This window comes from Streptomyces sp. TP-A0356, assembly GCF_001417775.1.
Taxonomy (GTDB): Bacteria; Actinomycetota; Actinomycetes; order Streptomycetales; family Streptomycetaceae; genus Streptomyces.
The window spans coordinates 1-56,750 of the sequence record NZ_BBZJ01000015.1 but is presented as its reverse complement, the minus strand read 5'-3'; the positions used below and the strand labels follow the sequence as shown (position 1 = coordinate 56,750).

Annotated in this window: 49 protein-coding genes and 7 pseudogenes; 28 read left to right on the top strand and 28 right to left on the bottom strand. The window is 71.3% G+C overall.

Annotation, left to right across the window (positions count from 1 at the left end; translation table 11 throughout):
- Positions 1 to 135: 135 nt before the first annotated feature.
- Entirely contained in the window at positions 136 to 771 is a 636-nt protein-coding gene (locus tag ASC56_RS08805) for a TetR/AcrR family transcriptional regulator (protein WP_055490706.1), read from the bottom strand.
- 137 nt (positions 772 to 908) lie between these two features.
- Between ASC56_RS08805 and ASC56_RS08800 the strand changes: the two genes are divergently transcribed.
- Genes ASC56_RS08800 through ASC56_RS41120 form a run of 5 tightly spaced genes read left to right on the top strand, consistent with a single transcriptional unit; the run spans position 909 to position 5,063 of the window.
- A complete protein-coding gene (locus ASC56_RS08800) occupies positions 909 to 2,054 on the top strand; it encodes a VOC family protein (protein WP_055490705.1) in 1,146 nt (381 codons plus the stop codon).
- Positions 2,051 to 2,989, top strand: coding sequence for a fumarylacetoacetate hydrolase family protein (locus tag ASC56_RS08795; RefSeq protein ID WP_055490704.1), 939 nt, complete (start codon positions 2,051 to 2,053; stop codon positions 2,987 to 2,989). Before ASC56_RS08800 ends, ASC56_RS08795 begins: the two co-directional genes overlap by 4 nt.
- Positions 2,986 to 4,608 carry a bifunctional 3-(3-hydroxy-phenyl)propionate/3-hydroxycinnamic acid hydroxylase gene (locus ASC56_RS08790; RefSeq protein ID WP_055490703.1) on the top strand — a complete coding sequence of 541 codons (1,623 nt, stop codon included), beginning with the start codon at positions 2,986 to 2,988 and terminating at the stop codon, positions 4,606 to 4,608. The genes ASC56_RS08795 and ASC56_RS08790 overlap by 4 nt, the downstream gene beginning before the upstream one ends.
- Positions 4,605 to 4,748, top strand: coding sequence for a hypothetical protein (locus ASC56_RS40530; RefSeq protein WP_159039616.1), 144 nt, complete (start codon positions 4,605 to 4,607; stop codon positions 4,746 to 4,748). Before ASC56_RS08790 ends, ASC56_RS40530 begins: the two co-directional genes overlap by 4 nt.
- A 27-nt stretch (positions 4,749 to 4,775) precedes the next feature.
- Entirely contained in the window at positions 4,776 to 5,063 is a 288-nt protein-coding gene (locus ASC56_RS41120; protein WP_055490702.1) for a hypothetical protein, read from the top strand.
- Between the two features lie 180 nt (positions 5,064 to 5,243).
- Here ASC56_RS41120 and ASC56_RS43070 read toward each other — a convergent pair.
- Positions 5,244 to 5,564: pseudogene (locus ASC56_RS43070) on the bottom strand (hypothetical protein); the annotation flags it as partial.
- A gap of 1 nt (position 5,565) precedes the next feature.
- On the opposite strand from ASC56_RS43070, the gene ASC56_RS08780 reads away from it, so the two are divergent.
- Positions 5,566 to 5,973, top strand: a complete 408-nt coding sequence (locus ASC56_RS08780) for a YciI family protein (protein WP_055490701.1) — start codon at positions 5,566 to 5,568, stop codon at positions 5,971 to 5,973.
- 8 nt (positions 5,974 to 5,981) lie between these two features.
- Positions 5,982 to 7,127, top strand: coding sequence for an RNA polymerase sigma factor (locus ASC56_RS08775; RefSeq protein ID WP_055490700.1), 1,146 nt, complete (start codon positions 5,982 to 5,984; stop codon positions 7,125 to 7,127).
- Positions 7,128 to 7,514: 387 nt separating this feature from the next.
- Here ASC56_RS08775 and ASC56_RS08770 read toward each other — a convergent pair whose 3' ends face one another.
- The gene (locus tag ASC56_RS08770) at positions 7,515 to 7,859 is read right to left on the bottom strand and encodes a MerR family transcriptional regulator (RefSeq protein WP_055490699.1); all 345 of its coding nucleotides are present in this window, start codon (positions 7,857 to 7,859) and stop codon (positions 7,515 to 7,517) included.
- A 569-nt stretch (positions 7,860 to 8,428) separates the two neighbouring features.
- Between ASC56_RS08770 and ASC56_RS40525 the strand changes: the two genes are divergently transcribed.
- Positions 8,429 to 8,602 (top strand): hypothetical protein, encoded by a 174-nt coding sequence (locus tag ASC56_RS40525; RefSeq protein WP_159039615.1) that lies wholly within the window; start codon positions 8,429 to 8,431, stop codon positions 8,600 to 8,602.
- Positions 8,603 to 8,653: 51 nt separating this feature from the next.
- On the opposite strand, the gene ASC56_RS08765 is transcribed toward ASC56_RS40525, so the two are convergent.
- A complete protein-coding gene (locus ASC56_RS08765; protein ID WP_055490698.1) occupies positions 8,654 to 9,028 on the bottom strand; it encodes a MerR family transcriptional regulator in 375 nt (124 codons plus the stop codon).
- Between the two features lie 59 nt (positions 9,029 to 9,087).
- On the opposite strand from ASC56_RS08765, the gene ASC56_RS08760 reads away from it, so the two are divergent.
- Together ASC56_RS08760 and ASC56_RS08750 are read left to right on the top strand one after the other, a co-directional pair.
- Entirely contained in the window at positions 9,088 to 9,990 is a 903-nt protein-coding gene (locus ASC56_RS08760; RefSeq protein WP_063784943.1) for an NAD(P)-dependent oxidoreductase, read from the top strand.
- Positions 9,991 to 10,672: 682 nt separating this feature from the next.
- On the top strand, positions 10,673 to 11,260 hold the full coding sequence (locus ASC56_RS08750) for an N-acetyltransferase (protein ID WP_055490696.1): 588 nt from the start codon (positions 10,673 to 10,675) through the stop codon (positions 11,258 to 11,260).
- Here ASC56_RS08750 and ASC56_RS08745 read toward each other — a convergent pair.
- From ASC56_RS08745 to ASC56_RS08730, 4 genes are read right to left on the bottom strand one after another with little or no spacing between them, the layout of a single operon-like run.
- Positions 11,236 to 11,991, bottom strand: a complete 756-nt coding sequence (locus tag ASC56_RS08745) for a nucleoside 2-deoxyribosyltransferase domain-containing protein (RefSeq protein WP_079102380.1) — start codon at positions 11,989 to 11,991, stop codon at positions 11,236 to 11,238. The genes ASC56_RS08750 and ASC56_RS08745 overlap by 25 nt on opposite strands.
- The gene (locus ASC56_RS08740; RefSeq protein WP_055490695.1) at positions 11,981 to 12,772 is read right to left on the bottom strand and encodes an alpha/beta fold hydrolase; all 792 of its coding nucleotides are present in this window, start codon (positions 12,770 to 12,772) and stop codon (positions 11,981 to 11,983) included. The genes ASC56_RS08745 and ASC56_RS08740 overlap by 11 nt, the downstream gene beginning before the upstream one ends.
- Entirely contained in the window at positions 12,769 to 13,704 is a 936-nt protein-coding gene (locus ASC56_RS08735; RefSeq protein ID WP_079102379.1) for a macrolide 2'-phosphotransferase, read from the bottom strand. Before ASC56_RS08735 ends, ASC56_RS08740 begins: the two co-directional genes overlap by 4 nt.
- On the bottom strand, positions 13,701 to 15,218 hold the full coding sequence (locus ASC56_RS08730; RefSeq protein ID WP_055490694.1) for an amino acid adenylation domain-containing protein: 1,518 nt from the start codon (positions 15,216 to 15,218) through the stop codon (positions 13,701 to 13,703). Before ASC56_RS08730 ends, ASC56_RS08735 begins: the two co-directional genes overlap by 4 nt.
- Before the next feature lie 34 nt (positions 15,219 to 15,252).
- Here ASC56_RS08730 and ASC56_RS08725 point away from each other — a divergent pair, with 34 nt between their 5' ends.
- Entirely contained in the window at positions 15,253 to 16,926 is a 1,674-nt protein-coding gene (locus tag ASC56_RS08725) for a CocE/NonD family hydrolase (RefSeq protein ID WP_063784942.1), read from the top strand.
- Here ASC56_RS08725 and ASC56_RS08720 read toward each other — a convergent pair.
- From ASC56_RS08720 to ASC56_RS08680, 9 genes are all read right to left on the bottom strand, one after another.
- Positions 16,891 to 18,054: a glycosyltransferase family 2 protein gene (locus ASC56_RS08720; RefSeq protein ID WP_234376889.1), complete on the bottom strand. Its 1,164-nt coding sequence runs from the start codon at positions 18,052 to 18,054 to the stop codon at positions 16,891 to 16,893. The two genes, ASC56_RS08725 and ASC56_RS08720, sit on opposite strands and share 36 nt — an antisense overlap.
- The gene (locus ASC56_RS08715) at positions 18,051 to 19,283 is read right to left on the bottom strand and encodes an acetyl-CoA carboxylase biotin carboxylase subunit family protein (protein ID WP_055490691.1); all 1,233 of its coding nucleotides are present in this window, start codon (positions 19,281 to 19,283) and stop codon (positions 18,051 to 18,053) included. The genes ASC56_RS08720 and ASC56_RS08715 overlap by 4 nt, the downstream gene beginning before the upstream one ends.
- Positions 19,276 to 20,010: a PIG-L deacetylase family protein gene (locus ASC56_RS08710; protein ID WP_234376888.1), complete on the bottom strand. Its 735-nt coding sequence runs from the start codon at positions 20,008 to 20,010 to the stop codon at positions 19,276 to 19,278. Before ASC56_RS08710 ends, ASC56_RS08715 begins: the two co-directional genes overlap by 8 nt.
- Positions 20,007 to 22,031: an NAD-dependent epimerase/dehydratase family protein gene (locus ASC56_RS08705; protein ID WP_055490689.1), complete on the bottom strand. Its 2,025-nt coding sequence runs from the start codon at positions 22,029 to 22,031 to the stop codon at positions 20,007 to 20,009. The genes ASC56_RS08710 and ASC56_RS08705 overlap by 4 nt, the downstream gene beginning before the upstream one ends.
- Positions 22,032 to 22,107: 76 nt before the next feature.
- Complete coding sequence (locus ASC56_RS08700) at positions 22,108 to 22,851, bottom strand: GNAT family N-acetyltransferase (protein WP_055490688.1); 744 nt, start codon at positions 22,849 to 22,851, stop codon at positions 22,108 to 22,110.
- Positions 22,852 to 22,859: 8 nt separating this feature from the next.
- Positions 22,860 to 23,894: an arginine beta-hydroxylase, Fe(II)/alpha-ketoglutarate-dependent gene (gene vioC / locus ASC56_RS08695; RefSeq protein WP_055490687.1), complete on the bottom strand. Its 1,035-nt coding sequence runs from the start codon at positions 23,892 to 23,894 to the stop codon at positions 22,860 to 22,862.
- A gap of 134 nt (positions 23,895 to 24,028) precedes the next feature.
- A complete protein-coding gene (locus ASC56_RS08690) occupies positions 24,029 to 25,918 on the bottom strand; it encodes an amino acid adenylation domain-containing protein (RefSeq protein ID WP_234376887.1) in 1,890 nt (629 codons plus the stop codon).
- A gap of 5 nt (positions 25,919 to 25,923) precedes the next feature.
- A complete protein-coding gene (gene vioD / locus ASC56_RS08685) occupies positions 25,924 to 27,084 on the bottom strand; it encodes a capreomycidine synthase (protein WP_234376886.1) in 1,161 nt (386 codons plus the stop codon).
- Positions 27,085 to 27,103: 19 nt separating this feature from the next.
- On the bottom strand, positions 27,104 to 28,507 hold the full coding sequence (locus tag ASC56_RS08680) for a KamA family radical SAM protein (protein ID WP_079102418.1): 1,404 nt from the start codon (positions 28,505 to 28,507) through the stop codon (positions 27,104 to 27,106).
- A gap of 921 nt (positions 28,508 to 29,428) precedes the next feature.
- On the opposite strand from ASC56_RS08680, the pseudogene ASC56_RS41705 reads away from it, so the two are divergent.
- From ASC56_RS41705 to ASC56_RS08650, 6 genes and pseudogenes are all read left to right on the top strand, one after another.
- Positions 29,429 to 29,527, top strand: a pseudogene (locus ASC56_RS41705) (XRE family transcriptional regulator); the annotation flags it as partial.
- A 137-nt stretch (positions 29,528 to 29,664) separates the two neighbouring features.
- The gene (locus tag ASC56_RS08670; RefSeq protein ID WP_055491041.1) at positions 29,665 to 31,398 is read left to right on the top strand and encodes a carbamoyltransferase C-terminal domain-containing protein; all 1,734 of its coding nucleotides are present in this window, start codon (positions 29,665 to 29,667) and stop codon (positions 31,396 to 31,398) included.
- Positions 31,395 to 33,137, top strand: coding sequence for a condensation domain-containing protein (locus ASC56_RS08665; RefSeq protein WP_055490683.1), 1,743 nt, complete (start codon positions 31,395 to 31,397; stop codon positions 33,135 to 33,137). The genes ASC56_RS08670 and ASC56_RS08665 overlap by 4 nt, the downstream gene beginning before the upstream one ends.
- Positions 33,138 to 33,173: 36 nt before the next feature.
- Positions 33,174 to 34,706 (top strand): AMP-binding protein, encoded by a 1,533-nt coding sequence (locus ASC56_RS08660; RefSeq protein ID WP_055490682.1) that lies wholly within the window; start codon positions 33,174 to 33,176, stop codon positions 34,704 to 34,706.
- A complete protein-coding gene (locus ASC56_RS08655; protein ID WP_063784940.1) occupies positions 34,703 to 36,397 on the top strand; it encodes an ABC transporter ATP-binding protein in 1,695 nt (564 codons plus the stop codon). The genes ASC56_RS08660 and ASC56_RS08655 overlap by 4 nt, the downstream gene beginning before the upstream one ends.
- The gene (locus ASC56_RS08650) at positions 36,394 to 38,277 is read left to right on the top strand and encodes an ABC transporter ATP-binding protein (RefSeq protein WP_063784939.1); all 1,884 of its coding nucleotides are present in this window, start codon (positions 36,394 to 36,396) and stop codon (positions 38,275 to 38,277) included. Before ASC56_RS08655 ends, ASC56_RS08650 begins: the two co-directional genes overlap by 4 nt.
- Before the next feature lie 231 nt (positions 38,278 to 38,508).
- Here ASC56_RS08650 and ASC56_RS08645 read toward each other — a convergent pair whose 3' ends face one another.
- The 3 genes from ASC56_RS08645 to ASC56_RS08630 all read right to left on the bottom strand — a co-directional run bounded on the left by ASC56_RS08645 (position 38,509) and on the right by ASC56_RS08630 (position 40,918).
- The gene (locus ASC56_RS08645) at positions 38,509 to 38,874 is read right to left on the bottom strand and encodes a cold shock domain-containing protein (RefSeq protein WP_159039613.1); all 366 of its coding nucleotides are present in this window, start codon (positions 38,872 to 38,874) and stop codon (positions 38,509 to 38,511) included.
- Positions 38,875 to 38,942: 68 nt separating this feature from the next.
- Complete coding sequence (locus ASC56_RS08640; RefSeq protein WP_055490680.1) at positions 38,943 to 39,494, bottom strand: RNA polymerase sigma factor; 552 nt, start codon at positions 39,492 to 39,494, stop codon at positions 38,943 to 38,945.
- Between the two features lie 674 nt (positions 39,495 to 40,168).
- Complete coding sequence (locus tag ASC56_RS08630; RefSeq protein WP_055490678.1) at positions 40,169 to 40,918, bottom strand: TioE family transcriptional regulator; 750 nt, start codon at positions 40,916 to 40,918, stop codon at positions 40,169 to 40,171.
- 57 nt (positions 40,919 to 40,975) lie between these two features.
- Between ASC56_RS08630 and ASC56_RS08625 the strand changes: the two genes are divergently transcribed.
- Positions 40,976 to 42,187: an erythromycin esterase family protein gene (locus ASC56_RS08625; RefSeq protein WP_055490677.1), complete on the top strand. Its 1,212-nt coding sequence runs from the start codon at positions 40,976 to 40,978 to the stop codon at positions 42,185 to 42,187.
- Positions 42,188 to 43,075: 888 nt separating this feature from the next.
- Here the strand turns inward: ASC56_RS08625 and ASC56_RS08620 are convergent.
- The gene (locus tag ASC56_RS08620; RefSeq protein ID WP_055490676.1) at positions 43,076 to 43,831 is read right to left on the bottom strand and encodes a helix-turn-helix domain-containing protein; all 756 of its coding nucleotides are present in this window, start codon (positions 43,829 to 43,831) and stop codon (positions 43,076 to 43,078) included.
- A 224-nt stretch (positions 43,832 to 44,055) separates the two neighbouring features.
- Between ASC56_RS08620 and ASC56_RS08615 the strand changes: the two genes are divergently transcribed.
- The 3 genes from ASC56_RS08615 to ASC56_RS08605 all read left to right on the top strand — a co-directional run bounded on the left by ASC56_RS08615 (position 44,056) and on the right by ASC56_RS08605 (position 46,578).
- Entirely contained in the window at positions 44,056 to 44,733 is a 678-nt protein-coding gene (locus tag ASC56_RS08615) for a DUF4097 family beta strand repeat-containing protein (RefSeq protein WP_055490675.1), read from the top strand.
- A 27-nt stretch (positions 44,734 to 44,760) separates the two neighbouring features.
- Positions 44,761 to 45,579, top strand: coding sequence for an alpha/beta fold hydrolase (locus tag ASC56_RS08610; protein WP_055490674.1), 819 nt, complete (start codon positions 44,761 to 44,763; stop codon positions 45,577 to 45,579).
- Between the two features lie 363 nt (positions 45,580 to 45,942).
- Positions 45,943 to 46,578: a ParA family protein gene (locus ASC56_RS08605; RefSeq protein WP_063784938.1), complete on the top strand. Its 636-nt coding sequence runs from the start codon at positions 45,943 to 45,945 to the stop codon at positions 46,576 to 46,578.
- Positions 46,579 to 47,260: 682 nt separating this feature from the next.
- Here ASC56_RS08605 and ASC56_RS08600 read toward each other — a convergent pair.
- Entirely contained in the window at positions 47,261 to 47,977 is a 717-nt protein-coding gene (locus ASC56_RS08600; RefSeq protein WP_234376885.1) for a LysR family transcriptional regulator, read from the bottom strand.
- A 112-nt stretch (positions 47,978 to 48,089) separates the two neighbouring features.
- Between ASC56_RS08600 and ASC56_RS08595 the strand changes: the two genes are divergently transcribed.
- Both ASC56_RS08595 and ASC56_RS08590 read left to right on the top strand, forming a co-directional pair.
- Positions 48,090 to 48,614, top strand: coding sequence for a cupin domain-containing protein (locus ASC56_RS08595; protein WP_107309213.1), 525 nt, complete (start codon positions 48,090 to 48,092; stop codon positions 48,612 to 48,614).
- Between the two features lie 115 nt (positions 48,615 to 48,729).
- Positions 48,730 to 49,092: a DoxX family protein gene (locus ASC56_RS08590; protein ID WP_055491036.1), complete on the top strand. Its 363-nt coding sequence runs from the start codon at positions 48,730 to 48,732 to the stop codon at positions 49,090 to 49,092.
- A 130-nt stretch (positions 49,093 to 49,222) separates the two neighbouring features.
- Here ASC56_RS08590 and ASC56_RS08585 read toward each other — a convergent pair whose 3' ends face one another.
- Entirely contained in the window at positions 49,223 to 50,227 is a 1,005-nt protein-coding gene (locus tag ASC56_RS08585; RefSeq protein WP_234376884.1) for a 4,5-dihydroxyphthalate decarboxylase, read from the bottom strand.
- Between the two features lie 137 nt (positions 50,228 to 50,364).
- On the opposite strand from ASC56_RS08585, the gene ASC56_RS08580 reads away from it, so the two are divergent.
- Positions 50,365 to 51,054, top strand: coding sequence for a TetR/AcrR family transcriptional regulator (locus ASC56_RS08580; protein WP_055491034.1), 690 nt, complete (start codon positions 50,365 to 50,367; stop codon positions 51,052 to 51,054).
- Between the two features lie 327 nt (positions 51,055 to 51,381).
- Here the strand turns inward: ASC56_RS08580 and ASC56_RS08575 are convergent.
- Positions 51,382 to 51,567: pseudogene (locus tag ASC56_RS08575) on the bottom strand (LLM class flavin-dependent oxidoreductase); the annotation flags it as partial.
- Positions 51,568 to 51,866: 299 nt separating this feature from the next.
- Here ASC56_RS08575 and ASC56_RS08570 point away from each other — a divergent pair.
- Positions 51,867 to 52,241, top strand: a complete 375-nt coding sequence (locus ASC56_RS08570) for a VOC family protein (RefSeq protein ID WP_055490672.1) — start codon at positions 51,867 to 51,869, stop codon at positions 52,239 to 52,241.
- A 79-nt stretch (positions 52,242 to 52,320) separates the two neighbouring features.
- Here ASC56_RS08570 and ASC56_RS08565 read toward each other — a convergent pair whose 3' ends face one another.
- Positions 52,321 to 52,587: a transposase gene (locus tag ASC56_RS08565; protein WP_234376883.1), complete on the bottom strand. Its 267-nt coding sequence runs from the start codon at positions 52,585 to 52,587 to the stop codon at positions 52,321 to 52,323.
- A 65-nt stretch (positions 52,588 to 52,652) separates the two neighbouring features.
- On the opposite strand from ASC56_RS08565, the gene ASC56_RS08560 reads away from it, so the two are divergent.
- The 3 genes and pseudogenes from ASC56_RS08560 to ASC56_RS43065 all read left to right on the top strand — a co-directional run.
- Positions 52,653 to 53,018, top strand: coding sequence for a hypothetical protein (locus ASC56_RS08560; protein WP_055490670.1), 366 nt, complete (start codon positions 52,653 to 52,655; stop codon positions 53,016 to 53,018).
- An 846-nt stretch (positions 53,019 to 53,864) separates the two neighbouring features.
- The gene (locus tag ASC56_RS37720) at positions 53,865 to 54,062 is read left to right on the top strand and encodes a hypothetical protein (RefSeq protein WP_055490669.1); all 198 of its coding nucleotides are present in this window, start codon (positions 53,865 to 53,867) and stop codon (positions 54,060 to 54,062) included.
- An 874-nt stretch (positions 54,063 to 54,936) separates the two neighbouring features.
- Positions 54,937 to 55,311, top strand: a pseudogene (locus tag ASC56_RS43065) (hypothetical protein); the annotation flags it as partial.
- Between the two features lie 242 nt (positions 55,312 to 55,553).
- Here ASC56_RS43065 and ASC56_RS37710 read toward each other — a convergent pair.
- The 3 pseudogenes from ASC56_RS37710 to ASC56_RS08540 all read right to left on the bottom strand — a co-directional run.
- Positions 55,554 to 55,943 (bottom strand): annotated as a pseudogene (locus ASC56_RS37710) (GNAT family N-acetyltransferase); the annotation flags it as partial.
- A gap of 168 nt (positions 55,944 to 56,111) precedes the next feature.
- Positions 56,112 to 56,318, bottom strand: a pseudogene (locus ASC56_RS41700) (SUMF1/EgtB/PvdO family nonheme iron enzyme); the annotation flags it as partial.
- A 6-nt stretch (positions 56,319 to 56,324) separates the two neighbouring features.
- Positions 56,325 to 56,697: pseudogene (locus ASC56_RS08540) on the bottom strand (transposase); the annotation flags it as partial.
- Positions 56,698 to 56,750: the final 53 nt, after the last annotated feature.

Here is a 56,750-nt window from a genome sequence, read left to right as displayed (position 1 = left end):
AGTGCCCTCGACATTTCCATACGCCGCGTCCGTCGCGGGCGTCGACGCGGCCCTGGCGGACATGAGGTGACCCTCCAGTGCGAGCACGCAGAGGCCCGGGTCCGTCCGGCCGTCTGGACGCCGGGCCCTCGGTGGTCAGTCGAGGTCGGGCAGGGGGCGCCGGGTGACCTCATGGGCGTCGTCCGGGGGGACGCCGAGCATGCGCAGGACCATTTCGGCGAGGTCCGAGGCGGCCTCGTCGCCGTCGAGGTCGGGGCGGGCCAGCCGCAATGCCACGAGGGAGATCAGGGTCCCGCCCACGGCGGACAGGGCGGTGGTCGCGTTGGGGCAGCTGAAGCGGCCCGAGGCGATGCCGATCTCCAGGTCGCGCAGGGCGCGCGGGGACAGGCCGCGGTCGGAGTGAATGTGGGCCAGACCACGGTCGCGCAGGATCCGCAGGAGTTCGGGGTGGGAGTCGGCCATGCGAGCGGTGAGCCGGAAGCCCGCCGCGACGAGCTCGGCGGGGTCCTCGATCCCTTGCACGCGCTCGTCGATGACCTGGCCGAACTCCTCCAGCGCGTCCGTCACCGCGGCGTCGAACAGCTCCGTCTTCGACGCGAAGTGGTTGTAGAAGGAGCCGAAGCCCACGTCCGCGCGCTCGGCGATCGCCTGGATGCTGGCGCTGGTGTCCCCGGTCTCCGCGAGGATCTGCCGGGCCGCGCGGACGAGCGCCTGACGGGTTTCGGCGCGGCGTCGCTCGAAACGGTTCTTGGGCGGGGCTGACGTCGGCATACGCCGAGTGTAACAACCGAAGCGATGATCCCTGCATGACTGATGATTCCATCAATTCGAGGCGCTACTTCTATTGACGATGAGCAACGGCAAAGTTGATGATTTCCTCATTACGGCAGTGTTGCTTGGAGGACACCATGTCCCACACCCCCGTTGACAGAGCCGATCCCCAGACGCCCCACCAAGACCTCCACAGCGAGCTGGGCGCCCTGCGAGGCGAGCACCCCGGACGCGCGCGCAACCCCGTCATCAAGGTGGCGGACCTGGCATGGCTGGAGTTCGAGAAGCCGGACCTGCACAGGGCCGAGATGTTCGCACGTGACTTCGGATTCGCGATCGCCGCCCGCACCACGCGGGAACTGTGGCTGCGCGGCACGTTCGCGGGCTCACCCTGCATGGTCATCCGAAGGGGGCAGGCGTCCCGCTTCATCGGGCCGGCGTTCCGCGCGGCCGAACGGGCCGATCTCGATCGGCTCGCCCGCGCCACCGGCAGTACCGTCCGCGACATCGGCGTACCCGGCGGCGGACAGTCGGTCGCCCTGCTCGATCCCTCCGGCTTCCCCGTCCAGGTGGTGCACTGCGCGGAACAGCTGCCCGCGCTGCCGGAGCAGCAGCCGCTCATCCTCAACACCGGCGCCGTGGCCCGGCGTACGAACGCCACCCAGCGACCGCCCCGCGAGCCGTCGCGTGTCCAGCGGCTCGGGCACGTGGTGCTGGAGACCCGCGTGTTCCTGCGGGCCCTGGACTGGTACCTGGACACGCTCGGGATGATCGTGTCCGACTTCCTGTTCCTGGACGGGCAGCGCGGTCGCGGGCCGACCATGGCGTTCATCCGCTGCGACCAGGGCAGCCTGGCCGTCGACCACCACACCCTCGCCCTGCACCTGGGGCCAGGAACCGGTTACGTCCACTCCGCGTACCAGGTCACCGACCTCGACGCGATCGCCGCCGGCGGGGAGTACCTGGCCGAGCGCGGCTACCGGCGCAGCTGGGGAATCGGCCGGCACATCCAGGGCAGCCAGCTCTTCGACTACTGGCGCGACCCCGACCGCTTCATGCTGGAGCACTTCGCCGACGGCGACCTGTTCTCCTGCGACGCCGAGCCCGGGTGGGCGCCGATGTCGGCGAGCGGCCTGGCCCAGTGGGGCCCGCCGGTCACCCGCGACTTCCTGGGCGCCAACCCGTCCCCCGCCAAGCTCCGCGAGGTCATGACGGCCCTGCGCGGCGACAACGAACTCGACCCCGCACGCCTGTTGGGCCTGATGAAAGCGATGAGCTCATGAGCACCAATGTTCTGCGCACTACGGACGGCTGGTGGGCCGTAAGTGGCGAGCGCGCCGTCCGTATCGGCACCAAGGCGGTCACCACCGCCGAGCTGCTCGCCGACCGGGACGCGGTCCGCGAGGCCGCCGCCTCCGCCGACAGCGGCACGCCCGTCGCCGGCCTGGTGGCCCTGCCTCCGGTCACCACCCCCTGCCGGGTGGTCGCCCAGATGGTCAACTACCGCAGCCACGCCCGCGATTCGGGCTTCCGCGGCGAGATCCCGCCCACCTTCTTCCGCAAGGCGTCCGGCTCGGTCAGCGGCCCGCACGACACGATCGTCCGCCCCGCGCATGTGAAGTTCCTCGACTACGAGGTGGAACTCGGCCTCGTCATGGGCGCCCCCGTGCCGGTGGGCACCGTCGTGGAGGAGCGGGACCTGCCGCGTCACGTGGCCGGGCTGGTCCTCACCAACGACGTCAGCGCCCGCGACGTGCAGCTGACCAAGACCCAGTTCTACGAGAGCAAGTCCTACCCGACCTTCACTCCCACGGGGCCGTACCTGGCCCTGCTGGACCCCGAGGACTTCGACCGTCTGATCGACCTGCGGCTGCGGCTGTCGGTCAACGGTGTACCGCGCCAGGACCGCACGCTCGCCGACATGATCGTAGGACCCGCGCAGGCGCTCACCCTGCTCGCGCGCTTTCAGACCCTCGACCCCGGCGACCTGCTGTTGACCGGCACGCCCGGCGGCACGGCTCTCAAGGCCCCGCCCAAGCCGGTCGAGAAGATCAGCGCACTGCTGCCGCCCGCAGTGAAGTGGAAGGCGTTCTTCAAGGGCCAGGCCAAGAACCCCCGTTACCTGCGCAACGGTGACCTCATCACCGCCACGATCGCCACCCCGGACGGGCGAATCGACCTCGGCGAGCAGCGGACGCTTGTCACGGACGCGATGTGAGCGCCGCATCCCGGAGACCGGTGGTGATCATCGGCGCGGGGCCCGTGGGAGTCACGGCCGCCCTTCTGCTCGCCCGGCGCGGCGTGCGCAGCCTCCTCCTGGAACGCCACCGGGACGTCTACCCCCTACCGCGCGCCGTCGTCGTGGACGACGAGGTCCGCCGGATCCTGCAGCGCGCCGGCATCCACGAGGAGTTCGCCGCCATCGCCCGCCCAGCACGCGGGCTGCGGCTGCTGGACGCCCGGCACCGCGTGATCGCCGAATTCCCGCGAACCCGGCACGGACACCACGGCTTCCCGCAGACCAGCATGTTCGACCAGCCCGAGCTGGAACGCCTGCTGCGCGACGCCCTGGCGCGCCGCCCGGAGTGCGAGCTGCGGGGCGGGGTGGAGGTCGTGTGCGTCCCTCAGGGCACCGGCGGATCACGCGGCCCGACGGGACCCGTCCGGGTCACCTTCCGCCGCGACGGCAGCGACGAGGACGAACACGTGTGGGCCGATGCCGTCCTCGGCTGCGACGGCGCGGGCAGTGTCACTCGAGACGCCATCGGCGCTGCTTGGGAGGACCTGCACTTCGAGGAGAGCTGGCGGGTCATCGACGTGCGCACCGACCGCCGAGTGCGCACCTGGGAGGGCGCCGAGCAGATCTGCTGCCCCACCCGGCCGGCCACCTTCATGCGGGTCGGCGAGGACCGCTACCGCTGGGAGTTCCGGCTGCCCGAGGACGAGCACCTGGACGGCCCGGACGGGCGGGAGCGCCTGCGGGAGCTCGTCGCCCCCTGGGTGGACCTGCCGCCGTACGAGTCCTCGGGCGACGACTTCGAGGTGATCCGCCAGGCGCAGTACACCTTCCGCGCCCGCCTCGCCGACCGGTGGCGCAGGGGACACGTCTTCCTGCTGGGCGACGCCGCCCACCTCACCCCGCCCTTCATTGGGCAGGGGCTGTGCGCGGGCCTGCGCGACGCCCACAACCTCACCTGGAAACTCGCCCGCGTCCTCCAACAGGGCGCGGACGAGCGGCTGCTGGACACCTACGAGCACGAGCGCAAGCCGCACGCACGCCACATGATCCGCGTCGCGGTCGCCGTCGGCTGGGCGATGACCGGCGGACAGGACCGCGCCGCGGCACTCCGCCGCGCCGTCGTGGGCGCGGCCTGCCGCATCCCCGGCGTGACCGCGGCGGTGAGCCGCGACCTCAGCCCCGTACTGGCCGCCGGTCCCCTGGTACGGCGCCGTCCCCGGCTGACCGGCCGGGTGCTGGCCGGCACCTTCTGTCCGCAGCCCTGGGTGATCGTCGACGGCAGGCGAGCGCGCCTGGACGACGTCCTCGGGGACGGCTTCGCCGTGCTGACCGCTGTGCCGCCCACCGCGCGGATGACGGCCGTGGCCGATGCCCTGGGCGCGTCCACGGTCCACATCGACGCCCTGGGCGACGACGGCACCCTCGCCGCCTGGCTGGCAAGCGGCAGGGCCCACGCCATCCTGCTGCGCCCAGACCGCGTCGTACTGGACACCGTCCCCGCCGGCGCCGGCTACTTCACCGACACCGCCGCCTGGGCACCACTGCTGCACACGGCCCGCCGCCCCGCCGGTTCGCTGACGAGGAGCACCACACCATGACCATCCCGCACCCCACGCCGTATCCGGAACCGTTCCTACCGCCTGCCCCTCGGACCGCCGCGGCCAGCCGCATCGCGGACTTCGCCCGCTGGGCCGCCCGGCACCGGGGCGCCGAAGGCGTCCAGGACCCCACCGACTAGGGATGGCGCCCGCTTCTGACGTTCACCTTGAGAGCCGCCGACATCATCGACCCCGACCGGTACACCGTCTACAGCAACGCACCTCTCGAACTGCCCAAGGAGGACCGGCAGAAGGCCGAAGCCGCGCTCCTGGAACTGCTGGACGAGCAGGAGACGGACGCTTCTGCCCGGGGCGAGACCGACCAGCGAGACCCTTCGGATGACGAGGGCAACGCCGGTAGGGATCTGTGGACGGGAACATGGTCCCGAGCGCGGCCCCTGCAACGTTCCAGGTGGGCTCAGAGGTTCTGGCAGAGGCGTTGGCCGTGGCGGTAGGTGATCAGGCAGGTGGCGAGGCCGAGCTACTTCTTGGTCGACCGCGCGTTCGTTCACCTCGCGCCTGGCTCCGCCGGGCTGGTGTTGTCGATGCTCTTCTCGACCCAGGTGCGCAGGAGGTTGAGGGGGGACGGCCGGGTAGACGGTGTGGTCGAGGAGGCCGAAGTCTTCGAGGCGGCGCGGGGTCTGGGTCAGGACTTTGGGGCTGACGCCCTGGAGCCGCCGTTGGAGCGCTCCGAAGTGGTGATAGACCTGCCAGGTGACCTCGACCTCGCTGTCCGGGTCGCCGAGCGGGAGCCACTGGTCCAGGCGTGCGCGTTGCCGGTCGGTGAGAGGCTGGACACGGGTGAGCAGGGTGCGGCGGATCCGGTAGGCGGGTGGTCCTTGTGCCCACGACGAGAGCCAAAGAATTTCGGACGGCGATGTCGAGAATCCGTGACTGGCTCCGTCCCCGCACTGAACGCGACCAAAATGGGTCGCATCAGCACCGAGGAGAAACACGATGGCCAAGTACTTGCTGCTCAAGCACTACCGCGGCGCTCCGGCGGCGGTCAACGACGTGCCGATGGACCAGTGGACGCCGGAGGAGATCTCGGCGCATGTGCAGTACATGAACGACTTCGCGGCCCGGCTGGAGAAGACCGGCGAGTACGTCGACGGCCAGGCGCTCGCCCCCGAGGGGACGTGGGTCCGCTACGACGGTGAGGGGCGGCCGCCGGTCACCGACGGTCCGTTCGCCGAGACGAAGGACCTCATCGCCGGCTGGATGGTGATCGACGTCGACAGCTACGAGCGTGCCGTCGAGCTGGCCGGGGAGCTGTCGGCCGCCCCCGGGGCGGGCGGCAAGCCGATCCACGAGTGGCTCGAGCTGCGCCCGTTCCTGGGCTCGCACTGCACCATCACGGAGTGACCTCATCGATGAACGAGGCCCTGATCCGGAGCCTCACGCCGAGCGTGCTCACCGTCCTCGTCCGCCGCGGAGCCGACTTCGCGGCGGCCGAGGACGCCGTACAGGACGCACTGGTCGAGGCGGTCCGGGTCTGGCCGGCCGACCCGCCGCGGGATGCGAAGGGCTGGCTGGTCACCGTGGCCTGGCGCAAGTTCCTCGACGCGACCCGGGCGGACACCGCCCGCCGCCGGCGTGAGGACCTCGTCGGCGAGGAGCCGACGCCAGGGCCCGCGCCCGCGGTGGACGACACGCTCCAGCTCTACTTCCTGTGCGCCCACCCCTCGCTGACGCCGTCCTCCGCGGTTGCCCTCACGCTGCGCGCCGTGGGCGGGCTGACCACCCGCCAGATCGCCCAGGCCTACCTGGTGCCCGAGGCGACCATGGCGCAGCGCATCAGCCGGGCCAAACGCACCGTCTCCGGCGTGCGGTTCGACCAGCCCGGCGATGTCGCCACCGTGCTGCGCGTCCTCTACCTGGTCTTCAACGAGGGCTACTCCGGCGACGTCGACCTCGCCGCCGAGGCCATCCGGCTCACCCGGCAGCTTGCCGCCGCCATCGACCACCCCGAGGCGGCGGGGCTGCTCGCCCTCATGCTGCTCCACCACGCCCGGCGCGCCGCCCGCACCGCGCCCGACGGCAGTCTGGTGCCGCTCGCCGAGCAGGACCGCCGCCGGTGGGACACCGGGTTGATCGCCGAGGGGGTCGAGATCCTGCAGGCGGCCCTCGCCCGCGACCGGCTGGGCGAGTTCCAGGCCCAGGCCGCCATCGCGGCACTCCACGCCGACGCACCCACCGCCGAGGAGACCGACTGGGTGCAGATCGTCGAGTGGTACGACGAGCTCACGCGCCTGACCGACAGCCCGGTCGTCCGGCTCAACCGCGCGGTCGCCGTCGGGGAGGCCGACGGACCGCGCGCCGGCCTGGCGGCGCTCGCTGAACTGGACGTCTCACTGCCCCGCCACGCCGCGGTGGCGGCGTACCTCCACGAGTGCGACGGCGACCTGGCGACGGCGGCACGGCTGTACGCCGAGGCGGCCCACAAGGCCCCCAACCTCGCCGAACGCGACCACCTGACGCGCCAGGCCGCCCGGCTCAACGCCCGCCGATGCCGGTGACGGTCCGCGCTCCAATTTCCCGCAGCACTCGGCGCGGCACTGTGGCCAGGGCGGTCGCCCCACAGCGAGCAGGCGGGTCGAGACCAGCTGCACGACGTGACTGTCTACGCGACCTTGGTGGCTTCGAAACGCCGCCGCAGGTCCTGCGCGACCACGTCGAGGCCTCCACGGCGCCGCCCTCTCCGCCGCCGTCAGCAGTCGGGGACATTCACCTTGTCCGTCACCCACGGCCGCGGTCCTTTTCACCCAGCCCCTCATCAGCGTGGGAGCCGCCACAGTGAGCGTCAACCGCGGCCCATCACGGTGAGTGTTCCGGCTGCGCCGCCGCGATCAGGCGGCGGCCTCGTCCGCTGACGGTCAGGGTTCAGGTGGCGCCCGGCATCTTGATCAGGCTGGGGTCCTTGGCTGATGCTCGTTGCCTTGTGTGCGCAGTTGCTCGTTGATGCGCTGGGCTTCTTCGAGCTGGTCTTCGAGGATGATGATCCGGCAGGCGGCTTCGATCGGGGTGCCCTCGTCGACGAGTTCGCGGGCGCGGGCCGCGATGCGCAGCTGGTAGCGGGAGTAGCGGCGGTGGCCGCCTTGCGAGCGCAAGGGTGTTATCAGGCGGTGTTCGCCGAGGGCGCGGAGGAAGGCGGGGGTGGTGCCGAGCATCTCGGCGGCCCGGCCCATGGTGTAGGCGGGGTAGTCGTCGTCGTCGAGATTGTCGACGGGACGGGAGCCGGCAGGGGGCATAGACCTCTTCTTTCGGGGACGCGTCGGGGGGCCCGGATGCCGTACTGGCACCCGGGCCCCGAGCTTTCAACACCATCTACCGGCACACTGTGCCGGCCTTCTTCGTCCGCAGGTGCCGCCCGGGAGGGCGGGGCTGCGGGGATCGCGGATGCGTGACCGGGGACCACCTTCCAATCCGGGGCCTGCGGTACCCGGGCGGACTGCTTCCTCGCCCGGGCGATCCTGATGGCGTTCGGCTCCTTACCTTCGGTTACTCGGTTGTACTGCTGGATACCGCGGGTACTGCTCACGGCCCTCGGGGCCGTTTCCTTCTTGACGTGCATGCACGACAGTTCCTGTCTGCCGTGCCCACTTCGACTTCCTGGGTACGAGAGAACAGTAATCCTCCGACAAGCCAATGTCTACTGCCGCCATGACAGGTTTTCTCCAGGACTGATGCATGCAGTTCTGCTGCAAGTGCACCCGGAAGAGTGCTGCCCTGGGTTGCATCCGGGCCCGGCGGGCAGCGCCTGAGCCGCGCCACAACCGATCCGGCTGGGGTGGTAGCGCCAGGCGGTGACGACCTGGCCGTGGAAGACGGCGTGGCGGGCGAACGCGGCGAGCCGTGCTTCGGCCTCGGCCCCGGCCGGTCCGGTCAGCGCCTGCCGATCGGCGTCCGCACCCATCTCTGCGAGCAGTTGGCCGCGGGCGAGCGCCTCTTCGGCCTCGACCTCGTCGCGGAACCCGGAACCGCTGGTGCCTGACGGTGGAGTCGCGCATTGGAACTGCCCGAATACCCCCGTCGTCCATCGCCTTCAGCGGGAAGGAACGACCTGGGCGTGCAGCGGGCGTCCGATGAGGGAGTCGAGGATGTCGCGAGCGGCGATCAGGTCGTCGATCGCCGCGTTGATCCGGCGGCGCTCTTTCGCCAGGCCGTCGATGAGTTCCGGGCACTTCCCGGACAGGACGACGCTGTCGTCGACGGCGCAGGGAAGGATCTCCGCGACGGCGGATGTGCCGAGTCCAGCGGAGAGCAGGATCTGGATGCGCCGCACGGTGGTGACGGTGCGCTCGTCGTAGTCGCGGTATCCGTTCGGCAGGCGTGTTGGGGTGAGCAGTCCTTGTTCTTCGTAATAGCGAAGGGAGCGCTGGCTCACTCCGGTGCGTCGTGACAGTTCACCGATCCTCATGAGGAAGAGCCCAGCAGTGCTTGACCTTGACGTCAATGTGAAGGTTTAGCGTTCGGGGCGTGATCGAAACCTCTGATGAGAACACCCCATTCACGCCCGTGACCGTCCTCGGGCTCGGCCCGATGGGCCGCGCCCTGGCCGCCGCCTTCCTCAAGGCCCGCCATCCGGTGACCGTGTGGAACCGCACGCCTGGAAAGGCCGGAGACCTTCTCGACCGGGGTGCGGTGGCCGCCGACTCGGTCCAGGACGCGGTGGAGGCCGGAGAAGTGATCATTGCCTGTCTGATCGACTACGACGCAGTGCGGGCCACGCTCGAACCATCGCAGGCGGGCTGGGAGAACCGGCGGCTGGTCAACCTCACCAGCGGAGAACCGGCTCAGGCCCGCCAGATGTCACTGTGGGCTTCTTCGCACGGGATCGACTACCTGGACGGCGCCATCCTGACCCCGGCCCCGGCGATCGGCACTCCATCCGCCACCGTCCTCTTCAGCGGCGCCCGCGACGTCTACGAGTCCGCTCAGGAGACGATGGCCGCGATGGGCGGCACCGCGGTGCATCTTGGTGACGAGCCCGGCCGGGCAGCTGCCTACGAGGTCGCGCTCCTGGACATCTTCGCCACCTCGGTCAACGGCATCGTGCACGCCTTCGCTCTGGCGTCGGCGGAGGGCATCGAGCCGGAACGGTTCGCGACGTTCGCCACCCAAATCGGCGGACTCCTCCCGGAGATGATCACGCGTTTCGCCCGGCAGATCCAGACCGGCCGCTATCCCGGAGACCGATCGACGATCGCTTCCGCGGCATCCGGGATCACGCACATCATCAACACCGCCACCATCCACGGAATCGATGTGGGGATGCTCACCGCGGCAAAAGGCATCATCGACCAGGCTGTCGGGGACGGCTACGGGCCAGAAGGGCTGGCACGTCTGACCACCGTCCTTCACAGAGCCGGTCGGCCCTGAAAGTCTGACGCCTGAAGATCACCTGAGCCCCGCCGGATCCGGGCCTGAACAGGCAGCCCTTCCCGGCACCACGGGTGATCGCCGCATCCTGGTGCCTATCCGCCGCCGGGCGAGGACTTGGGCGGAGAGCCGCCTTGCCGTGTCCTCGCGGCCGCTGCCGGCACGGTGTGCGATGGCTGACCTCGGCGGCGCAGTCGGCCCCGTCCCCGGCGGACGCCTTCTGCCATTGGACGGCGACCTGGAGATGTGGATCCCGATTCTGCAGTCCTCGGTGGTAGCGGGCGGGGCGGTGCAGGTTGCCGCTGATGCGTCCGGAAACGCGTGGTGCCGAGGCCGGGCCGGCGAAGCCCGCGAGACGATCGGGGGTGCCGAAGCGTGTCATGTCCCGCACGTTGGGGCCAGGAACTCGTGCCTCCATGGTGGCAGCGGCGAGGTCGGTTGCGCTGCGGACCAGGACCCGCGGTCCGCGGTCCGTGGTTGGGCATCTCGAGTGCGCGTTCCAAAGCTCGGAAGATGCCCGGAAGTTGGTCATGGAGTTGGTTGACGGAGCTCGTGCGGTCGGCGACCAGGTCGGGCCGGCGAGCGGTGAGGCCAGTCATGGCAAGCTACGGTCGGCGGACCGCTGAAAGCCACACCCGCACCGCTTGGATGCCCCCAACTCCACGAATGGCTGGACCAACCGATGACCGACGTACGGACCACTGTCGACAACACGGCTTACCGGTACCGCACCGCCGTTCCCGAAGACACCGAGGCCATCGAGGCCCTGGACGGCTCCTTCACCACCGACACCGTCTTCCAGGTGATCGTCACCGAGGACGGGTTCGCGCTGCGGGAGATCCCGGTGGATCCGCCCCTGACCAAGGTGTTCCCCGAGGACGAGTCGGACGGCGACGACGGGGACGACGAGGATGACGAGGACGACGAGGACTCCCGCACGTTCGTCGCCCACGGGGCCGGCGGCGGCCTGGCCGGGTTCGTCGCCGTCTCGTACTCCGGCTGGAACCGCCGGCTGACCATCGAGGACATCGAGATCGCCCCCGAGCACCGGGGCCGGGGGGTCGGCCGCGCGCTGATGGGGCTCGCGGTGGAGTTCGCCCGCGAGCGGGGTGCCGGGCACCTCTGGCTGGAGGTCACCAACATCAACGCGCCGGCGATCCACGCGTACCGGCGGATGGGCTTCGCCTTCTGCGGGCTGGACACCGCCCTCTACGACGGCACACCCTCGGAGGGCGAGCAGGCGCTCTACATGAGCATGCCCTGCCCCTGAGCCGACAGCAGGCGGCACACGGAGGGAGCCGCGCCGTCGCCCCGCGCGACCGTGACGGTCAGCAGCCAGGCCGGGGCTCCGTCCGGGGCCGCGGCCCGCTCGTACCACTCCACGCGCGCGTCCAGCAGTCGGCAGCCCGCCGCCCGGCGGTCGGCGTACCACCTCTGGAAGGGCCCGGACCGCCACACCGTGAGCGGGACGGCCCGCTCGCCGCCGGTGCGGCGGGAGCCGCGGCCCACCGCGCGCAGGGCCGCTCCCGCCGCCCCGGGAAGGGCGCGTTGCACCGGCACCCCGAACGCCTCGGCGAAGTGCAGGAGATACGCCATGCGCTCGGCCTCCGGCGGCGCACCGAGCACCGCCCGGCCCGAGTCGTACCACACCCCCCACTTGATGTTCGAGACCAGCCCGGGGAGCCGGTTCATGTCCCGGGGGATCCAGAACAGGACCACGTCCGAGCGGCGCATCGCCCCCTCCTCCCAGGCGATCTGGTCCGCGTACGCCGGGTAGGACCCGCCGGCGGCGGGCTCCGGCAGGAACACCGCCAGCCGCCCCGGGCCGTTCCAGGCGGAGCGCAGGGCGGCCACGGCGGCCGGGCGCCAGGACGGCTCCGCCGGGTCGGTGGGCGTGGGCCCGCACAGGTACACGGACGCGTTCCAGGACTCGGGCGGCTCCTGGCCGACGTACACCACCTCGACCGAGGCGGGGGCTTCGATGAGGGACTCAGTGAACACGGGACGCTCCGGGGTCGGTCGTGGGGAGGGTGGCGAGGAAGTCCAGCAGGACGGTGTTGAAGGCGTCGGGCCGTTCCAGGAAACCGAGGTGGCCGGTGTCCGCCAGCTGCGTGTAGAGGGCGCCGGGGACCGCCGCGGCCACCTCGCGGCCCAGGTGGGCGGGGGCCAGCACGTCGTCGGCGAAGCCCACCACCAGCAGGGGCGTGGTGATCCGCGCGTACGCGGCCAGCCTCTTCGGGGCAGGCGGGCGCGGGCGGTGCGCGGCGGAGGTACCGCCGAGCGCGGCGATCTCGAACAAGTCCAGCCATTCCGCGACCGCACCTTCGTCCGCGAGCGTCCTGGGGGAGAGGTTCTGCACCAGCCGTACGAATGCCTCGTACTCCGGCGGCAGTCGGCTGCCCGCCTCGGCGTACGCGGCCTCGGCGCGGACCAGCGCGTCGCCGACCGCGTCGGGCCGTCCCCGCGTCGCGGCCAGCACCGCGCCGCTCGCCAGGTGCGGATCGGTGAGGAGCAGCTCCTGTATCGCCAGAGCCCCCAGGGAGTGGCCGACCAGTGGGCAGGGCGGCAGCCCCAGCGCGGTGAGGAGGTCCCGTACCGCACCGGCCAGTTCGCCGGCGGAGGAGCCGCCGGTGTCGTGGTCGAAGGTGATCACCTGGTGTCCCGCCGCGGTGAGCGCGGGCACCTGGTGGTGCTCCCAGATCCGGCCGGCTCCTCCCGCGCCGGCGACCAGGACCACCGGCCGCCCCGAGCCGTGGACCGTGTACGCCGTCCCGCCGCTCACCGGGCCATCCTCCGCAGCGCGGTCTCCACCCACGCCGGGCGGCCGGTGTCCAGGCCGCGCAGCGCCACATGGACCCAGATGAAGGACGCCCGGGCCAGGATGTGCGACCGCATGCCGTCGGGGACCTCGCCGCCCGCCGCCCGGTAGGCGTCCAGGAGCCGGTCGAGGACGTCCGTGCCGCCGGCGTAGAGCATGTCGACGAAGTCGGCCGCCGGATCACCGATGCCCGCGTTCGCCCAGTCCAGCAGGGCCGACAGCACCGGGGGGCCGGACGGGCGGCGCTCCACCAGGGTGTGGCCCGGGTGTACGTCCCCGTGGACGAGCACCAGGCGGTCGGGCCACAGGCGGTCGTCGTCCAGCCAGTCCTGCCAGCGGCGCAGCCGGGCGGCGGGCAGCTCCAGTTCGGTCCGGGCGCGGGCCAGCTTGTCCGCGATCCGGGAGCGCACGGCCTCGGGGCCGGCCGGGTGCGGACCCGGCAGTTCCCATGTGCCGTCCAGGGGCGTGGAGTGCGCCGCGACCAGGCAGCGGGCGAGCGGCTCCAGGTAGCGGTCCGGGTGGGCCAGCGGGTCCATCGACCAGCCGTAGACGAGGGTGACCGGGTCCTCGCTGCCCGCCGCCTCGCCGGGGAGGCGGGGGTAGGCGACCAGGTCCGGGGTGTGCAGCCGCCAGTCGGGCACCGGCACCGGAACCCGGTCGCGTACGGCGCTCAACACGGCTCCCTCCACGGCCAGTTGGTCGGAGGCGTCCGGCCGCCGCGGCTGCCGCAGGATCCAGTACGTGCCGTCGGTGGCGCGGATGTGGGTGACGCGGAAGTCCCAGCCGCTGTCGTCCGTCCGTGCGGACTCCGGTACGAGCGCCACGCCCAGCCTCCGCGAGGCGTACGCGGCCAGCTCCGCGACCTCCGCGCCCGGAGCCATGGCGGAGGCGCTCATCGGGCGGCCTCCACGGCGCCCAGGTGGCGGTCCCGGGTCGCGTTCCGGTCCACCTTGCCCGTGTGGGTCTGCTCCAGCGTGTCGACCGGCACGATCAGGCTGGGCACCAGGTGCGGCGGCGCCGTCCGCGTCAGCCGGTCGCGGATGCCCGCGGCGACCTCGCCCGGCTCGAAGTCCGGCAGGGGAACGAAGAACGCGGCCAGCGAGGAGTGCCCGGCGCGGTCCACCCTGGCGGCCGCGACCGACGACACCCCCTCGCACCGTCCGATCAACGCCTCGACATCGAGCAGGTCCACCCGGAAGCCGCGGATCTTGACCTGGTGGTCGGAGCGCCCCTTGAACACCAGGACACCGCCGGCCGCCTCGCCGACCAGGTCACCCGTGCGGTACCAGCGGGCGCCGTCCCGTTCGGTGAAGCGGGCGGCCGTCGCCTCGGGGTTGTCGTGGTAGCCCAGGGCCAGTTGGGGCCCGGAGACGTACAACTCGCCCGTCTCGTCGACCCGCTGGCCGACGTGTGGCAGCGGGAGCCCGATGGGCAGGTCCCCGTCGGTCTCCGGCAGCGCGGGGGCGCCCGGCCCGGCGAGCTGCACCGCGTGCGTGACCAGCGTGGTCTCCGTGGAGCCGTAGGTGTTGAGCAGTCGGACGTCCTCGGCGCCGCCGAGTCGGCGCCAGCGTTCCAGCATGTCGGCGCGCACCGCCTCCCCGCCGATCACCACGGTGCGCAGGGACGCCGGCAGCCGGGCGCCCTGGTGCAGCAGATCGCCCGTCAGACTGTCCCAGAACCCGGTGGGCAGCACCGCGACCGAGAGCTGCTGCTCCTCCGCCACCCGCGCGAACCCCTCCCGCGCCCCGTCGTCGATGACGAGGGTGGCGCCGCCCGTCAGGGTCGGGAAGATCTCCTCGAGGCTCGTGTCGCCGCCCGCGCCGTGGAAGTGCAGCACGAACTCGCCCTCGCCGATGCCGTACAGGGTGCGCAGCGGCGGCACCACGGCCGCCGGCGCCCGGTGCGGGACCACCACTCCCTTCGGCTCGCCGGTGGAGCCCGAGGTGAACAGCACGTACGCCGGGTCCTCGGGTTGCGGGCCCGGCCGCGGCAGCGCGGGGGCCGTCGCGGACGCCGCGGCGGCGGGCGCCCAGCGCGGCCGGACCACCTTCTCGACGGGGGGCTGCCATCCGGTCTCCGCGGTCGCTATCGCCTCCCGGCAGCCGACCCGCCGCACGATCGCCTCCAGCCGGGCCTCGGGGTGGTGGGCCTCCAGCGGCATGTACGCCCGTCCCGCCGCCAGCACGCCGAGGATCGCCGCCACGTCATGCGCCGAGTGGTGCACGACGACGCCCACGGGCGGCTGGGGCTCCGCCGTGCGCGGCTCCAGGGCGGCGGCCACCGCCAGCACCCAGGCCGCGAAGGTGCCGTAGGTGAGGACGAGACCGTTGTCGACCACGGCCGGCCGGCCCGGATCGTCGCGCGCCGTGTCGAAGAACGGTTTCAGAAAAGAGGCTGCGGAGGACTCCATTGTGAATTCCCGAGTTGTGTTGGAGTATTGGCGGGTGCGTATCGTTGTGGAGCACGATGTGAAAATACCCATGCGGGACGGCGTGTTATTGAGCGCCGACCTCTATCGCCCGGACAAGGCCGAGGCGGTGCCGGTGCTCATCCGGCGGACGCCCTACGGAAGAGCGGGAAGCCCCGGCGGGGCCTCCGTCGACGGCCTGCGGCTGGTCCGCTCCGGATACGCCCTGCTGGTGCAGGACGTCCGCGGCCGGTTCGCCTCCGGCGGCACCTTCGAGCCGTACTGGAACGAGGCCCCGGACGGTGCAGACACCGTCGCCTGGGCCGTGGGACAGATGTGGTGCGACGGCTCGGCGGCCCTGTTCGGCCGTTCCTACGAGGGCATGGCCGCGCTGCTCGCGGCGGGCGAGCGGCCGCCCGGCCTGGCCGCCATCGCCCCTCACGTGGCCGGCTCCGGGTTCGACGAGGGCTGGACCCGCCAGGGCGGCGCCTTCCAGCTGGGCTTCCTCCTCTACTGGGTGCTGTATGACCTGCTGCTCGGCGGGGCCGGGCTGGCCGGGCCGGAGCTGGCCGAGGTGGCCGATGCGGTCGATCGGATCGACGCGCTGTACGCGGACCCGGCCGCCGCCGCGGAACTCCTGGACCGGCTGGCGCCCTATTACCGGCAATGGAGCGAGCATCCCGCCGGCCACCCGTACTGGAAGCGTGCCGCACCCCGCGACTCGTATTCGTCGATAAACGTTCCTGTGCTCAATCTGACGGGGTGGTACGACATATTCCTCGCTGGAGCCCTTGAGAATTACCGGGGAATTCGGGAACAGGGCGTGGAGACGCGCCTGGTGGTCGGTCCCTGGTCCCACTGCGTCACCGGCGGGATCTTCCCGCAGCGCCGTTACGGGCTCGCCGCCGACGAGCAGCAGCTCGACGTCACCGGCCTGCACCTGGACCACTTCGACCGCCATCTGCGCGGGCGGCGCACCGGTGCAACGGCCCCCGAGCCGGTACGGCTCTTCCTCACCGGCGCCGACGAGTGGCGCGCCTTCCCCGACTGGCCCGTCCCCGGCACCGAGGAGTACGTGCTCCACCTGGACGGCCGGCGGCTCATGCCCGGCACCGCACCGGGGGCCCCCGGCAGCGACGCGATCCGCCACGACCCGGCCGACCCGGTGCCCACCACCGGCGGCGCCACCGCCCTGCCCGGCCAGTTCACCGGCGGCGACTGCGGCCCGCTCGACCAGCGCGAGGTGGAGCGGCGCGGCGACGTCCTGTGCTTCACCGGCGCACCGCTCACCGCCCCGCTGACCGTGGTCGGCGACACCGTCCTGACGGTGTACGTCACTCCGGACGCGGCGGGCGCCGACGTGACCGGCAAGCTCGTCGACGTCTGGCCCGACGGCCGCGCGGAGCTGCTGTGCGACGGCATCCACCGGCTGGAGCCGGCACCGGCGACGACGGCAACTGCGACGACGGCACCGGCGACGACGGCACCGGAGGCGGGCGGAGCGCCCGCCCCCGGCCGGCCGGTCGAAGTCACCGTCCGCCTCGGCGCGATCGGCCATGTGTTCCGCACCGGCCACCGCGTCCGCCTGGAAGTCGCGGCCAGCAACGCACCGCGCTTCGACGTCCATCCCCGGGTGGTCGCGCACCACACGGTCCACCACGGCGGTGACCATCCCTCACGCCTGCTGCTGCCGCGCCTCGGCGGCGGCTGACGCGGCGGCCGGGCCGGCGGCGTCCGGATGGAAGACCGACAGGTCGGTCACCTTCTCGATCCGCCGGCCCGCCTCCCAGTGCGCCCGGCGCAGCCGCCGCAGCTGGGCCTTGGTCAGGCGGGTGCTGTGCTGCGGGATCGACCGCACCATACGGGCCCGCTTGGCCGAGGCCGGGTAGCGGTCCCGCACCCGGTAGGGGTCGTTGAGCAGATGGTGCGCGGTCCCCGCGTGGAAGGCGATCTTCAGCAGCGCGTAGTACGCCGCGGCGCCCGCGCCCTTGTCACGGGCGCAGTGCACCAGGGTCCTGGTCGCCTCGTAGAGCCGCCACAGCACCGGCACGGCCGGCGTGGTGAACACGCCCGTCTCCTGGGCGATGCCCTCGCCGACGCCGTAGCGGAAGTAGCTGCGCATGTTCGCGAAGCCATGCTGGGCGTCGTGGAAGATCCGGGCCTCGGGCAGGTACACCACCGGGATGCCGGCCAGCTGGAGCCGGAAGTCGAACTCCCGGTCCTCGCACCAGTGGATCAGTTCGTCGAAGTGGTAGCCGCCGATGTGGTCGACGATCGCCCTGTTGTAGATGAGCGGCGGGGACAGGGCGCTGACGTAGTCGCCCTCGTCGAACTCCCGCACCCGGGCGGTCAGCTTGCTGAGCAGGCCTTCCGACTCCCCGTACACCACCTGCCCCTTGACCACCGGGTCGGTCAGGACCGCGCGGACCATGGCTCGCACCACACCCCGGGCGAAGGTGCAGTCGGAGTCCATGAGGAGCAGGTACTGCCGGTCGGTGGCGGCAGCCCCGGCGTTGTAGGCCGCGCCCAGGTTGCCGATGTCGTCGATCTCGGTGACCGTCAGCGGCCGCGGGTGCTCGGCGATCAGCTTCAGCACCGCGTCGCTGGGGCCGTTGAGGGCCAGGACGATCTCGACGTCCTCGTCGATCGACGCGATGCAGTCAGCGATCCGCAGGTCGTCGCGCAGGGCGATGACCACGGCGGTGCGGGCGATCCCCTTGTCGACTGCGGCCTTGTCCACCGGGTCGCCGGCCATCGCGTTCTCCCTCGTGTCGTCTGTGTGCGTGCGGGTGTGCGCGCCCAGCGGTCCGCGCGCGGTCGTCGCCGGTGTCGTGGTCATCGCGCCGGAGCCTTGAACCGCAGGGGCAGCGCGCGCAGCGTGCGCTCGGCGATCGCCTCGGCCTCGGCCGGCTCGTCGGCGTACGCGATCACGCCCGCCAGGACGTCGGCCCCGCCGCGGTAGGGCGGCACCACGGTGCCGGGCGTCAGTTCGATGCCCCAGAAGACGTCGTGCACTCCCGCCCGGCGGGCGACGTCCCGGGGATGGCCGACCCACTCGACCACCCCGCCGTCCGCCGGCAGGAACCGCTGGACCGCCGCCCCGCTGCGGGTCGGACGCAGCTCGGAGAGCTCCAGCGGCCGGCCCAGCGCCAGGCGCACCACGTTGGGCAGCGGGTCCACCCCGGTGGCCAGCCGCATCACCTCGGTGGCGATCCGCGCGCCGGTGAGCCGGCAGGTGATCTCCAGGAGCACCACCCGGCCGTCACGGGTGCGCAGGATGTCGGTGTTGATCACCGCCGGGTCCAGGCGCAGGGCGCGCGCCCCACGCCGTACGGTGTCGGTGATCTCCTCGATCTGCTCCCCGGTGAGCCGGCTGGGGAGAGTGTCGCCGCCCTCGAAGAAGTACGGGGCGAACTCCTCCTTGCGCCCGTACTCGCGGTCGGCGAAACCGAACCGGTGCAGCTCGCCGTCGACCATGAAGGCGGCCAGCGTGTGCTCGGTGCCCTCCAGGAACTCCTCGACGACGATCCGGCCGACGGGGCTGAGCCGCAGCGCCTCGGCCGCCCTCTCCGATACCGCCTCGGGCGAGGCCACCTTCATCACGCCCAGCGAACCGGTCTGGTCGCTGGGTTTGATCACGGCGGGCAGGCCGACCTCGGCGACCGCCCGCAGCGCCTCCTCCACGCTCTCGGCGGTCGCGAACCGGGGGAGGTCCAGGCCCGCCTCGCGCAGGATCGCCAGCCTCCGGTCCTTGAGCGTGCAGTTGAGCGCCGTCTCCAGGGGCAGGCCGGGGCAGCCGAACCGGTGCGCCAGCACACTGATCACCGGGGGATTGTCGGCGCCCAGCGAGAACACGCCGTCCAACCGGTCGATGCCGGCCGCCGACAGCTCCGCGAGGACCGCCGTGCTGTCGGTCGGGTCGCAGACCAGCAGTACGTCCGCCGCCGCCTGCGCCCGGTGGGTGGGTGTGTCGGTGACCACCACCAGCTCCCGCCGGGGCGAGCGCAATTCGGCCAGCGAGTGGTCCATCCCCGAGCCGAGCCCGCAGACCAGGAGCCGCTCAGTCACGGCCGCCTCCCGGCCCGTCGCCCCGCGGCCCGCCGCCGGCCGGTCCGCCGGCCGCGGACGGGGTGCTCAGACTCAGCACCTGGAACACCTCCGCGTGGCCCGAGCCCGCGGACACCGCGCCCCGGTAGCGGGCCAGCCCCCGGATGCCCTCGTCCCAGGCGGCGTGGCGCAGCTGCGAGACGTACGCGCGCATCGCCTCGACCTTGGTCTCGATCTGGCCGTCGATGTCCTCCGCGTACTGGAACCGGGCCATCGGCGCCCACACCTCGTACCCGAGCACCAGCCGGGGCGCCGGCATCGGCCGCTCGCCCGCCTCCTGGAAGAACTCCGACTGCGCCATCCACAGCGCCTCGGTGGTCAGCTGGTGCACCATGCGGTGCTCGACGTCGTCGTCGTTGTCGTGGGGCAGGTAGACCACCTGCGGCCGCACCTCCCGCAGCACCCGCACCAGGTCCAGGTGCACGCGGCGGGAGAGCGTGAAGTCCCGTGACGGCTCGTCGAAACGGATGCAGCGGTGCGCGCCCAGCGTCTTGGCGGCGGCTTCCGTCTCGGCGGCGAACTCGGCGTCGGTGACCGCGTCGTCGAGGGCGCTGCGCTCGCGCCCGATGACGATGACCACCGTCACCCGGGCCCCGTCCCGGACGTGTTTGGCGATGGAACCGCCGCAGCCGATGACGTCGTCGTCGGGGTGCGGCGCGACCACCAGCACATCGGTTACCCCGGTCACGACCGCACCTCCGGCACCTGCCGGGCCCAGCCCGCCCACTGCCCGGTCAGCTCGACGCCTTCGGCGAAGGGGGTGCGCGCGGTGAAGCCGAGCAGGCGCGCGGCCTTGTCGTACCGGGCCCGCGCGGTCGAGCGGTAGAGCTGCAACTCCCAGTCGGGCACCGGGTCCCCGGCGGTCTGCGCCGCCGGCTCGCCCAGGCCGCGCAGGGAGCGGATCGCGTCGAAGAACCGGCCCCAGCCGAGCGGTTCGCCGTTGCCGACGAGGAAGCGCTGACCGGCGGCCGCCTCCTTCCCGGCGGCCAGGAGCACCGCGTCCACCAGGTCGTCGACGTACACGGCATTGCACACGCCGGTGTCCTCGCCCGTCGGGAGCGCGGCGAAGTCGCCCTCGGCGCGCTGCAGCTGGGCGGAGGTCCACTGGCCGCCCCACGGCCCGTAGACCACGCCGGGCTGGAGCACCACGGTCTCCAGGTCGGGGCCGTGGGCGTCGAGGACCAGCCGCTCCGCAGCGAGCTTCTGCTGCTCGTACTCGCGGTCGGCGGGGTCTGCCGGGCGGGCCGGCGACTCCTCGCTCAGCCCACCGGTGGCGGCGGGGTCGTAGACGTCGATGGTGCTCAGGTGCACCACCCTCCGGATCCCGGCGGCGCGGGCGGCGGCCAGGACGTTGGCGGTCCCCTCGACGGAGGCCGCCCAGCGGCTCGCCTCGTCACCGGCGCTGCCGAAGGCGCAGTGCACGACGGTGTCGCAGCCCTCGAAGGCGGCGCGCAGCCCGTCGGTGTCCAGCAGGTCGGCCTGCCGGAACTCCAGCCGCTCCTGCGGCAGTACGGACAGCCGCGCGGCCCGGCCGAAGCCGCGCACCACGGGGCGGACGCGGGCCTGCGTGCCCAGGGCCAGCCGCTCGACGACGCGACCGCCGATGAAGCCGCTCGCGCCGGTGACCGCCACGCAGCGGCCGGCGAGCGCGGGATCGCCGTCGGTCGCGGCGCCGCGGGTGGTCCACGGCTGGACGGCATCCTCGTGGGCGCCGCCGTAGCACTCCTGGATCAGCTCGACGACGCGCAGGCCGTCCTCGGGGCCGGAGTGCACGGCTGCGGTGCCGCGCACGGCCGCGGCGAAGTTGGCGAGCTGCTCGGTGAACAGCAGCTCCCACTCGCCCTGGGCGGGCGCCACCGCCTCGACGTCGCCGCGGTGCAGCTCCACGCCGTCCGAGGTGACCAGGGTGCACTCACCGGCCGGGAAGTCGGTGCCGATGGTCACGGTCGCCCTGGTGCCCGTCACCGTGCAGGAGATGCCGAGGTCGCGCAGCCGGCTGAACTCGCAGTGCACGTCGACCGCGCCGAAGCGCAGGTGGGCGCTCGCGTCGGTCTCCACCCCGCCCAGCGAGTTGTCCTCGTAGCGGACGACCTCCACGTCGGGGCCGAGCCACCACAGCAGCGTGTCGAAGACGTGCGAGGCGGTGTCGGTGAGCACCCCGCCGCCCGCGAGCCGCCGGTCGAACATCGACCAGGAGACCGGCTCCCAGGCGTACGGGTGGCCCTCCGCCCAGTCGACGCGCACCACGTCGCCCAGGTCACCCCCCTCGATGAGCCGCTTGACCCAGGCGTACGCGGGGAAGAGCCGCCGCGGATGGGCCATCGCGAGCAGCGGCGTGGAGGCGTCGGCGGCGAGGGCGACCAGGTGCCGGGCGTCCTCGACCGAGGTGGTCATCGGCTTCTCCAGCAGCACGTGCTTGCCGGCCGCCAGCAGCGACTCCACGGTCCGCGCGTGCACGGTATGCGGTACGACGACCACGGCGGCGTCGAAGGCATCGGCGGCCTCGGCAGGGTCGGCGGCGATCACCACCTCGTCGGCGCCGGTGCCGCCGAGCTCGCGGTACAGGTCCAGCGCGGCCCGCGCCTGGCGCGGGTCCCGGTCGATGAGCGCGGTCAGTTGCACATCGCCCTTCAGCGGCGGCAGGGCGGGCACATGGCAGCCGCGGGCGGCGGCACCGCACCCGACGATGGCGAGGCGTACGGGAGGCATGGGTTCTCCAGGGGGTCGGAAGGGGATGGCTCGAGAGGGGGCGGGCATGCCGCGGTGCGGGGGCGCGCGGCGGGGGTCACGGAGCGTCGGCCGGGTGGTGCACCCAGACGTTGGGCTCGGCGTACGTCCCATGACCGTCGTCGGCGACCCGCAGCGGCACCAGGCCGCCGGGCAACGGATGGTCGCCCGGCCCCGGCAGCGAATGACCGAGGAACTCCTCCCAGCGGGAGACCGGCTGACGGATCACCAGGGACCGGTGGGCGAAGCCCAGCTGCCGGGCGCCCAGCTCCAGGTGCGTGCGCAGCCACGGGTCGAAGCAGCGGCCGTCGGGGCGGCGCCAGGCGGCGTACTCCTCGATCGGGATCAGCGGGTAGCGCGGCTTGCGCGTGGGCCGGACCGGGATGATCACACCGCGCCGACACCGCTCCGCGGCTCTGGTGCGGGCCTCGGTCAGCAGCCGCTCGGCGTGGCCGACCGCCCGGTGCGCGGGATCGACGGACACCGACAGCATGCAGACGGCGTCCGGGTGGTCCGGGGGGCCGTGTTCGACGGCCTCCACCAAGACCTCGTCACTGCCGGAGGGCAGTGACGAGGCAGTGCCGTCCCACCGCACCGGCAGCCCGTTGGCGGCCGCGACCAGCTTCCCGTCACCGGCCACCAGGCAGAGCTGGTGGGCGGGGTAGCGCTCGTACATCCCGTGCCAGCGCCAGTTGCCGGGGGACTCCCAGCTCATGAACCCGGGCATGTTGGCGCTGATCAGAGCGTCCACCTCGGGCAGCAGCCACGGGTCGCGGGACAGATCGGTGAGGGTGAGTGCCATCGGTGCGCTCAGCCCAGCAGCCGGGTCTCGGCCGTGGCCCGCATCGGGCGGGAGCGCCGCAGGTCGGCGGTGACGCACACCCGCTTGAGCCAGCGATCGGTGCCGTCGTAGCGGGCCTGGAACGGCAGGCGGCCGTGCACCGCCCGGTGATTGTCGATGAACAGGACGTCGCCCTGGTCCGCGACCACCTCCCGCATCCCGGCGTCCACCACCTTGAACAGCGCGTCGTAGGCACGCCGCGCGTCGGCGTCGTCCTCCGGCACGGAGGTGAAGTACGGGTCGAGACGCATGTACGGGTCCTGCCGCGATCCGTAGAGCAGCGGGCCGAGCGGCCGCTCGTCGATCATCCGCTGGATGGTGGCGAAGCGGGCGGCCTCCTCCTCGGAGGTGATGGTGTTGTTCTTCGGCAGGTGCGACTCGTCCGGCGCGATGTGGAAGCGCGGTTCGAAGAGGACGTCGATGTCCTCCTCGGACAGCGAGGTCAGGTCCAGCTCGCCGACCGTGGTGGGCACGTGATCGGGGTTGCGCAGCGCGCCCAGGATCAGGTAGTCGCTGCGGTAGGGGTGGAAGGCGTCCTCGGTGTGCCAGGTCAGCAGCTCCTTGCTGCCCATGCCGAGCTGGTCGTTCTCGTGCTGGCGGATCGGGAAGATGTCGTGCACGAGGTGGCCGTCCTGCTGCGTGGCCCAGCCGAAGGGCTCGCCGAGCAGCGCCGAGTACAGCATCAGCAGCAGCTCCTCGGGGAACTCCGGGCCGGGCCGGTGGCGGCCTCGCCAGTGCTCGGGGGTGGGCCCGATGCGCTGCTGGTCGAACTCGTGCCCACAGACGACCACATGGCCGTGGCGGTCGCCCAGCTTGAAGTCGCGCAGGAAGCGCTGCACGCCCAGCGGCAGCCGGGCCGCGAGCCGCGGCAGGTCGCGCAGCAGGCCGGGGTCGCCGAAGTACGGGTGGACGGCGGCCAGTTCGAGGGTGAGCTCCGCGGTCGCGGTGGCCTCGTCGGGGGTGAGGGCGTAGCTGTGTGTGGACTGGTCGGTGAGGTTCGACATTGCCAACTCTCGCTGAGTGGTCGGGGATGGTTACCGCCCGCAGGCGGCCGGAGCCGGGCCTGCGGGCCCTCGGGTGGTGCTGGGTGACGCGATGGTCCGCGAGGTGTGCGCGAAGGCGGTCCGCGCGCGGCCGCTCAGGGTCGGGCGGCCTCGCCGGCCGCGAGCGCCCCGGCAAGCAGCCGGGGGGTCGGACACCGGAGCAGGGCGCTCGCCCGCAGCCCGGCCGCCGCGGGGAAGGACTCGCGCAGCCGCGCGAGCAGGCGCATGGCGAGCAGGGACTGCCCGCCATGCTCGAAGAAGTCGTCGTCGGGGCCGATCCCCGGTGCGCCCAGGACCTCGCGGAAGAGGTCCACGACGGTGGACAGCGGTTCGTCGCGGAGCCGCGGCTCGACGGCCGTGCCCGGCGCCTCGGCCGTGCCCGGCGCGTCCGGTATCTCCGCAGTGCCCGGCGCCTGCGCCGGCCCGCCGGACCCGGCCGTGGCCCTCGCCGTGACCCAGTCGCTCAGCCGGCGCTTTTCGATCTTGCCGTGCGGGTTCTTCGGCAGGACGGACACCCGGTACAGCACCCTGGGCACGGCCCAGTCGGGCAAGTGCGCCTCCAGCGGCGCCACCAGCGCGTCCCTCTCCGGCCCTGTCAGGCGGACCGCCTCGCCGGGGAGTGGGGCGTGCCGCGGGTCGGCCGGGACCGTGAAGGCCCACAGCGCGGTTCCGTTTCGCGGGTCCGGGAACACCACGGCCTGGTCCACGGCCGGGTCCTCGCACAGGGCGCGCTCCACCCGCGCCGGCTCCAACCGGTGGCCGCGGATCTTCACCTGGTCGTCGAGCCGCCCGAGGAAGACCAGGTGCCCGTCGGTGTCGATCCGCCCCAGGTCGCCCGTCGTGTACACGCGCGCCCCAGGGGCGGCGGCCAGCGGGTCGGGCACGAACCGGCGGGCGGTGGTGGCCTCGTCGCCGAGGAAGCCGCGGGCCAGCAGCGGTCCGCCGATGTGGATCTCCCCGGACTCGCCCTGCGGCACCGGGCGTCCGTCGCGCCGGATGCTGATCTCCACGTCCCGCAGCGGCGTGCCGAGCGGGACCTCCTCGGCGTCGGCAGGAAGCAGCCCGGTGTAGAAGGTGGAGCTGACGGTGCACTCGGTCAGTCCGTAGACGTGGGCCAGCCGGGCCGGCTGGCGGGCCTGCCACTCCCGGTAGGGCCGCGGGTCCATGCGCTCGCCGCCGACCACCACCAGGCGCAGTTCCGCCGGGGTGGTCAGGCCACGCGCGTCGAGCCAGCGGGCGTACTCCAGCCAGTACTGCGTGGACAGCTCCACCACGGTGGTCCCGGTGCGGGCCATCGTGGTGTGCAGCTCCTCCGCATCCAGGGCCTGCGTGTCGGCCCGGCACACGACGGCCGCGCCGGCCACGAACGCGGGGAACACCTCCTCGACCAGGACGTCGAAGCCCAGCGAGGCCACCTGGAGCCAGCGGTCCCCGGGGGCCAGCTCCAGCCGCTCGGCGACCCCGACCGCGAACCTGCGCAGCGAGCCGCGCTCGATGACCGTGCCCTTGGGCTGCCCGGTGGATCCGGAGGTGAACAGCACGTACGCCACGTCGCTGCCGGCGGCCCGCCGCCGGGCCGCGGAGCCGTCGGCGTCCGCCGGCCCGCCGCCGGTGCCGGCGGTCCCGGCCGGCACGTACGCCGTCGCGGGCGCGTGGGCGCCGTCGCCGAGCCACACCGCCGCCTCCGTGCGGCGCACCAGCGAGGCCCGCGCGGCGGCGGGCAGCCGGTCGTCCAGGACGGTGAACCCGGCCCCGGCCTTCAGCGCCGCGACCATGCCGAGCACCGTGCGGCCGGGGTCGGTGAACGCGAGGCCCACCAGCCGCCCGGGGCCCGCGCCGCGCCCGGCCAGGGAGCCGGCCCAGGCGTCGGTCAGCCGGTCCACCGACCGGTAGGTGAGCGCCTGCCGCGGCGTCACCAGTGCGGGTTCGTCCGCGTGTTCGCGTACGCAGAGGTCCCACAGGTCCAGTACGTCGGGTCCGTCCACGGCGGTCACCGGGCGGCCCCGCGGGTGCGCAGGAACTCCGACAGCCCCGCGAGCCCGGCCCGGAAGCCCTTCTCCGGGCCGCCGAAGCCGAGCCGGGCGCCGTGCGGCGCGCCGAAGGCCGTACCCGGCACCAGGAGCGTGCGGTGGCGGGAGAGCAGCTCCAGGCAGAACCGTTCCACCGCGGCCGGCCCGGCCGCGGCCCGCTCCAGCTCGCGGAAGACGGGCAGCGCGCACACCCCGCCCTCCGGCGGCGTCCAGCGCACCAGGTCCTGGTGCTCGGCCATCCACTCCGTGAGGTACGCGAGGTTGCGCCGCGCCTCGGCCGCCCGCGTGCCGATCAGCACGTCGGCGTGGCGCATCGCCCGCTCGGCGATCAGCTCGACCAGCGGGGACAGGAAGAGCGTGGTCCGGTCGCGCAGCGGGAAGACGGCCGTGATCAGTTCCGGCGGTGCGATGGCCCAGCCCACCCGGAGCCCGGGCAGACCGAAGGTCTTGGAGAAGGTGCCGTAGGAGATCGTGTCGCCGCGGGTGGCGGCGGGGTCCGGGAGGACCTCCCAGCGGTGCGCGATCTCGGCGGTGGCGGCGTCCCACACCAGGGTCGCGCCGACGGCGGCGGTCCGCTCGGTCAGTGCCTTCAGGCCCTGCGGCGACAGCGTGGCCCCGGAGGGGTTGTGCGGGAAGTTGACGATGACGGCCGTGGTCCCCGGCGTGATCAGGCTCTCCAGCACATCCTCGTCGATTTCGCCGTCGCCCACGGCCGCGGCCGGCAGCTCGGCGAGCTCGCAGCGCGCCGCCCGCGGGTAGTGGCCCAGCGAGTGGTAGATGCCCTGCTGGATGACTACCCGGTCGCCGGCCCGCAGCAGCGTGCTCAGAGTGAGCGCGATGGCCTCGCTGGAGCCATGGGTGACCAGCACCCGGTCGGCGTCGCCGCCCGCGTACCGGTCGGCGATCGCCTGCCGGATGCCCGCGCCTCCCTGGGAGACGCTGTCGTCCATGACGACGGCGTCCAGGTCCTCGGCCGGGATGCGGCACAGTTCGCGTATCTCGGCGAAGGTGTACGGGTGGACGCCGCTGGAGCTGATGTCGTGGATGTCGGGGCCCAGGTGCCGGCGGTACCACTCCTCCAGCACCGGGGGGTCCTCACGCAGCGGACGCAGACTGCTCATGGTTGTGCGACTGTCCCTTCTATCCCTGACCGGTGCCCTGATGGGTGTCCCGCCACCACCGCTGCCCGGCGAGCGGGAGCGTGTCGATGGGGTCGTAGTAGTGGTACGAGCCGCTGCGGGCCTCCGGGTCCGCCGCTTCCAGCGGGGTGAGATAGCCCTTGCTCCAGTGCGATATGCCGAGCTCGCGGTCGTAGGAGTCGGCCTGCTCCACCCAGCGCTTGCCGGCCATCGGCACGTCGCACACGATGCGGGGCGTGGCGAAGCCGGGCAGGTAGCCCATGATCTGACGCTGAATCAACTGGGCTCGGTGCAGCGGCACCCGCCAGTGCTCGGCGTTCGGGATCATGTCGCACATGTAGAAGTAGTACGGCGTGATCCCCGCGTGGTCGGTGAGCGCGAAGCACAGGTCGAGCAGGTGGTGCGCGCTGTCGTTGACCCCGCGCATCAGCACGCCCTGGTTGCGCACGTCGTGCAGCCCCGCGCCCAGCAGCGCCCAGGCCGCCTCCGCCACCGCGGGGGTGATCTGCTGGGCTGCATTGGCGTGGGTGTGCAGCGCGATGCGCACCCCGCGGGACCGGGCCGTCCGCGCGACTCGCGCGACGCCCTCCAGCACCGGGCCGGACCGCCAGTGCTGGGGCAGCCCGACCAGTCCCTTGCTCGCCAGCCGGATGTCCCGGATCGACTCGATCTCCAGCAGGCCGCTGATGAAGCGCTCCAGCCGCGGCCAGGGCATGTTGGCCAGGTCGCCGCCGGAGACCACCACGTCCCGGATGCCGGGGGAGGCGCGCAGGTGCTCCAGGATGCGGTCGGCCCGGTCGGCGGGCTTGAGCTGGAGCTTGTTCTTGGCCACCTGGGGCGTGGAGTTGCCCACCAGGTCCATCCGCGTGCAGTGGCCGCAGTACTGCGGGCACGTCGACAGCAGCTCCGCCAGCACCTTGGTGGGGTAGCGGTGGGTCAGCCCCTCCACCACCCACATGTCCTGCTCGTGCAGGGAGTCCCGGCTGGCCATCGGGTGCGAGGGCCACTGCGGGTGGCGGTCGGAGAAGACCGGCAGCATGTAACGGCGTACCGGGTCGTCGTAGAACGCCTTGGTGAGCTCGCCCGGTCGGGCGCCGGCCGCTTCCGGGGCCATGGTGTTGATCATCTGGGGCGGCAGCAGCACCGACATGGTGGCGCGGTGCAGCCGGTCCTGCTCCCAGTCCCCGTAGAAACCCTCGTCCAGCAGATTGCCCATGACCGCGCGCAGGCCCTTCGCGTCCTTCACGCAGTGGGCGCGCTGCCACTGGGGGTCGGCCCACTCGGCCGCGGTGACGTCGCGCCACCCGGGCAGGCGCCGCCAGTCCGGCTCCACGAGTGGACGGCTGCGGTACTCGTAGACGCCTTCCAGTACTGCTGATTCCGTCTGGCTGCGTGCTGTGTCCACCAACCCGCCACCCAATCCCATCGGTTTCGGTCGTATCGCCTGCCGTCGATCTTGCAGAGCGCGGCGGGTTGTACACGAGGGGAATTTGTACGGGGTGCAAACGCCGAGTGCCCCTGTACAACTTGGGGCCGCGCAGCGGGAAGCGGAAGCGGCCGCCGGTGTTGAGAGAGGGGCGGACAGCACTTCCGAACCGCGCGACCGGCTCCGGGGATGGCCTGAATTGTCGGTTGAAGAATTGATGTGTATGTCACCGGCATGTACCAATGACCGCAGATCCGGTGCGGAGGCCTTCCTGTCGGGATTCCGGCAGTCGACGGCTGATCGTGCCGTCGGGACCGGACACCGCTGACCACGGTTGTACGGCCCGCGGGACCCGCGCTTCGTCGAGACAACCGAGTACCAGGGGGAAATGTGCCCAGGCCAGAGCGGTTACTGGACCCTACTGAAGGACCACTGGAGGCGTTCGCCCACGACTTGCGCACCTTACGGAGGCGGGCCGGGAACCCCTCGTACCGCACCATGGCGAAAAGGGCGCACTACTCTGTGGCCACGCTCGCCGAGGCCGCGCGGGGACTGCACAAACCCTCGCTGAAGGTGACCCTCGCCTATGTGGCCGCGTGCGGCGGAGATCTCGAGCTGTGGTCGCGCCGCTGGCACAGCGTCAGCAGCGAACTGGAAGCACGTAACGCACCGGGACACGGGCGGCCGGGCGGCGCGGAGCGGGAGCCCCCCCGCTCCGGCCGTCGCCGGCCCGCGCGTAGTGCTCCGGAGCGCGGTCCGGACCGTGACCCCGGGCGGGGCCCCGGCCAGGAGACGGACCGTGGCCCGGAGCGCGATCCGGAGCGCGATCCGGAGGCCGGCTGGGGGGACCCCGACGCCCCCGCGCCCAGCGCCTCCGCGCACGGCCACGGCACGGACGAGCTGACCCGCGACGAACGGGCCGAACTACGCCGGCTGCGCAGTGAGGTCGAGGAGCTGCGGCGCGCGAACGAGGTGCTCAAGGCGGCGTCCGCGATCTTCGCCGCGGATCTCCGCACAACGTCGAAGGTCGTGTACAACTCGGCAGATCGACAAGATCGGTTGGCGTGACCGGTGCCCCCGCTCCCACGAGGCGCGGGGTGCACCGGATGATCCCGACCGACCTTTGGGGACTGACCATGCGTGTGCTCGGAGTCAACGGCTGGCCCGGGGCCAGCCACGATGGTGCTGCCTGCCTCGTCGTGGACGGCGGAGTCATCGCCCTGGCCGAGGAGGAACGCTTCACCCGGAACAAGCACGCCTACGGAGAGGCGCCCCTCAACGCCGCTGCCCACTGCCTCGCGGAGGGCGGTCTCACCCTGGACGACATCGACGTCGTCGCCCACGGGTGGGACCTGCCCAAGCTCTTCCGCGACCGGGGCCTGGACTGGTTCGCCGACGACGCCGACGCACTGGAACACCTGCTGCCCAAGGCGCTGTTCCCGCGCACCCGCGACCCGCGGCTGACGTTCGTCAACCACCACATCGCCCATGCCGCCAGCGCCTACCACCGCTCCGGGCGGGACCGCGGCGCGATCCTCGTCCTGGACGGCCAGGGCGAGGACGTGAGCACCACGCTCGCCGTCGGCATCGACGGCGCGATCAAGACCCTGCGCACCTACACGCCCGGCTGGTCACTGGGCTACTTCTACGCCGCGGTCTGCGAGTACGCCGGCCTCGGCTACGACGCGGCGGGCAAGATGATGGGCCTGGCCTCCTACGGCACCCCCCAGGACCTCACCTTCGGCGGCGCCTTCGACTTCACGGACGACGGCTTCACCATCGGCGTCGTCCCGCCCGACCTGCGCTCCACCGGCAGCACCGACGAGGAGACGGCCACCATTCGGCACTGGCTTGAGCACCTGGAGAAGGTGCTGCCGGACGCCCCCAACCGCTCCGCCCGCCACTTCGATCCCCGCCTGGGCCGCTACACCAAGGTCACCGACCGGGACCCGTTCGAGTACCGCGACATCGCGGCCACGGCCCAGGCGGCCCTGGAGCGCGCGGTCATGGCCCTCGTACGCACCCTGCTCAGGGAGAGCGGCGAGACCACGCTGCTGATCGCGGGCGGCGTCGGCTTCAACGCCACCCTCAACGGCAAGCTCATGCGCATGCCCGAGGTGCAGGACCTCTTCGTCCAGCCCCTGGCCGGCGACCAGGGCGTCTCGCTCGGCGCGGCGGTCTGGGTCGCGGCCCAGGAGGGCGACCGGATCCAGCCCATGAAGGGCTCGGTGGCCTGGGGCCCGCAGTGGACCCCGGACGAGATCCGCCGTGTCCTGGAGGCCTCCGGCACCGCCTACACCGAGCCCGCGGACATCGCCGCCGCGACCGCGGACGTCCTGGCCGCCGGCGGGGTTGCCGGCTGGTTCCAGGGCCGGGCCGAGGGCGGCCCCCGCGCCCTCGGCCACCGCAGCATGGTCGCCGTGCCGAACCCCGAGCAGACCCGCGACCGGGTCAACGTCCGCATCAAGGACCGCGAGGCGTGGCGGCCGTTCGCCCCGAGCATGCAGGAAGAGGCGGCCGAGGCCCTGATCGGCGCCCCCACCCCGCTGCCGTACATGATCGTCACCACTCCGGTGACCGAGGCCGGCGCCGCCGTCATGCCCGCGGTGGTGCACAGCGACCGCACCACCCGGCCGCAGACCGTCTCCGCCGAGGTCGACCCCCTCTACCACCGGCTCATCGGCAAGGTCGGCGAGCACACCGGCACCGCGGTCATCCTGAACACCTCCTTCAACGGCCGTGACGAACCGGTCGTCTGCAGCCCGCGCGACGCCCTCGCCACCTTCCACCGGCTGCCGATGGACGCCCTGGCCCTCGGGCCGTTCCTGGTACGCCGCCCCGACGGCGCCCTGGGGGAGGACGACGCATGAACGCCCCGGTCCGCCCCCACCCCGACCCCGCCGCGGACGCCGGCACCCTCGCGGACCCGGCGGCCGGCCCGGCCGACCAGACCGGTCCGACCCTCGAGGAGATCCGCGCCCGGCTGGACGCCTGGCTCGCCGACACCGTGCTCACGCCGGAGGCCGACCTGTCGGCCCCGCTGCTCGACCTCGGCGTGGACTCCCTCGACCTCATCCGCACCGCCCGCCGCGTCGAGGCCGCCTTCGGCGTCCGGGTGCAGCTGCGGGAGCTGGCCGTCCCGGAGATGACCACGGCCCGCCTGGCCGCACTGGTCGCCGAGCGAGCCGCCCGCCGCCGTACCGCCGACGCCGCACCGCCCGGCGCCGGCCACGGCCCGGTCGTGCTCACCCCTCCCCAGGAGCAGGCCTGGGAGGAGCAGACCGGCGACCGGGGCCACTGGAACCAGGCGATGCTCTTCACCACCCGGCCGGGCCTCCATGGAGAGCTGTTCGCCGAGGCCGTCCGCCGCCTGGTCGCCGGGCACGCCTCGCTGCGCTTGGCCGTCGAGGCCCGCCCGGCCCGGCGGCCCCGGCAGCTGGTGGCGGCCATCGCCCCCGACGGCCCGCCCGGCGCGGCCCTCGGCCCGGTGCTGGACACGGTGGACATCTCCGAACTCGCCGACGCCGAACTGCCGGCCGCGGTCACCCTGCGCTGCGCGATCGAACAGCGCGCCCTCGACCCGCAGACCGGACCCGTGGCCCGGTTCGTCCGCTTCGACTCGGGCCCGACCCGCCCGGGGCGACTGCTGATCCTCATCCATCAGCTCGCGTTCGACATGGTCTCCTGGTCCGTCCTCCTGGAAGACCTGGAGGAGCTGTACACGGCGCTCGAAGCCGGCCGCCGCGACGTCTGGTGCGCCGAGGGCACCCCGTACCCCGAGTGGGCCCGGGCGCTCGCCGCCCACGCCCGCACCCCCGAGGCCGAGGCGGAGGCCGAGTGGTGGACGGACGTGGTCCGCACCCCCGCGACCATCCCGCTGGACCACGCCGTCGCCGACCCGCGGGCCGCGAACACCGCCCGCACCGCCGCGACGTACCGCGAGGAGTTCCCGCAGGAGCTCACCACCCGCCTCCACACGGCGGCCCGCGCCCACCGCGCCCACCCAGGCGACCTGGTCCTCCACGCCCTGGGCGAGGCGCTGGCCGGGTGGCTCGACGAGACGGCGGTCCGGGTGGACATCCTGCGGCACGGGCGCGAGGAGGCCGTCGGCGACTCCCATCTCGCCCGCACCACCGGCTGGTTCACCACCATCGTGCCCGTCCGCCTGGACCTGGCCCCCGGCACCGCGGCCGAACGGCTCGCGCGGACCGTCGGCCATCTCGCGGCCCAGCCCGGCGGGGGAGTGGGATACGGCGCGCTCAGCCGCCACGGCCGGCCGCGCATCTCGGCCGCCCTGCGCGCCGCCCCGCCCAGCGACATCTCCTTCGACTTCGAGGGCGACGACGCGGACGCCCTGCCGCTGCGCACCCTGCTGCCGGACATGGCACCGGAACCCGTCGGCGACATCACCGCCCCGCACTGGACACGGCCCCATCTCATCGAGGTGATCGCCACGACCGACGACGAGGTGCTGCGCGTCGAGTGGTGGTACTCCACGGCCCTGCACGACGAGGCGACCGTACGCGACCTCGCCGCCCGCCACCGGGCCGCCCTCACCGCGCTCCTCGACGCGGCGGCACCGGACGCGGCCGGGACACGCAGCAGCTGAACACCCCCACGGACGGACAAGAGAAGGCACCCTGCCATGACCCTGCCCAGCGTGCTTGACCCCTTCTTCGCCATCGCCCGCTCCGACCCCGGCCGGCCGGCGGTCATCGACAACGGAATGACGGTCGGATACGGCCAACTGGCCGGCTGGGCAGGGGCGGTGGCCGATCTGGTCGCCACCCGCACACCCGGACCGCACCCGCCCGTCGCCATCGCCATGCACCACAGCGTCCGGGACATCGCTGCGATCCTCGGCACGCTCGCGGCCGGCCGCGGCTACGTGGCGGTGCCCGACGACCCCGCCGACCACACCGGCGAGGCCCTGCGCGTCCTCGGTTGCCGGGAGCTGGTCGCAACCGCCGAGACCGACCGGCTGCCCGCCGTCGACCGCGTCCTGTTCCCCCACTGGGGCCCCTCCCGCGCCCCGGTCCGGGACGGCGGCGAACCGGTCGGCGCCGACGACCCCGCCTACGTGCTGTTCACCTCCGGCTCGACCGGTGCTCCCAAGGCCGTGGCGGTCCCGCACCGCGCGCTGCACGCCGTACTGCCCCCGCTGCGCGAGCTGTACGAGATCGGCCCGGACACCGTGTCCCTCAACTTCACCCGCGCCGACGGCGACACCAGCCTGGAGGAGATCCTGCCGCCTCTCCTGGTGGGCGGACTCGTCGTGCTGGACTGCGACGCCGAGGCGGACCTCGACCGGGTCCTCACCGACAACGAGGTCACCCTGATCAACCTGCCCGTCGACTACTGGCACATCTACGCCGGCCACCTGCTGGAGACCGGCCGCAAACTCCCCGGCACCGTCGAGACCGTCGTCATCGGCGGCGAGGCCGTCCGCCCGGACATGCTGGAACGCTGGCACCGGCTCGGCGCCGACCACGTCCGGCTCCTCAACACCTACGGGTCCACCGAGACCGCCCTCGTCACCCACAGCGCCCTCCTGGCCGGCCCCGGTGCCGGACTCCCGGCTGCCGGAGACCCGTTCCCCGAGGGGGTCCCGATCGGTCACCCGCTGCCGTCCGTACGGCAGGCCGTGGTGCCCCGCCCGGACGCGCCCGACGGCCCCGGCGAACTGCATGTGGCCGGCCCCCAGCTCGCCACCGGCTACCTCGACGACGCCGACCGCACGGCCGCCCGCTTCGTCGAGGCCGATTTCGGCGGCGGCACCACCCGCTGGTACCGCACCGGCGACCTCGTCCACGAGACCGCCGACGGCGCCCTGGTCTTCCACGGCCGCATCGACCACCAGGTCAAGATCCGCGGCCAACGGGTGGACCTGCTGGACGTCGAGGAGGCCATCGGCCGGATCCCCGGCGTGACCGCCGTCGCCGCCGCCGCCCACGCCAAGGGGGAGCACACCGCACTGGTCGCCTTCGTGGTCGTCGCGCCCGACGGCACCGCGCCGCAGGACGGCGGCGTCACGGCCGAACCCGCCGCTCTGCGCGCGCACCTGCGCGCCACGTTCCCGGCACACCTCGTCCCCGACCGGATCGTCGCGGTCCCCGAACTGGCGCACACCCGCACCGGCAAGGTCGACCGCGCGGCCACCCGGGACCGGTACCTGTGACCAACCGACTCTTCGACGCCTCGGTGGGCCCCGCCGCCCTGCCCGAGGCGGACGTGCGGGGCCCCTGGCCCTACCTGTGGTGGCTGGTGCGGATCCGGCCTTGGCCGCTGGTCCTCAGCGCCGTGCTCGGCACCGTCTGGATGGTCCCGCTCGCCCTGATCCCGCTCGTCATCGGGCGGGCCATCGACAAGGTCGGCGAGGGCGGCGGCGAGGCCGGCCTCTACCTGTGGTCGCTGGGCGCGCTCGCCCTCGGCATCGTCCAGGCCCTCGCCGGCGCCGGCCTGATCCAGGCGGCCGTGGCCGCCGAGGCGCACGCCCTGTCGCACACCCACCGTGTCCTGATGCGGCACGTGGTGCGGCTGGGCGCCACCCTGCGCGGCAAGGCCCGCTCCGGCGACGTGGTCGCCTCGGCGGCCGCCGACGTCGAGAGCATCGGCAACGCCTTCGAGGTGGTCGGCCGCACCGTCGGCGCGGTGTTCGCCGCCGTGCTCGTGGCCGTGGCCCTCACCGCCACCTCGCCCGTGCTCGGGCTCGCCGTGCTCATCGGCGTCCCGGTCGCCGTCCTGGGCATCGGACCGCTGCTGCGGCCGCTCCAGGAACGCGACGAGGCCCAGCGCGAGCAGATGGGCATCGCCACCTCCCAGGCCGGCGACATCGTCGCCGGTCTGCGGATCCTGCGAGGCATCGGCGGCGAGGCCGGTTTCGCCGAACGCTTCCGCCGCACCAGCCAGGAGGTGCGGCACGCCGGCGAGTCGGCCGGCCGGATGGAGGCCTGGCTCCAGGCGGCGGGGGTCTTCCTGCCCGGCCTGGTCACCGTCGGCATCGTCTGGTTCGGCGCCCGCCTCGCCCTGCAGGGCACCATCACCGCCGGCGAACTGGTCGCGTTCTACGGCGCGTCCGCCTTCCTCACCCTCCCGGTGAGCACCGCGACCGAGGCCGCGGAGACGCTCAGCCTGGCCAAGGTCGCCGCCGGCCGGGTCTGTGCCCTGCTGCGCCTCACCCCCGAGACCACCCAGCCCGTACAACCCGAGCCGCTGCCGCCGGGGCCGCTCTCGCTGGCGGACGCCCACACCGGCATCACCGCCGAGGCAGGACGGCTCACCGTGGTCGTCATCCCCGCCGACCGCACCGGGCACCTCGCCGACCGGCTCACCCGCCCCGGCCACTCCGGTGACGGCGCTCCGGCCGTGCTGCTCGGCGGCGTCCCGCTCGACCGGGTGGACCTCGCCGAACTGCGCTCTCGGGTACTCCGGTCCGGGCCCGCTGACACGCTGTTCAGCGGCACGGTACGGGAGGAGCTGACCGCGGAGACCGCCCGGTCCCCGCAGGAGCTGGACCGCGCGCTGTTCACCGCCGACGCCGCCGACGTGGTCGAGGCCCTCCCCGCCGGCCTGGACACCCGCCTGGACGAGGGCGGCCGGGCCCTGTCCGGCGGACAGCGCCAGCGCCTCGTCCTCGCGCGGGCCCTGCTCGCGGCCCCCGACGTCCTGGTGCTGGAGGACCCGACCTCCTCCGTCGACGCCCACACCGAGGCCCGGGTGGTCGAGCGAGTGGCCGCCGCGCGCGCGGGGCGCACCACCATCGTGTTCAGCGACAGCCCGCTGTGGCGCGGCGTCGCCGACCGCGAGGTCCGCCTCGGCCCGGACCCCGCCCCCGGCAGCCCCGACCGCTCCGCAGGAGTGCCCTCGTGACGACGACCCCCACCCAGGCTTCCGCCACCGCCGAGGCCACCCCGGCCCCGCCGTCCGCCCCCGCGCCCGACGGCACGCCCGGCCACCTCGGGCGGCTGCCCCTCGCCGACCGGGCCGACGTCCGCGCCTGGGTCGGCGCCTTGCTGCACGGTGAGGCCGCCCGGCTGGGCCTCACCTTCGCGCTGTTCGCCGCCGCCCTGGTGGCGGACCTCATCGGCCCCCGGCTCCTGGGCCACCTGGTCGAGTCCGTCAAAGCCGGCACCACCGCGGGCCGGGTCGACCTGCTCGCCCTGGCCTTCGTCGCCATCCTCGTCACCCACGCGCTGCTCGCCCGCGCCGCCCGCACCCAGGCCACCCTGCTCGGCGAGCGCGTCCTGGCCCGTACCCGCGAGAACTTCGTCCGCCGGGTCCTCGGGCTGCCGCTGTCGGAGGTGGAGAGCGTCGGTACCGGCGACCTCCTCAGCCGCGCCACCGCCGACGCCGACCGGCTCAACGAGAGCATCCGGCAGGCCCTCCCGCGCATCGCGCTGGCTGCCGTCACCCTGGTGTTCACCTTAGCGGCGATCCTGCTGACCTCGCCCCTGCTCGCCCTCGGGCTGCTGGCCGGGGTGCCCTTCGCCGCCTTGTCGACCTGGTGGTACCGGCCGCGCGCGACCCGCGCCTACGAGCGCCTGCTCGCCGAGGAGGCCGACATCCTGGCCGTCACGTACGAGACCGCCCGTGGCGCCGCCACCGTCGAGGCCCTCGGGCTCGGGCCACGCCAGATCCAGCGTCACGGCCGGGCCGTCGACCACGTGGTGCGCACCCGGCAGCGCACCACCTGGCTCCAGACCATCTGGTTCCCCAGCCTGGACCTGGCCACCATGGTGCCGATGGCGCTGACCCTGCTGATCGGCGGACTCGCCTACCAGCGGGGTGCCGTGGGGCTGGGCGAGCTGACCGCCGTGGTGCTGTACGTGCAGGCGCTCGGCGAGCCCCTCGACGACCTGCTCACCTGGACCGACGAACTCCAGATCGGCAACGCCGCGCTGCGCCGGATCCTGGGTGTGGACCGGCTGCCGCGCGAGGAGCCGCGGCCGCCCGCGGCCACCGAGGGCCACGCCATCCGGCTGGAGGGCGTCGGCTTCGGCTACGGCCCCGGCCGCGAGGTCCTGTCCGGCATCGACCTCGACATCGCACCCGGGGAGCGTCTGGTCGTGGTCGGCGCCTCCGGCGCGGGCAAGTCCACCCTCGGCAAGCTGCTGGCCGGCGTGCACCACGCGACCCGGGGGACCGTGCGCATCGGCGGCGCCGAGATCGGCACCCTGCCGGTGGACCAACTGCGGCGCGAGATCGTGCTCGTGACCCAGGAGCAGCACGTGTTCACCGGCACCGTACGTGACAACCTCACGCTGGCCCGCGAGGAGGCCCCGCCGGACGAGCGGCTGTGGGAGGCGCTGGAGACCGTCCTGCTGACGGACTGGGCACGCGCGCTCCCCGACGGCCTCGACAGCGAGATCGGCCCGGGCGCCGCTCCGGTGTCGCCGTCGGCGGCCCAGCAGCTGGCACTGGCCCGGCTGCTGGTGTCCGACCCGCACGCGCTGGTCCTGGACGAGGCCACGGCGCTGCTGGACTCCACCGCCTCCCGCCGGGTCGAGCGTTCGCTGGCGGCGCTGATCGAGGGCCGTACGGTGATCTCGATCGTGCACCGCCTGGACTCGGTGCGGGACGCCGACCGCATCGCGGTCATGGACCGCGGCCGGATCGTCGAGCTCGGCAGCCACGAGGAACTCCTGGCGGCGGACGGTGCCTACGCGTCCCTGTGGCACTCCTGGCAGGCGGCCCGGCACGCGGACCCGACTACGTGGCGCAAGCGCGGGGGCGGTACTCCCGAGACGTGACGAGGGGCGCGCCGGCTGCCCCGTGACGACGGTCGGCGATTACCTGACGTCCCTGCCCGCCGCCTTCCGGCAGCAGGAGGCCTCCTGCCGTCCCTGCGCCCGGACATGAGCGCAGGACATGAGCGCAGGACATGAGCGCAGGACATGGGTCGTCCGGCCGAGCGGGCGGCCGGAGAGGATCTCCGTCCGGGAGCCCGGGCCGCGGCTCCCGGACGGCTGCTGCCGCCGCGGTCAGGTTTCCGCCGACGGCTTGAGCAGGCGCACATCGCAGGCCCGGCCGTGCTCGATTACGAACTCGACCTGCTCTCCGGGTTTCGGCGCGCGTGAGAAGACTTTGAAATCCTGGCAGTGGACCGGGACTTCGCTGCCTCGGGCCACGGCGATGTAGCCCATGCCCTCGCGTGCGTCGAACCACTTGATACGGCCCCTCAGCACCGCATCGGCCGGCGAACGGGCAGTGCGTGGTTCCAGGTCCAGATGATCTTCGTCCGGCAGGTGCTCGTGACGGCGCATCACGCCTGCCCTCTGGATCACCTGGCTGAGCCCGTCGCTCAGGCTGATCACGTTGTGCAGGGAGTCCACGGCGGAGTCGGACACGGCCTCGACGTACTTGTCGAATGCCTGGTCCGGCAGCTCGTCCCTTTCAAAGGCGTCCCATGAAGTGCTCATTTGTCACCCCCCATGAACCAGTCGCGATTGTCATTGAGGGCTTCCTTGAGCTTCTTTCGTGCGAGGTGAAGGTTCGACCGGACGCGGCTGGCGTCGACGCTGAGCAGTTCCGAGATCTCCGAGATGCTGAATCCGTCATAGTGCCAGGCCATCACTTCGCGCTGCCGTTCGGGCAATTGTGCGATGGCATCGATGACTTCCTTCTCCTCGTCGAGGATCTTGAGCTGATCGAACGAGGGAAGGTAGCACCACTCAGCTTCGGTCGCCCGCCGGACGTCCTCGTCCGAGCGCTGCCGCTGTGCCCGGTAGTTACGCAGGGCGGTTCGCCTCACGTACTTTGCCGGATAGTCGATGCCGTCCCAGCGCTGGAACGCCTCCGCGAACGCGTTCTGTGTCGCGTCCCACGCGTCGTCCCACGTCGCACCGTTCTTGTACACGAACAGGACGATGCGCCTCACTTCTGACGCGTAGAACTCGGTGAAGCTCGACTGGCCGGCCCAGGTGTCCGCAGAGAACTCACCGTCGTCGTCGGTCGTTTTCAGGTCCAAGGCGCGCTCCTTGTGGGTACCAGTCCCTGGGCTTGATGGTGCCACCGCGCAGCCGGCCAGGAGCAGACCACGAAGCTCTCCTGCCCGGGGCCGGACCAGGCGATCATGCCGCCCGCGGGAAGCAGGGGAATGATCGCCTGCAGGAGGTCCTGGCGCGCTTTCGTCTCTCGCCTGCTGATCCACGCCCTGACAAGGGCGGCCGGGTACGGGTACAGACATCGCACAGCCAGGAGCCATGCTGCACCCAGGCCCACCATGGCTGGTTCGGCCATCTGATCCTCCTCGTTCCAAGACCGTCCGTCTTCGGCGCGGTCGTAAAGTAAGAGCGAGGCGATCACCGATTCATCAAGTGGCTGCCGTGTGCACGTGATTGTGGTCCCGCGGCTCCGCATCGCTATGAGGCCACAAGTGCGCTTCCCGGCGGCCCGGCTGACGCCGATGAGGGTGGCGCAGACAGCATCCGCCCTCGGTGTTCCCAGCGCCGGCACCTTCCAGTAGGCAGATGAGCCCGGGGACCCGGGCCGCCCGTTCGGTCTCGCGACTGGACGGAGGATCAATTCCGCAGTGATCCGGCTGCGGTCGATGAGGGGGGTGAGGCTCAGCCCAGGACCAGGCCGACATCGGCGGAGGGTCAGTCGAGACGGAACCGTTGGTGACGGTTGGCGACCGAAGTCTCATCCGTGCTTGCGGAGGTACGCCTCCAGCTCTGCGGCCCCGGTCAGCATCGCCCGCCCGCGGGCGGACAGCCGGCCGCGCCAGTCGCACAGTGCGGCCCCCAGTGGCTCCAGGCCACCGGCCTCCCGCACCTGGGCGATCAGCGGGGCGATCTGCTCCAGCAGGTAGCCGCCCCGCCTGAGTTGGTGGACCAGCCGGGCGTCCCGTACGTCGGCCTCGTCGTAGACGCGGTACCCGGTCAGCGGGTCGCGGCGCGGGCGCACCAGCCCGGCGCGCTCCCATTTACGCAGCGTCGCGGGCCGGATGCCGAGGTCTTCTGCCAGCGGCCCGATGAACGTGCCGCCGGGCCCGGACACCGCGGCTGGCTCGGACCCCGCACTGGGCTCGGGCGCCGTGATGGGCTCCAGATCGCGGAGGGCGCTCTCCACGGCCTGGAGGGTCCGCCGGTCGTCAAGGAGCTGGGCGTGGCTGGTGTCGATGAGGCGGAACGCCTCGTCGGCCGCGCCCTGGTTCACGGCCCGCATGATCGACGTCGCCGTCCGGTGGCCGTGGCCGGGCACCAGGGCAAGGAACGCGCGCAGGGCCCCCGCGTGCAGCGAGGTATAGCTGCGGTAGCCGTGGGGTGAGCGACCGGCGGCCGGAAGGATGCCGGCCTCCTCGTAGTTCCTGATCGCCTGCGTGGACAGACCATGCTCGCGCGCCAGATCAACCGGCCTGAGCCGCTCACCGTTTTGAGGGTTTCTTCCCATGGTCCTGCCGATATTGCGCGGAAGTTTCAACCGAAAGTTCAACGATACCGTTGAGGGATGGCTACCGACATCAAGGACACCGCCCATGCCGTCGAGGCCTCCGCCGTCATGAGGCTGCTTTCGGCCCGGCCCCGGCTGCTCGCCCTGGGCGAGCCCACCCACGGAGAGGACACTCTGCTCGACCTGCGCAACGAGCTCTTCCGGCAACTCGTCGAGCAGGAGGGCTACCGGACGATCGCGATCGAGAGCGACTGCCTGGCGGGCCTGGTCGTGGACGACTACGTCACCTCGGGCACGGGCACCCTCGACCAGGTCATGGAGCACGGATTCAGCCACCCCGACCTGGGACTCGGCGCGTCCGCGGCCAACCGCGAACTCGTGCGCTGGATGCGCGCCTACAACAACGGCCGGTCCGCGTCCGAGCGGCTGCGCTTCGCCGGTTTCGACGGCCCGCTGGAGATCACCGGCGCCGCGAGCCCCCGGCAGGCCCTCACCGCACTCCACGGCTACCTCGCGGCCCGGGTGGACACGGAGCTGCTCCCCTGCACCGCTGAAACACTCGACCGCCTGCTCGGCGCCGACGACCAATGGACCAATCCCGCCGCGATGATGGACCCGTCCCAGTCCGTGGGGCAGTCGGCCGAGGCCAGTCAGCTGCGGCTGCTCGCCGACGATCTGGTGGCGCTGCTCGACGCGCAGACGCCGCACCTGCTCGCGACGACCTCGCAAGACGACTGGGACCGGGCGCGCCTGTACGGGCGCACCGCGACCGGCCTGCTGCGCTACCACCACTGGATGGCCGACACCTCACCGGCCCGCATGACGCGGCTGTGCGCGCTGCGGGGTTTGATGATGGCCCACAACCTCCTCGCCGTCGCCGCTCGGGGCCCGGCACTCATCCACGCCCACAACTCCCATCTCCAGCGGGCAAAGAGCACGATGCAGATGTGGCAGGGGCCGGTGGAGTGGTGGAGCGCTGGTGCGCTGGTGAGCGCCCAGCTCGGCGAGGGGTACGCCTTCGTGGCCACGGCCCTCGGCACGATCCGGCACCAGGGAGTGGACACGCCGCCGCCCGACACCGTCGAAGGGCTCCTGTACGCGCTCCCGGAGGACCGCTGCGTCATCGACGCCCCGCGGCTGGCCACCGCCCTTGGCGACACGCGGCCCGCGCCCCGCGTATCGCCCTGGTTCGGCTACTCCCCGCTTGACCCGGCCCGCCTTGCGGACTGCGACGGCATCGTGTTCGTCAAGGACGTCCCGCAGAGCTAGTGCCACCATCAGCAGTCCGGCCTGTCGGGGCGTCTCGGATGTGAACCTCGCCGTTACCCAGCCGGGCGCCATGGTCAAGGGCGAGCAGAAAGGCGGCTCAACCTCGACGAGGCCCGTGAGACCGGGGGCGTACGGCGTCCTCCTGACGGTGCCTTCGGCGGGGCGGGGGAGAACGTCATATGAAGGGCGACGGGGAACCGTTCTGATGTGCGGTCGTCTCCAGTCGACAGGAAGGGAGTTGGTGTCCCCGTCCGGCTTCGGCGGGATGGGGAAGGCGGCGGGGCCGGGCCGCTGCCGCGTCGTCTTCCGGAACACCGGCGATGGCATGCAGATCGTCGGGAAGGCTGACAAGTCGAATGAGTCCAAGGTCATCAGCCGTCTCATGGAGAGCTACGGAATGTCTCGGCGGTAGCTACTTCACGTGCCCCGATCTGGTCTTGACTCGGAGACCAGGGGTTCAGGCCATGTTCTCAGCGGTCAAGGACTTGGTCGCCAATGGCGATCACGAAGTGTCCCTTCGGCGGGTCGAGTAACAGCAGCCCAGGAGCCGCCAGAAGTGGCGCTCTCTGAGCCACCAGGACGAGCGAGTCAGTAATAGGCAGAAGCCTCACCGGATCGTTTCCGGTAGGGCTTCTGGCACGTTTGACGGCAACGGTGACGGCAACGTCAGCGGACGAGGGGGACGTAGGCGTAGACGCCGGTGGTGACGCCGATGTGGGGTCTGTCAAACGGGCCGTGTAACCAGGTTGGTTGGGTTACTGGCGGGCCACTGAGAGCCTGCCGTCGAAGGTGATGTCGAAGGCGTTCAGCGCGGTCTTCCAGCGCAAGAACCGCGCCGCCTCGCGGCGCGAGCCAGCCGACGTTTCCGGCGGTGGGCGCCGAGGCTGTCTATCCGCGATCTGACGTTGGCTTGACGGTGCCGTCTGAGGGCGTGTCGGGTCTGGTGTAGAGGATCTCGCGGGCCTGTTCCGCGGCGCGGGTGATGCTCTCGCCGATGAAGTCGACGAAGCGGGCGATGTTCTCCAGGCGGGCGGCGGCCGGGGTGTGGCGGCCGAGGATGGCGACGCCCTGCCGTGCGGCCTCGGCGAGCTGGGCGTTGGCTCGGGCGCTGGCCAGCGTCGCCTGGTACCAGACGTCGCCGTCGGCGAGATAGCGCTCGCGGCGGCGCTCGTCGCGCTCCCGGCGCACGAGGCCCTGGCTTTCGAGGAACGTGATCGCTTTGGAGATGGATGCCGGGCTGACCTGGAGGTGCTGGGCGAGTTCGGACGCGGTGAGGCTGCCCGCGTCGGTGGTGAAGAGGCAGGTCAGCACCCGGGCCATCATCTTGGGCAGGCCCGATTGCATGAGGAGGGTGGTGAAGGTCTCCTCGTACTCGCGTACCGCCTCGGGGTCGCGTCCATGGGCCTGTGCGGGGGTGTGGGGTCCTGAGGGTGCGGTCTGCCGGCGTCGGTGGGTGCGGCGTTCGGTGGCGCGGTGGGCCAGGTCGGCGCGGTAGGCGGTGGGGCCGCCGTTGCGCATCACCTCACGCGTGATCGTCGAGGTGGGGCGGTCGAGACGCCTGGCGATCTCCGCGTAGGCGAGGCCGTCGGCCAGCCCCAGCGCGATCTGCTGACGGTCCTGCTGAGTGAGCCTGCCTCCCGGCATCGGAATCTCCTTCGTGCTCCGTGATGCCTCCAGCGTAGCGTTCACTCCCAATCCAATGCAACGATTCGGATGACTGACGTTGCGTTACCATCAGGCCGGTTGCAACGATATTTAGCTATCTACCTGCGCTAATACTAGCTGGATGCAACGAACTTGTTGCGCAGACATTGAACGCTACGTAGCGTTTCCTACACCGGAAACAACAGGCGCAGGAGGAGAGCATCATGCAGAAGTACGACACCCCCACCCCGATCTCCGCCGTCCTCGACATCCCCGCGGGACGCATCCAGGTCATCGCCGCCGACCGGGCCGACACCACGGTCGAGGTCCTGCCCGCGAACGCCTCGAAGGACCGCGACGTGAAGGCGGCGGAGCAGACCAAGGTCGAATACAGCGACGGCGTCCTGCAGATCGAGACCTCGGCGGCGAAGCACCAGATCCTCGGCCCCTCCGGATCCATCGAGGTGACCATCAAGCTGCCCGCCGGCTCCCGCATCGAGGCCAAGGCGGCCGGCGCCGAATTCCGGGCCGTCGGACGGCTTGGCGATGTCGCCTTCGACGGCGCGCACGGCGCGCACGGCGCGGCCAAGCTCGACGAGGCCGCGAGCGTCCGCCTCACCGCCCTCGCCGGTGACGTCTCGGTCGGCCGCCTCGGCGGCCCCGCGGAGATCAGCACCCTACAGGGCGACATCCACATCGCCGAGGCCGTGCGCGGCTCCGTCGTGCTGCGCACCCAGTCCGGCGACGTGACGGTCGTCGCCGCCCACGGGGTCTCCGCCTCCCTGGACGCCGGCACCGGCTACGGCCGGATCCACAACTCGCTCAAGAACACGGAAGGCACCGCCGACCTGAACATCCACGCGACCACCACCCACGGCGACATCACCGCCCGCAGCCTCTGACCCGCAGCGTCCAAAGGAGCACCCGTCATGACGAAGTACAGCACTTCCTCGACCAATTCGAAGTGGACCGGCATGGTGCCGGTCGACGACACGGCCCTGGCCGTCACCGACACCGGCGGTCCCGGTATCCCTGTGGTCTACCTCAACGGCCAGTTCGCCACTCAGGGGTACTGGCGGCGGGTCATCGCCGAACTGGGGGCCGGGTGGCGGCACATCACCTACGACGAGCGGGCTCGCGGCAAGAAATCGAAGCGTTCCGCGGACTACTCCTTCGAGGCCGCCGTCCGGGACGTCGATGCCGTTCTGGCGGCCAGGGGTGTGGACCGGGCGGTGCTGGTGGGCTGGTCCTACGGGGCGTTCGTCGGGGCGCACTGGGCCGGCCGGAATCCGGACCGTGCCCTGGGCGCGGTCCTGGTCGACGGCGCGTTCCCGTACGACTGGCTCGACGAGGCCATGGAGCAGCGGATCCGGAAGATGTTCCGGCGGATGAACTTGTTCATGCCGCTGCTGCGCCCGACGGGCCTGACCCCGCGGATGAACGCCGAACAGATGGCGAACAGCAACATCGAGCTCGGCAAGATCTCCCGCGAGCGCGAACTGGGCCCCGTGCTGGACAACATCACCGTCCCGGCGCGGTACGTGGTCGCTTCGGGGACGTCCCTCGGAAGCCGCGGAGATGAGCAGGAACGGATACGCACCAGCCTCGATGCGGTGACCGCACGCAACCCGAACATCAAAATCAGCGCGAAGGTCGCCAGCAACCACGGTGCGATCCTCAAGAAGGACTTCCGCGCCATCGCCGAGGCCGTACGCGAGGTCGCCGCCCTCGACCGCGCGGGGCACTGAAGACACAACCAGCGGACTGATGACAACTTCACGTCCTCGCGCCATCGTCATCGTCGTCCAGCTCGACCGCGTCCGGGTCGCGCAGGGGCCGCTGCCCTTCGCGCGGGACGGACGCGGTGAAGCTGTAGCGGCCGAGCACAGGCATGAACCTGACGGTGTGCTGTGCTCCCGCATGCGTCGCTGAAACACCTGGCCGTAGCGGGTCCGGCTGTGCCGTCGCTCGGCCATTCCAGGCGCCCTTCGGGGCCTTGCGACTTCGGCTCTGGACCATCCGGATGATTCATTGGCGCCATAGGGTGAACGATGGGATCGCGTGCCCCGAGCCGGCGGCTGCCAGTCGCTCGCGACCATACGTTGAGTCTTGTGTCGCTGAGCTACGCCTTTGTGAACCTGAAGCCCGGAGTGGGAAAGACGACCAGCGCAGTCTGGTTGGCCCACGCACTCCACGAGTCGGGCATCCCACCGCTGCTGGTCGACAGTGACCCCGCCTCCTCCGCGCTGCACTGGAGCGAATTGGCAGGTGGCTTTCCGTTTCCTGTGGTCGCTCTTCCGGTGGGCGACGTGCACCGGCGCGTGAACGACTTCCTGGGCGACCGGCAGGCCGTCGTATTCGACGCTCCGCAGTTGGAGGACCACGCGCACATCGCCCGGAGCATCATGAGGTACGCAAGCGAGTGGATCTTGCCGGTGGCTCCAGCTGCCATCGAGTTGGATCGCATGGCGCCCATCGGCGGTGAGATGGGCGACGTACAGTCCTTGCGCATCCAGCCGGCCCGCGCCGCCGTTCTGCTGAACCGAACGAATCGTGCCGACGCCACGCGTACCGGTCCCGACGCCGACGCCCGCGAAGCTCTCACCGAGCGGGGCTTCGACGTGTTGTCCACCCACATTCCGCGGCTCGACCTGTACGCCCAGTCATTCGGCAGTCCGGTCAAGGCGAAGGGCTCGGCGTACATGGACCTCGCAGACGAACTCATCAAGCGACAGGACAAAGCATGAATCAGCGCAAGGACACCTACCGAGCCGCATTGCAGCGCGGACCTGATGCCGCCGTACCGCGTCCCGTCAAGGTCACTGAGCTACACACCCGATACGTCCGGGTGACCATCGAGCTCGACACCGGCTTGCCGCGCGACCTCATGCGATGGGTAGGGTCACCGGTGTCCGCGATGGGGCAAGCCTGCGCCGCTGCACTGCGCCCCCTGAGAAGCGCGCGGTAAGCGACGTTGCGCGGTCGCGCGTGAACCGGCGTCCGCTCGCCCAGTGGCTCCACTGCGCCGGGAGATTTCGTTGGATGGCGGAGGCGCGGAGAAGTGCTTCCTGCTGACAGCGCGTCACAGCGTTGCAGCCAGTCGGTCCACCACAGTGTGCTGGCCGACTTCCGTGAGCGCCTCACCCGGGGGCGATCGCGCCGACCGCCTGCTCGATCTCGCGCTAGCCCGCCTCAAGAACGCCGTACTCGTACGTGAACGCACCACGCAGCGCACCGATTCCCCCCCCCCCAAGTGCTGACCGCGGTATGCGACTTGACCGGCTGGAGCTGATCACGTGCATTCAGTCCCCAGACCGAGGCCCTGCGGCGGGTCGTCGTGCAGAACTACTACCGCGATCGGGGGCCGCCTGCGCCGGCGCACCGACGAGGACGGCGGGCTGCCGCCTCGACAGCCGCGATCGTCTCCCCCTACACCATGGCCAGTTCGCCGGGCGGGTGGTGCCCGAGCGGGGTCATTCCGACCGTGCCGTTCCAGAGCACGGCCTGCAGGCATTCCTGGACGGCGCGCACCACCGGGCCCTCGCGAGGCGCGCCGCCGTTCCAGTACGACTGCCAGATCGGGTCGGTGCGGTCCGGGAACTGGAACCAGCGCCGGCCGACCAGGTCGGCCAGCCTCAGGTGGTCGTGGGCGACCAGTAGATCGTCGGTGCACGGCACCACGCCGACTGGATCGGCGGACAGTTGATGGGCCGTCAGACCGATCTTGGCGAACGGCGCGCGGGTCAGGGCGACGTCGATCAGTCCGGCGCGGGGCCCGCAGGTCGGATCGTTCAGGTCGGTCTCGGGGACGCGGACCTCGACACCCGGGTGCCGTCGGCGATACTCGGCGGCCAGCCGCGTCGCGCCCCGGTCGGAGCTGTCGCCCAGGATGCCGATGGTGATGGTCGCGGCGCCGGCCGCCGCGGCCACGCGTATGCGTACCCGGTCGGCCTCGTCGAGCAGGGTGTGTGCCTCGTCCAGCAGCGCCGCCCCGGCCGGGGCGAGGGTGACGCCTGCGGCGGAGCGGTGCAGCAGATCAGCGCCGACGTCGGCCTCCAACTGCTTGATCGCCCGGCTCAGCGGCGGCTGGCTCATGTGCAGCCGGGCGGCGGCCCGGCCGAAGTGGAGTTCCTCGGCGACGGCCACGAAATAGCGCAGCGTACGTAGCCCCGCTCCGTACTGCAACGATACCCACACGGCATCGAGTCGCCGAAATGGGTCTTGGACAGCCGCTGTGCCCGGGCAGTGAAATCGAAGCATGTCTGACGAACCGATGACCAGCGAACCGATGACCAGCGAACCGACGTCCGACCCCGCTGTATCGGTGGTCGGCCCGGGCGACGGCGAGACGATCACTCTGGGCACCACGCGGATGCGCTTCCTCGAAGACGGCAGCAACACGGGGCGCCGCCTGGGCATGGCCGAGTCCGTCCTCGCCCCGCACACGCCCGGACCGCCGCAGCACCGCCACGCCCAGCACGACGAGGGCTTCTACATCATCTCCGGTACGGTGCGGTTCACGGTGGGCGACAAGGTCCACGACGCGACCGCGGGCACGCTCGTGATGGTCCCGCCCGGGGCCCCACACACCTTCGCCAACGTGACCGACCATCCGGCCGTCATGCTCAGCACCTTCACGCCCGACCTGTATGTGCAGTACTTCCGGGACCTGCAGGACATCTTCGCCAGCGGCCGGGAACTGACCCCACAGGCGAGCATCCAGACGATGAGCCGCTACGCCACCGAGCCCGCCACCGACTTCGCCCAGAAACCGGAAGGATGACGCCGCCCGGCTGTCTGCCACCGGATCAGCGCAGCCGAGGCGGCTGCACTGATCCCCAAGCCCGGGTCACATGAATGTGGTCACTTACAGCAGGTGACAGTGGATGGGAATCGTCATGGCCGTCGCGTACTGGGTCGTCGCCGGCGCACTCGCGCTCCTCTACCTCTACGGGGGCGGAATCAAGGTGATCCAAACCCGTGAGCAGCTCCAGCCGATGATGGCCTGGGTGGACCGCACGCCGATGTCGGCCGTCAGGACCATCGGGGTGCTCGAGGTGCTTGGCGCGATCGGGCTGATCCTGCCGCCACTGCCCGGCATCGCACCCTGGCTGGCCCTGGCTGCGGCTATCGGGTTCTTGCTCCTGCAGATCGGCGCGATCACAGTCCACCTGAGCCGCGGAGACCGCCAACTCGCCCTCAACATCGCGCTCATTCTCGCCGCGGCCATGACCGTCTGGCTGGCCACCACATGGCTGTGACGTCGAGCCGTGCTCATGACCCGCGGATCGGGCTCGGGAGGACCTACCTTCTCGAGTGACCGCGCTGGACCGCCTTGGAACTCAAGTGCGCGCCACGGCTGGCCTGTCGCAAGACTCCGCGGTTTCGCGCTCACGTTCCCAGTAGGCCCGGGGCGAAGATGTCCTCGCTGGTCAGCAGGTGTCGGGACAGGCCCTGGTCGTAGTGGTAGCGCAGGAAGGTGTCCGTGGCCCTGCGGTTGGCTTGGAGGCCGTACGGCCACCAGTCCTCCCCGAGCAGGCGCCGGTTCTCGGCGAAGAGTTCACTGAACCAGGGGGTCATGACCGCCATGTGCTGCTTCGTCGCCCCCTCGCGGTACCGGCGTGCCGCGAGTTCCTTCGCCTCCGTGAAGGCGTGGTAGACGGCGGACAACACCTCCGGCTGGTCCAGGAGTTCACTGCGGACCGCTATGACGTGCATCGGTGGGAAGATGCCGGTGCGCTGGTAGTAGTCCCGCTCCACCGTCTCGTAGTCGGGGAACAACCGCGCCACCTTCGGTGATCCGTCGAGCAGCGCCTTGGGGACGTCGACCGAGACCAGTGCGTCGATCTCCCCCGTTTCGAGCATGTCCCCGAGCGTGGTGCCGTTCGGTGCGTGCCGGACGTCCACGTCAGCGGGTACCGGCTGCGGGATCCAGTCGAACGGGGGGAGGGGGTGGTTGGTGCCGCCGATGATCCACCGGCACTGATCGGGTGTGACGCCGTGCTCGTCGGCCAGGATGCCCTTTGGCCACACGCCTGCGTCGTGACCGTACAGCCCGAACTCGCCCACGGTCCTGCCCGCGAGATCCCGTGGTTCTTCGATGCCGCTGGCGGTGTTGACGAAGATGGCCGAGTGCCGGAAGTTCCGGTTCGGGAAGATCGGCAGCGCCATGAAGGGCGCGTTCTCGAGGTCGAACGTGCGCAAGAAGTAGGTCAGCCCCAGTTCCGCGACGTCGAAGTGCCCCTGCACCATGCGCTGAAAGATGTCCGACACGAGCGGCGCCGTCTCGAAGGTGGCGGTCACGCCTTCGATGCGCACGGCTCCGTCGAGGAGCGCCGCGGTGTGCTCGTACCGATAGATGCCGATCGTCAGGTCGGGACCGTTCATGGTCTCCATCCACTGTGTCCATTGTGTCCGTCGGGGTAAACGGCCTCGCCGCACTTCCGTGAATGATCGTTCACTTTGAGCGTAGGCCTGTACGATGCAGAGGTCAAGGTGAATGGTCATTCATCATGGGGAAGGTCGACCAATCGATGCCGCGGATCACCGAAGCCCGCCGTGAGGCGCGGCGCGCCGAGATCGTGGCGGCGGCGCGCCGCTGCTTCTCGCGCGACGGGTTCCACAAGACCTCAATGCCGGATATCGCGAAGGAGGCCGGCGTCTCCGTCGGGGCTCCTTACCGCTACTTCTCCGGCAAGGAGGAGATCATCCTGGAGCTGGCGGGAGACGCCTTCCGCCTGATCTTCGAGCCGGTCGAGCGGCTGGTGGGCGGTGCCGGGGTTCACGGGGTCGCCGATCTCGTATCCGCGTCTGTCGATCCTGCCGGCCGTGAAAGCGCCGTCGACGCAGCGGGCCGGCCCGTCCACGTCGACGAACTGCTCCGCTGCGCCGTTCAGGCATGGGGAGAGCTGCTCACCAACGAAGGTCTGCGCCGACGGGCCGTGGAGGGCTTCGAGGCGGTTCGGCGACGCATGGCCGAGGTGCTTCGTCGCGGCCAGGCCGCCGGAACAGTGCCGGCCGAGCTTGACGCCGAACGCGGCACCAGAGTCGTCATGGCACTGCTGCACGGCTTCGTGCTGCAACGCGTCGCCTTCGGACTTGACGACACCGAGGGCTTCGTCCAGGACATCCGGGCCGCGCTCACCGATGCGGGAGTGCACACCACACCCGCGACGAGAGGTAGCGGAGGGCGGGGCTGCCACGAAACAGCGCAGCGTACGTAGCTCTCTCACTGGCGGCGATCCCCACTCGGTATCGGCGACGCGCGACCGGTCTTGGGCGGCGTCAACGGCTCGGTGCTGCACTGGAACTGGTCGTTGCGCGATGCGTCACCGTGCGGCCTGGATCAGCCTTCGACCAGACGATCAGGATCGACTCCTTCCCCGGCGATCGCCATCGGGTGAACCATCATCAGACAAGCCAATTCGCAGGAGGCGTCAGAGTCGGAGAGGACACTCACCGCCGAGCAGATCGGTCATGTGTGGCACTTCGACGACCTGTCTCGGCAGTTACCCAACGACTGGTCCTTGATGCAGGACAAAGGGGACGGGCAAGGCGGCGGCGGTCAGCAGCATCCAGGTGTCCCGGGAGGGACGCCCCTGGCGCTGTCGGTGCGGTACGTGGTCCCAGACGAAGAGACCTTCCCAGCCGCCCTGTTCGGTGGCAGCCGCCACGGTCGCGACGTTACGGGGGTCGGCAAAGTCGCCGAAGTTGGGGATGTTGATGGAGAAGCGCATCCCAGGAGGTTGCGCAACCGGCCGTGACGGGGCAATCGGATTCCGGATCACGTGACCGTCGACAGGCAAGGTCTCCTGGAAGAGATTGCTTTCCTGTTGTGGCAGCCAGCCTGATCCAGTAGCGTCACCCAACGTGAACACCGGACCGGCGCTACGCCACACACAGATTGGCCACCCGGTGGAGGGCTGATCGCACGGCGGGTGCGGAGAACGCACCCCCTCAGTTCGGCACGCGGACCTCCCGGCACTCGCGCACCGCGAGTCCGCTTTCCGTGTCGAACAACAACGAGGTCAGCCGAATGACAGCCACGTTCAACCACACCATCATCGCTGCCAAGGACCGTAACGAGTCGGCTCGGTTCTTCCGAGAGTTGTTGGAGCTTTCAGAAGCACCGTCCTGGGGCCCGTTCACCAACATCCAGCTCTCCGACGGCGTGCTGCTTCAGTTCGCCGAGCCGCCGGTGGAGATCCAGATGCAGCATTACGCGTTCCTGCTCGACGACGAGCTGTTCGATCGCGCGCATCGGCGGCTGCGTGATCGCGGCATCGAGCACTGGGCCGATCCTCAGATGCAGCGCTCAGGCGAGATCAACAACGAGCACGGCGGTCGAGGAGTGTACTTCAAGGACCCTGCTGGTCACGCGATTGAGCTGATCACCCGCCCGTATCTGTAACCGAGGGAGGACCTGGTCGGGTGCCCGAAACCGTGTGCCCGACCAGGCGATCAACTGACCGAACCCCACTCTTCCCATGTCACGTCCGCTGGAGGCCGGCCTTGGCCGGCAGCTCGCGGCCCTCACGTGGGAAGGCGGTGAGGGCCGGCAGGTCGTGCTGGGCGGTGTCGAGGTGTCCGGCGGCTGTGGGGAACTTCGCCTCCAAGGCGTTGAGGACATGGGCCATTTGGGCTTGGACCGCGTCGGCGTCGGGATGTTCGAAGACCGTCCACAGCAGCGTGGCCACCCAGGGCTGGGCGGACTTGGGGACCTGGCTCAGAAGCTGTGTCTGAGGCTCGCATGACAAGCCGGAGCCGCTTCGGATGAGCCGTCTATGCTGACCTCCAGCAGAACAGGGGGAAGGGACAGTTGGTGGACTGGTTCTGGTGGGTTCTCATCATCTTCTGGACGGGTGGCTTCGCATGGGCAGCCGACAACGTCCGCACGGCGCTGCGCAATCGGCATGAGCGCAAGTTGCGATTGTTGGAGGCGGCGAAGCAGGAACGTTTGGCCGTCGAAGCGGCGCAGAAGCCGCCGGAGCCGGTGTGCGGATGCACGCACCATCTCGCCAAGCACGACAAGCAGGGCCGGTGCCACGAACGCGTCGAGGTGCCGACGGCTTGGGACGAGAACAAGAAACCGCTGCGTTACGAGGCTGGCCAGTGCAACTGCCAGCAATACGTAGGACCGCAGCCGCTGTCGCAGGTGTTCGCCGAGGAGCTGACGGACCGTGCCTGACCAGGACGGCCACCCCGCATAGGTTGGCCTGGTGAGGTCGGATCGTGGGAGCGGCGGAGGGGTCAGTCGCGGTGGGTGCGGTGGGCGCTCGTGGTGTACGTGATCGGCTTCCTTGCTGCTGGCTGTCGCCATTGCTGCCTGTATGCACGGACGCATTCGACCTGGTCTCGCCTTGCGCGATGAAGTTGGGCGCACAGAAGTCAGCGACCGAGGGGGTCGAGCCGCGCGAGTACCGGGTGTGGCTGAGGCCGGGGGACAGGTGCATCAGGTCGAAGGGGTCGACTATGACCAGGTCCCGAGGTGCCTGCTGCCCCGGGAGGCCCAGGACGGCCCCCCCGCCGACCGGTGGGCGTGGAAGATCCAGCGGACCCCGCCGCGCGGTGGGCGTCCCGGTGCGATCGTCGTGCACATCTGGGACTGCCCCAACGCGCCCGCCGGCGACCCGGAGGTGGACCTGTTCGAGGCCCTCGACGTGCTGCGGTCGACGGCCGGGGACCGCCTGCAAGGAATGCGACGCAGCCGTCGCCCTCGACCGGTTGCTGCAGCCCGACGCGAATGCGTTGTGGCGGCCCGTGCCGGGGATGACGGAGCGCCATATCTGGCTAGTTTCGAGGGCTTTGGTTCCCCAGTAGCGCCAGTAGAGTCCTGCTGGCATGCCCACATCGACTCAATGGGGGAGAAATGAGCGCTTCGGCGAAATTAGCTGGTGTGGCCGCGGCCGCGCTGACGGCGGGTCTCCTGGTGGCCGCACCGGCTTCTGCCGGGTCGGCGGGACCGGCCGCTACGTGCCCGGGCGGCTTCCACCCTTCGACCGGGGGTGGTGAGGCTGCGTGGACGATCGAGTGCGTGGGGAGCAGGGTCATCATCGACGGCTGGGTCCGAGACACGGAGGCCGACGGGAAGTGCGCCTACGTCAAGGCGTTTGCACCCTTCACCGACGGCACGAGCCGTAAGGAAGCAAAGGCGTGCCCGAAGGGCACGACCACGAAGTTCACCTGGCAGGCCAGCGGCACCGAGGTCAGGGCCTACCTGTACGTGGCATGAAGCCGCGCGTGCCTCCGGCGCTCGCGTCCGGTGGGATAGTTGCCCTCCTGCGTACAGGCAGGCTTCTCGCCCATCAGGAGTGAGGTATTCACTTGTCAACTCTGGGACGTGAGTCGAGACATCCGGTGATGAGCCCCGCCGCTCCGTGAGGCGGGGCTCACTCGCCCGTCGGTTCCCTTCGATGGCACCGTCATTGGGGGCTGAACTCTCTATTCTGGTGAGTCCTCCCAACGGATGGATGCCAGGGCCGACCCGTTTCCTATCCGACCCCGGTGTCTCCCGTTCGGGGTCACCGTCGCCCTGCCGTCGGCGGGCCAGGTGCCCAATGGCGACCATCGCACCAAGCAGCAACCCGACCGAGCAGACCAGGCAGACCGCGAGTCCGGCGAGCCCCAGCAGGCCGTATCCCGTCAGGTGTCGCCAGGATGTCGTTCAACGAGCCGCATGTCGTCGGTGCCCCGGTACTTCCACGAGGATCGCTCCGTGGCTCCCTCCGGTATCACTGAAAGCTCTTGGAGTGCGGCGCCCATCCGCCCTGCTTGACGATGACGATCTGGTCGTGGCCTCTGAGGCGGGGGAGGTGGCGAGTCGGCGGCGGGGGCTGTGGCCGGTGAGACGGATCTCGATCCCGGCGCGCTGGCCGGCGCGCGTGATGACGTCGCCGATGGCCTCCGGCTTGAGGCCGCCTTCAGGACGCTGTGCCAACGGGAGTGCAGTCCGCGGAAGGCGTGGCCGTCCGGATCGTCGAGTCCGGCGGCGTCCTTCCAGGCCCGCCAGGTCCGGACCGGGCAGATGGTGGGGCGGGAGCCGTAGCGAACGGGCACGGTGCGTGGGCGGACCGGCGGACCTTGGACACGCGCAGGTCGGCGACGAGGCCGCCGGGGTCGTCTGGCGGTCTTCTGAGATCCGAAACGGGGTGACCCGGGCGGATCTGACGCTCCGTCCGGCCACAAAGGCGCGACGCAAGACACCAATCTCCGGTCACGGTGTTCTGCGGCCCATGTGGGACATCGGGAACCTCTCACCCGCCGGAGGGGCTTCGGTGAGCATTGCGCGACTCTGTGTCGAGGACATGCCTTTCCTGGAGCCCGGCGGCCGGGCCACTGTCCGCCTCGTTCCCCTCACCCCCTCTCACTGGACGCACATCAAAACCGGCCAGCGGATCAGCATGCACGAGGACCGGACCGTGGCCGGCACCGTAGTCGTGCTGGAGGTTCACCTCCCTGCCACCGCCATGCCTACGAGATGACGCCGACTGCCCCGACATCTCACTGGTGCAGATATCTCCGTACTTGGGGGAGCACTCACAGGAGTACGTCGACACCCGTCACCATCGTCGCTCTGCTGGCCACCCCCGAAGCCGCAAGGCCATCAGTCCCCAACAACATCCCGGAAATCGTGCCCCTGCGACGAACGCTGTGATCACCGCCTGACCGCCACTGATCACCGGGCCCGCCGACCCGACGGTCGGCGGGCCCCCGTGGGAGGTGATCAGGTTCGGCTGGCTGCGCTGAGGTCCTCACCCGACGTGGCGTCGCGAACCATACGCAGGTTCGGCAGCCTTCCCCGCCAAAGTTCCCGGTCGCCGGTGATCTTGAATCCGTAACGCTGATAGAAGCGGATCGCGCGCTCGTTGTATTCAGTGACCCACAGGCGCATGCCTGCGCTTCCCGCCCAGGCCAGGAACTCGCTCATCATCCGGCCCCCGACGCCCTGGCCCTGAACATCGTCCAACAGATACATCGGCCCGAGCGTGACCGCCTCGTCCCGGCGCCCGCAAAGGAACCCAACGATCCCCGTCTCTCCGCGGGCGACACGACAGAACAGCAGGTCGGGGCGTTGCTCAGCCGCCTCGATGAACTCCCGCCACTGAGCGACGCCCTCAGCACGGGCCGACGAACCACGGTGCTCGTGAATCCAGGCCGCATCGATCCCTGCTTCCTCATTGGGATACGTCTGCAGCCACACCCGCAGCAGCAGAGAGCCCAAAGCCGCGGCTTCATCGACATGAGGGACGTCAATCACATGGGTCACGAAACCCATTTTCGATGTGAACCCCGTGCGCTGCGACAAGGCGTTGCAGAATTGGACCGCGTCGCACCAGGAGACGCCCTCGACGGGCAGATGGTCCCCATGCGCGGTACGTGGACGCTCGCCGGTTACGTGCGCGTACAGCACCTGGGTGATGGGGTACGTCGCAAGCTGGTAGGGGTCCAGCTCGACCGCCCAACTCCGCTGCGTCCGCCGGTCCGACAGTGTGACCTGCTTGCCCAGCGCACCGCAGTACTGGGGAGCAACCCCGTCCGACATCCTTCCGTCCTTGGGGAACGACACGTCATCGGCCGCCCACGCCTCCGGGCCGCCGACCTGCGGCACCAGCCACTCGGCGATCCGCCGACGCACCGGCACCGGATCCCACATGGACTGATTCACGAACTGCTGCAGGTTCCGCTCATTGCCGTCCGGCAAGTGCGAGGCCATGGGCCTGGATGGACTTGCGGCGGCCGTCCGTCATCAGTCCCCGCAGATAGCAGTCGCCCTTGGCCAGCTGGTCCTTGTGCGGCACCGAGGCGAACACATCCGCCATGAATAACGCCAACGTCGCCCGAACACGGTGCACTTCATGTGCGTCCACACACGCACCGTGCCCCTGAACAAGGTCGACACACAGACCTAACGGAGTCCTAC

Bases quoted from the DNA above. Each gene is read 5' to 3' on its own strand.
- ASC56_RS08780 (WP_055490701.1), top strand. From the start codon at position 5,566: ATGGCCAAGTACTTGCTGCTCAAGCACTACCGCGGCGCTCCGGCGGCG.
- ASC56_RS08750 (WP_055490696.1), top strand. From the start codon at position 10,673: ATGACCGACGTACGGACCACTGTCGACAACACGGCTTACCGGTACCGC.
- ASC56_RS08570 (WP_055490672.1), top strand. From the start codon at position 51,867: ATGACAGCCACGTTCAACCACACCATCATCGCTGCCAAGGACCGTAAC.
- ASC56_RS08580 (WP_055491034.1), top strand. From the start codon at position 50,365: ATGCCGCGGATCACCGAAGCCCGCCGTGAGGCGCGGCGCGCCGAGATC.
- ASC56_RS08615 (WP_055490675.1), top strand. From the start codon at position 44,056: ATGCAGAAGTACGACACCCCCACCCCGATCTCCGCCGTCCTCGACATC.
- ASC56_RS08700 (WP_055490688.1), bottom strand. From the start codon at position 22,851: ATGGCACTCACCCTCACCGATCTGTCCCGCGACCCGTGGCTGCTGCCC.
- ASC56_RS08610 (WP_055490674.1), top strand. From the start codon at position 44,761: ATGACGAAGTACAGCACTTCCTCGACCAATTCGAAGTGGACCGGCATG.
- ASC56_RS08805 (WP_055490706.1), bottom strand. From the start codon at position 771: ATGCCGACGTCAGCCCCGCCCAAGAACCGTTTCGAGCGACGCCGCGCC.
- vioD (WP_234376886.1), bottom strand. From the start codon at position 27,084: ATGAGCAGTCTGCGTCCGCTGCGTGAGGACCCCCCGGTGCTGGAGGAG.
- ASC56_RS08795 (WP_055490704.1), top strand. From the start codon at position 2,051: ATGAGCACCAATGTTCTGCGCACTACGGACGGCTGGTGGGCCGTAAGT.
- ASC56_RS08595 (WP_107309213.1), top strand. From the start codon at position 48,090: ATGTCTGACGAACCGATGACCAGCGAACCGATGACCAGCGAACCGACG.
- ASC56_RS08670 (WP_055491041.1), top strand. From the start codon at position 29,665: ATGCGTGTGCTCGGAGTCAACGGCTGGCCCGGGGCCAGCCACGATGGT.
- ASC56_RS08770 (WP_055490699.1), bottom strand. From the start codon at position 7,859: ATGCCCCCTGCCGGCTCCCGTCCCGTCGACAATCTCGACGACGACGAC.
- ASC56_RS08620 (WP_055490676.1), bottom strand. From the start codon at position 43,831: ATGCCGGGAGGCAGGCTCACTCAGCAGGACCGTCAGCAGATCGCGCTG.
- ASC56_RS08720 (WP_234376889.1), bottom strand. From the start codon at position 18,054: ATGACCACGACACCGGCGACGACCGCGCGCGGACCGCTGGGCGCGCAC.
- ASC56_RS08735 (WP_079102379.1), bottom strand. From the start codon at position 13,704: ATGAGCGCCTCCGCCATGGCTCCGGGCGCGGAGGTCGCGGAGCTGGCC.
- ASC56_RS08625 (WP_055490677.1), top strand. From the start codon at position 40,976: ATGGCTACCGACATCAAGGACACCGCCCATGCCGTCGAGGCCTCCGCC.
- ASC56_RS08765 (WP_055490698.1), bottom strand. From the start codon at position 9,028: ATGAGGATCGGTGAACTGTCACGACGCACCGGAGTGAGCCAGCGCTCC.
- ASC56_RS08665 (WP_055490683.1), top strand. From the start codon at position 31,395: ATGAACGCCCCGGTCCGCCCCCACCCCGACCCCGCCGCGGACGCCGGC.
- ASC56_RS08630 (WP_055490678.1), bottom strand. From the start codon at position 40,918: ATGGGAAGAAACCCTCAAAACGGTGAGCGGCTCAGGCCGGTTGATCTG.
- ASC56_RS08585 (WP_234376884.1), bottom strand. From the start codon at position 50,227: ATGGAGACCATGAACGGTCCCGACCTGACGATCGGCATCTATCGGTAC.
- ASC56_RS08730 (WP_055490694.1), bottom strand. From the start codon at position 15,218: ATGGAGTCCTCCGCAGCCTCTTTTCTGAAACCGTTCTTCGACACGGCG.
- vioC (WP_055490687.1), bottom strand. From the start codon at position 23,894: ATGTCGAACCTCACCGACCAGTCCACACACAGCTACGCCCTCACCCCC.
- ASC56_RS40530 (WP_159039616.1), top strand. From the start codon at position 4,605: ATGACCATCCCGCACCCCACGCCGTATCCGGAACCGTTCCTACCGCCT.
- ASC56_RS08705 (WP_055490689.1), bottom strand. From the start codon at position 22,031: ATGCCTCCCGTACGCCTCGCCATCGTCGGGTGCGGTGCCGCCGCCCGC.
- ASC56_RS08660 (WP_055490682.1), top strand. From the start codon at position 33,174: ATGACCCTGCCCAGCGTGCTTGACCCCTTCTTCGCCATCGCCCGCTCC.
- ASC56_RS08775 (WP_055490700.1), top strand. From the start codon at position 5,982: ATGAACGAGGCCCTGATCCGGAGCCTCACGCCGAGCGTGCTCACCGTC.
- ASC56_RS08590 (WP_055491036.1), top strand. From the start codon at position 48,730: ATGGCCGTCGCGTACTGGGTCGTCGCCGGCGCACTCGCGCTCCTCTAC.
- ASC56_RS08800 (WP_055490705.1), top strand. From the start codon at position 909: ATGTCCCACACCCCCGTTGACAGAGCCGATCCCCAGACGCCCCACCAA.